This window comes from Candidatus Dependentiae bacterium, from assembly GCA_013821315.1.
Classification (GTDB): Bacteria; Babelota; Babeliae; order Babelales; family Babelaceae; genus JACDHA01.
This window is the reverse complement of sequence record JACDHA010000006.1, coordinates 1-57,671: the sequence shown is the minus strand read 5'-3', so window position 1 is coordinate 57,671 and position 57,671 is coordinate 1. Positions and strand designations below refer to the sequence as shown.

The 57,671-nt window shown below is 35.4% G+C and carries 43 protein-coding genes and 3 tRNA genes (1 of these 46 running past the window's edge); 36 read left to right on the top strand and 10 right to left on the bottom strand.

Going from position 1 to position 57,671, the window contains the following annotated elements; translation table 11 throughout:
* Positions 1-181, bottom strand: the beginning of a protein-coding gene (locus H0X48_02390; protein ID MBA3954144.1) for an ankyrin repeat domain-containing protein. 1,343 nt of this gene lie to the left of the window's left edge; 181 of the gene's 1,524 nt are visible here — the first part of the coding sequence; it begins with the start codon at positions 179-181; its stop codon lies beyond the left edge, outside the window.
* A 251-nt stretch (positions 182-432) separates the two neighbouring features.
* On the opposite strand from H0X48_02390, the gene H0X48_02385 reads away from it, so the two are divergent.
* The 11 genes from H0X48_02385 (at position 433) to H0X48_02335 (ending at position 8,971) form a co-directional block, all read left to right on the top strand.
* Positions 433-1,569, top strand: a complete 1,137-nt coding sequence (locus tag H0X48_02385) for a hypothetical protein (GenBank protein MBA3954143.1) — start codon at positions 433-435, stop codon at positions 1,567-1,569.
* Between the two features lie 2 nt (positions 1,570-1,571).
* Positions 1,572-2,384 carry a deoxyribonuclease IV gene (locus H0X48_02380; protein MBA3954142.1) on the top strand — a complete coding sequence of 271 codons (813 nt, stop codon included), beginning with the start codon at positions 1,572-1,574 and terminating at the stop codon, positions 2,382-2,384.
* Positions 2,385-2,405: 21 nt separating this feature from the next.
* The gene (locus tag H0X48_02375; GenBank protein ID MBA3954141.1) at positions 2,406-3,416 is read left to right on the top strand and encodes a type I glyceraldehyde-3-phosphate dehydrogenase; all 1,011 of its coding nucleotides are present in this window, start codon (positions 2,406-2,408) and stop codon (positions 3,414-3,416) included.
* Between the two features lie 62 nt (positions 3,417-3,478).
* Positions 3,479-3,554 (top strand) — tRNA-Ile (locus H0X48_02370).
* 23 nt (positions 3,555-3,577) lie between these two features.
* Positions 3,578-4,291 (top strand): hypothetical protein, encoded by a 714-nt coding sequence (locus H0X48_02365; GenBank protein ID MBA3954140.1) that lies wholly within the window; start codon positions 3,578-3,580, stop codon positions 4,289-4,291.
* Positions 4,288-4,773 (top strand): ribonuclease HI family protein, encoded by a 486-nt coding sequence (locus H0X48_02360; GenBank protein ID MBA3954139.1) that lies wholly within the window; start codon positions 4,288-4,290, stop codon positions 4,771-4,773. The genes H0X48_02365 and H0X48_02360 overlap by 4 nt, the downstream gene beginning before the upstream one ends.
* Entirely contained in the window at positions 4,770-6,023 is a 1,254-nt protein-coding gene (locus H0X48_02355; GenBank protein ID MBA3954138.1) for a SpoIID/LytB domain-containing protein, read from the top strand. Before H0X48_02360 ends, H0X48_02355 begins: the two co-directional genes overlap by 4 nt.
* A 3-nt stretch (positions 6,024-6,026) precedes the next feature.
* Complete coding sequence (locus H0X48_02350; protein ID MBA3954137.1) at positions 6,027-6,488, top strand: metal-dependent hydrolase; 462 nt, start codon at positions 6,027-6,029, stop codon at positions 6,486-6,488.
* A gap of 90 nt (positions 6,489-6,578) precedes the next feature.
* The gene (locus H0X48_02345; GenBank protein MBA3954136.1) at positions 6,579-7,415 is read left to right on the top strand and encodes an ankyrin repeat domain-containing protein; all 837 of its coding nucleotides are present in this window, start codon (positions 6,579-6,581) and stop codon (positions 7,413-7,415) included.
* A 69-nt stretch (positions 7,416-7,484) separates the two neighbouring features.
* Positions 7,485-8,069: a dual specificity protein phosphatase family protein gene (locus H0X48_02340; protein ID MBA3954135.1), complete on the top strand. Its 585-nt coding sequence runs from the start codon at positions 7,485-7,487 to the stop codon at positions 8,067-8,069.
* 32 nt (positions 8,070-8,101) lie between these two features.
* Positions 8,102-8,971 carry an ankyrin repeat domain-containing protein gene (locus H0X48_02335; protein MBA3954134.1) on the top strand — a complete coding sequence of 290 codons (870 nt, stop codon included), beginning with the start codon at positions 8,102-8,104 and terminating at the stop codon, positions 8,969-8,971.
* Between the two features lie 38 nt (positions 8,972-9,009).
* Here H0X48_02335 and H0X48_02330 read toward each other — a convergent pair whose 3' ends face one another.
* Both H0X48_02330 and H0X48_02325 read right to left on the bottom strand, forming a co-directional pair.
* Positions 9,010-10,128: a DUF1016 domain-containing protein gene (locus H0X48_02330; protein ID MBA3954133.1), complete on the bottom strand. Its 1,119-nt coding sequence runs from the start codon at positions 10,126-10,128 to the stop codon at positions 9,010-9,012.
* Between the two features lie 26 nt (positions 10,129-10,154).
* Positions 10,155-10,973, bottom strand: a complete 819-nt coding sequence (locus H0X48_02325) for a TatD family hydrolase (protein MBA3954132.1) — start codon at positions 10,971-10,973, stop codon at positions 10,155-10,157.
* A gap of 150 nt (positions 10,974-11,123) precedes the next feature.
* Here H0X48_02325 and H0X48_02320 point away from each other — a divergent pair, with 150 nt between their 5' ends.
* From H0X48_02320 to H0X48_02200, 25 genes are all read left to right on the top strand, one after another.
* Positions 11,124-11,405, top strand: a complete 282-nt coding sequence (locus tag H0X48_02320) for an HU family DNA-binding protein (protein MBA3954131.1) — start codon at positions 11,124-11,126, stop codon at positions 11,403-11,405.
* Between the two features lie 115 nt (positions 11,406-11,520).
* A complete protein-coding gene (gene serS, locus H0X48_02315) occupies positions 11,521-12,759 on the top strand; it encodes a serine--tRNA ligase (protein ID MBA3954130.1) in 1,239 nt (412 codons plus the stop codon).
* Between the two features lie 284 nt (positions 12,760-13,043).
* Positions 13,044-14,876, top strand: coding sequence for an ankyrin repeat domain-containing protein (locus tag H0X48_02310; GenBank protein ID MBA3954129.1), 1,833 nt, complete (start codon positions 13,044-13,046; stop codon positions 14,874-14,876).
* 49 nt (positions 14,877-14,925) lie between these two features.
* Positions 14,926-16,629 carry an ankyrin repeat domain-containing protein gene (locus H0X48_02305; GenBank protein ID MBA3954128.1) on the top strand — a complete coding sequence of 568 codons (1,704 nt, stop codon included), beginning with the start codon at positions 14,926-14,928 and terminating at the stop codon, positions 16,627-16,629.
* Positions 16,630-16,678: 49 nt separating this feature from the next.
* Positions 16,679-18,574, top strand: a complete 1,896-nt coding sequence (locus H0X48_02300) for an ankyrin repeat domain-containing protein (GenBank protein ID MBA3954127.1) — start codon at positions 16,679-16,681, stop codon at positions 18,572-18,574.
* 49 nt (positions 18,575-18,623) lie between these two features.
* Positions 18,624-21,197 (top strand): ankyrin repeat domain-containing protein, encoded by a 2,574-nt coding sequence (locus H0X48_02295; GenBank protein MBA3954126.1) that lies wholly within the window; start codon positions 18,624-18,626, stop codon positions 21,195-21,197.
* Between the two features lie 49 nt (positions 21,198-21,246).
* The gene (locus tag H0X48_02290) at positions 21,247-23,457 is read left to right on the top strand and encodes an ankyrin repeat domain-containing protein (protein ID MBA3954125.1); all 2,211 of its coding nucleotides are present in this window, start codon (positions 21,247-21,249) and stop codon (positions 23,455-23,457) included.
* 48 nt (positions 23,458-23,505) lie between these two features.
* Positions 23,506-24,936: an ankyrin repeat domain-containing protein gene (locus tag H0X48_02285; protein MBA3954124.1), complete on the top strand. Its 1,431-nt coding sequence runs from the start codon at positions 23,506-23,508 to the stop codon at positions 24,934-24,936.
* A 384-nt stretch (positions 24,937-25,320) separates the two neighbouring features.
* Complete coding sequence (gene hemW / locus H0X48_02280; GenBank protein ID MBA3954123.1) at positions 25,321-26,484, top strand: radical SAM family heme chaperone HemW; 1,164 nt, start codon at positions 25,321-25,323, stop codon at positions 26,482-26,484.
* A gap of 39 nt (positions 26,485-26,523) precedes the next feature.
* Entirely contained in the window at positions 26,524-26,985 is a 462-nt protein-coding gene (locus H0X48_02275; protein MBA3954122.1) for a pyridoxamine 5'-phosphate oxidase family protein, read from the top strand.
* A gap of 32 nt (positions 26,986-27,017) precedes the next feature.
* Positions 27,018-28,067: a hypothetical protein gene (locus tag H0X48_02270; GenBank protein ID MBA3954121.1), complete on the top strand. Its 1,050-nt coding sequence runs from the start codon at positions 27,018-27,020 to the stop codon at positions 28,065-28,067.
* A gap of 42 nt (positions 28,068-28,109) precedes the next feature.
* Positions 28,110-28,195, top strand: a tRNA-Leu gene (locus H0X48_02265).
* 57 nt (positions 28,196-28,252) lie between these two features.
* The gene (gene secD, locus H0X48_02260) at positions 28,253-29,848 is read left to right on the top strand and encodes a protein translocase subunit SecD (GenBank protein MBA3954120.1); all 1,596 of its coding nucleotides are present in this window, start codon (positions 28,253-28,255) and stop codon (positions 29,846-29,848) included.
* Between the two features lie 19 nt (positions 29,849-29,867).
* Positions 29,868-29,944, top strand: a tRNA-Met gene (locus H0X48_02255).
* A 12-nt stretch (positions 29,945-29,956) separates the two neighbouring features.
* Complete coding sequence (pgsA, locus tag H0X48_02250) at positions 29,957-30,544, top strand: CDP-diacylglycerol--glycerol-3-phosphate 3-phosphatidyltransferase (GenBank protein ID MBA3954119.1); 588 nt, start codon at positions 29,957-29,959, stop codon at positions 30,542-30,544.
* Positions 30,541-32,295, top strand: a complete 1,755-nt coding sequence (locus H0X48_02245; GenBank protein MBA3954118.1) for an ATP-dependent DNA ligase — start codon at positions 30,541-30,543, stop codon at positions 32,293-32,295. Before pgsA ends, H0X48_02245 begins: the two co-directional genes overlap by 4 nt.
* 5 nt (positions 32,296-32,300) lie before the next feature.
* Complete coding sequence (locus H0X48_02240) at positions 32,301-34,994, top strand: sel1 repeat family protein (protein MBA3954117.1); 2,694 nt, start codon at positions 32,301-32,303, stop codon at positions 34,992-34,994.
* A gap of 99 nt (positions 34,995-35,093) precedes the next feature.
* On the top strand, positions 35,094-36,491 hold the full coding sequence (locus tag H0X48_02235) for a PhoH family protein (GenBank protein ID MBA3954116.1): 1,398 nt from the start codon (positions 35,094-35,096) through the stop codon (positions 36,489-36,491).
* 176 nt (positions 36,492-36,667) lie between these two features.
* The gene (locus H0X48_02230) at positions 36,668-37,894 is read left to right on the top strand and encodes a hypothetical protein (protein ID MBA3954115.1); all 1,227 of its coding nucleotides are present in this window, start codon (positions 36,668-36,670) and stop codon (positions 37,892-37,894) included.
* A 580-nt stretch (positions 37,895-38,474) separates the two neighbouring features.
* A complete protein-coding gene (locus H0X48_02225) occupies positions 38,475-39,635 on the top strand; it encodes an ankyrin repeat domain-containing protein (protein ID MBA3954114.1) in 1,161 nt (386 codons plus the stop codon).
* A gap of 80 nt (positions 39,636-39,715) precedes the next feature.
* Positions 39,716-39,904 (top strand): hypothetical protein, encoded by a 189-nt coding sequence (locus tag H0X48_02220; protein ID MBA3954113.1) that lies wholly within the window; start codon positions 39,716-39,718, stop codon positions 39,902-39,904.
* Positions 39,905-40,083: 179 nt separating this feature from the next.
* Positions 40,084-41,451 carry a transposase gene (locus H0X48_02215; GenBank protein ID MBA3954112.1) on the top strand — a complete coding sequence of 456 codons (1,368 nt, stop codon included), beginning with the start codon at positions 40,084-40,086 and terminating at the stop codon, positions 41,449-41,451.
* Positions 41,452-41,624: 173 nt separating this feature from the next.
* Positions 41,625-42,605 carry an ankyrin repeat domain-containing protein gene (locus H0X48_02210; protein ID MBA3954111.1) on the top strand — a complete coding sequence of 327 codons (981 nt, stop codon included), beginning with the start codon at positions 41,625-41,627 and terminating at the stop codon, positions 42,603-42,605.
* 183 nt (positions 42,606-42,788) lie between these two features.
* Complete coding sequence (locus tag H0X48_02205) at positions 42,789-44,000, top strand: ankyrin repeat domain-containing protein (protein ID MBA3954110.1); 1,212 nt, start codon at positions 42,789-42,791, stop codon at positions 43,998-44,000.
* Positions 44,001-44,183: 183 nt separating this feature from the next.
* Positions 44,184-45,386 (top strand): ankyrin repeat domain-containing protein, encoded by a 1,203-nt coding sequence (locus H0X48_02200; protein ID MBA3954109.1) that lies wholly within the window; start codon positions 44,184-44,186, stop codon positions 45,384-45,386.
* Between the two features lie 64 nt (positions 45,387-45,450).
* Here H0X48_02200 and dnaE read toward each other — a convergent pair whose 3' ends face one another.
* From dnaE to ruvB, 7 genes are all read right to left on the bottom strand, one after another.
* On the bottom strand, positions 45,451-48,885 hold the full coding sequence (gene dnaE, locus H0X48_02195; protein ID MBA3954108.1) for a DNA polymerase III subunit alpha: 3,435 nt from the start codon (positions 48,883-48,885) through the stop codon (positions 45,451-45,453).
* 106 nt (positions 48,886-48,991) lie between these two features.
* Complete coding sequence (locus H0X48_02190; protein ID MBA3954107.1) at positions 48,992-52,036, bottom strand: hypothetical protein; 3,045 nt, start codon at positions 52,034-52,036, stop codon at positions 48,992-48,994.
* A gap of 17 nt (positions 52,037-52,053) precedes the next feature.
* The gene (locus tag H0X48_02185; protein MBA3954106.1) at positions 52,054-53,547 is read right to left on the bottom strand and encodes a hypothetical protein; all 1,494 of its coding nucleotides are present in this window, start codon (positions 53,545-53,547) and stop codon (positions 52,054-52,056) included.
* A gap of 84 nt (positions 53,548-53,631) precedes the next feature.
* On the bottom strand, positions 53,632-54,741 hold the full coding sequence (locus H0X48_02180; protein MBA3954105.1) for an SEL1-like repeat protein: 1,110 nt from the start codon (positions 54,739-54,741) through the stop codon (positions 53,632-53,634).
* A gap of 120 nt (positions 54,742-54,861) precedes the next feature.
* Complete coding sequence (locus H0X48_02175) at positions 54,862-55,746, bottom strand: YicC family protein (protein MBA3954104.1); 885 nt, start codon at positions 55,744-55,746, stop codon at positions 54,862-54,864.
* 11 nt (positions 55,747-55,757) lie between these two features.
* Complete coding sequence (locus tag H0X48_02170; GenBank protein ID MBA3954103.1) at positions 55,758-56,474, bottom strand: YebC/PmpR family DNA-binding transcriptional regulator; 717 nt, start codon at positions 56,472-56,474, stop codon at positions 55,758-55,760.
* Positions 56,475-56,486: 12 nt separating this feature from the next.
* On the bottom strand, positions 56,487-57,518 hold the full coding sequence (gene ruvB / locus H0X48_02165) for a Holliday junction branch migration DNA helicase RuvB (protein ID MBA3954102.1): 1,032 nt from the start codon (positions 57,516-57,518) through the stop codon (positions 56,487-56,489).
* Between the last annotated feature and the right edge of the window lie 153 nt (positions 57,519-57,671).

Genomic DNA, 57,671 nt, shown 5'->3' with positions numbered 1-57,671 from the left:
AATTTTGAGTATTTTGAGCATTAACATTCGCGCCGTTATTAAGTAGATCTTGAACTAAGCTATAATTGCCAGCTTGTATAGCAGCAAAAAACTGTTGATTGATGTTGTCTTTTTGAGTCATGCAATAAGTTAATGAACTAGTAAGCATAAGAGCAGCTGCGAATGTTTTAAAGAATTTCATAGAATATCTCCATTTATTTTAAATACTTTATATTATACAATAAGTATTAATAATTTTATCATATATTTATAAATAATCAATTAAATATTTTAATTTTAATGTGAAAAAGTTGTAGAAATAGATAGTAAGTTTAGTTCTCTAGCATAGGAAACATACGCATTTGTGAGCGGTTGATAGCAAATTAGTGATAGATGTGGTATATATTTTTAGAGCTAAGCATAATTACTTGTTTTATCTAAAAAGGTACCAGTATGGATAAATCTATTTTTAAAGAGCATGAAATACGAGGTAACAAAGACGTAGATTTTTCAGCCAAGCAACTTTATACTCTTGCAAATGCCTTAGCCTACTATTTTTTGCATGTCCAATCTCCTCGCGTGAAAACTATTGCTTTAGGTCGAGATGCACATGAAGACTCTGCGCAAGTACAACAGGAATTTACAGCTGCTTTAACAGAAAATGGTATCAATGTTATTTTTATAGGTGCCGCTCCAGCACCGGTACTTACCTTTTCTTTACATGTCCTTCCTGTAGAAGCTGGAATATATATAACAACGTGCCCTGAGGATAGTGATAGCTTGCGCATACGTTGCTTTAATAAAACAGAATTATTTGATAGTGAGGCTTTAAGTGAGCTTAATCAGTTGTATTTGCAACCTAAAAAAGTTATTGCTCCATTAACGGGTACTATCAAATATTTACCTCTGGTTGAACGGTATACTCAGTGGCTTGCACGCCAATTTAAGCATCTTAAAAAAAGTCGTATATTGTGCCGTATAGAGTGTGTCGGTAGTGCTGCTGCTTTGATTATACCTCAACTGGTAGCATCTCTTAAGCTTGCTGAATGTACCTTTAAACTTGATTATGCCACAGGTTTTAACTCAGTAGCTGCAATCGATGTGCATAAAACAAAACCTTTGGTGCTCTCATTTAGTTACAATGCGGATCAATTATTTGTCCGAACAGGTACAGGAACAGAAGTAGCTGGTAACCAGCTAAGTGCTTTGTACGTACAAGATATTAGTCTTTTACATCCTGGCGTAGTAGTAAGTGACGTTTCGTCGCTCTCTTTGCTTCAACAAGTAGTACAACCAGGCGTAAACGTTGTTTGCGAGCAGTCTAGCACGCCAGAAAAAATTAATTATAGAGTAAAAACTCAGCATGCTTTATTTGGCAGCACAAGCAATGGACATTTTTTCTTTAACGATCGTTATTTTGGCTACGATGACGGTATATATGCTGCACTAAGACTATTAGATATTTTACAACGTACGGGTAAAACACTTGAAGAGTTGCTCTATAATTTACCTACAATAAGTGCACCGCGAGAAGTTTCTCAAAACTTTTGGCCATCGGCCACTACTATACCTGAACAATGTCTAGAGTAGGTTTGCATTTAAGACTAGAAAATAGTTTTGAAGAGCTGATTAAGAAAGCTTTACGTTTACAGTTACCTTTTTTTCAGTGTTTTTTATTTTCACAAACTACGGGTGATTATATTACGTGTACGCCTGAGCTGCAACTATTGGGCGAACTTTTAAAAGAGCAGTTTAAGGCGCTTTATGTTCATAGTTCCTATTTTATAAATTTAGCTAAAACTGATGCTTATAGTCATCCAGTATTTAAAAAAGAAATTTTATTGGCTCAGCAGTTAGGATTTTCTCATATTATTGCTCATGCAGGGGCAGCTACAGCTTTGTCTGATAAACAGCGAAGTATTCATGCCGTAGCGCGGTCAGTTAACAAAATACTCAAAAAAGAACCAACTCTTACTCTTGTATTAGAAAACAGTGGTCATGGTGGCAAAGCTGTCGGAAGCTCTTTAGAAGAACTGTATGCTATTAGATGTCTTCTTGATTATCCTGAAAAAGTAAAATTTTGCATAGACACGGCTCACGCTCATGTGTTTGGTTATGATATTATATCGCCTAGCGGCCAACAAGCTTTTACAGAGCAAGTTGAGAATTTTTTTGGTAAAGAATCACTTGCCTTGTTACATTTAAACGATACACAAGAAGAGTGTGGCTCTCAAGTTGATAAACATGAGGTGCCTGGTTTAGGTGTACTAGGGCCAGAAGTGCTCAAAAATATTATTAATCATAGATTATTTTGTGATATTCCGTTAATTATAGAAATGGCACCATTGCCTGAACTAAGTGAAGGTGAAATTGTTGCCATGGTAAGTGGCTGGATAAAATCATGAAACAATAAGAGAGAGACTACTATGATAAATATAGCAATAAATGGCTTTGGACGTATTGGGAAAACTTTTTTACGTACGCTGCTTGCTGAACCCGAATGCTTTAAAAAGATTACGGTTGCTGTTATTAACGTGGGTAAAGGTGATATTCAAGCAGCTGCTTATGCACTTAAATATGACACTATTATGGGCACATTGCCTCAAGCTATAGAATATAAAAATGGTAAATTATATATAGACTCTTATAGTATTGATGTTATAACTGAGCTTGATCCAGAGAAAGCTCCTTGGAAAGCCTATGGCATTGACTGGGTAGTTGAAGCTTCAGGCCATTTTACTAAGCAGAGTGGCGCTCAAAAGCATATATTAGCTGGAGCAAAAAAAGTGCTTATTACCGCACCTGCTGATGGCGAAGATATAACTATAATCCCGGGGACTAATAGCAATCTGTATGATGCAAGTAAGCATACAATAGTATCGTTAGGAAGTTGTACGACCAACGCTTTAGTAACTATGCTTACAGCACTTTCTGAAAATTTTGATCTTGCTCAAGTTTCCATGACTACTATACATGCCTACACCAACACTCAGCCATTGCTTGATGTTGATGCTTCAGTAAAAGATCTAAGGCGTGGTAGAGCGGCAGCGCTTAATATAGTACCTACCACAACGGGTGCTATGAGCCTTATTGAGCGTATTATGCCCCATCTTGCGGGTAAAATAATGGGCGGCTCTTTGCGTGTGCCTGTTGCAACAGTATCTCTTGTAGATCTTACGTTTACAGCAACCAAACCAGTATCAGTTGAAAGTATTAATAAAGCTTTTGAGCAAGCGTCTAATACGACACTCAAACATATTTTAGGTTTTACTCGTGAACCGCTTGTTTCAAGCGATTATACTGGTAATAATAACTCGGTAACTATTGATAGTTTACTTACCGATGCTCAAGATACAACAGGTAAAGTATTTGGTTGGTACGATAATGAATGGGGCTATAGTTGCCGTCTTAAAGATTTTTTACTGTCAATTGCATAAAGAGCTTCACAAGTGATTTGTTTTAGAGTAGAATATTAATAACGTAATCTACGTTATTGTGTGGGCCCATAGCTCAGCGGTGAGAGCAATCGGCTCATAACCGAGAGGTCCCAGGTTCGAATCCCGGTGGGCCCACCACATAACCTTCTTGAAAGGCTTCTATGCACGAAACAGCTTTTGATAGATTTATCGCTTTAGTGGAAATGGATCAAAGAGCACACAATCTTGCTAAAGAACGCACTACGTTATTGATCCAACAACAAACAATTCAAGCACAACTCGATTCTCTTCATGGCGAAGTAGAAGTAGCTCATCAACGGGTACGCATTTTACAAAAGCGTATTGATGCTTTTGATCTTGAGCTTAATATAGTCGATACACAAGAGCGTGACAAAAAAGAACGTATTAATAATGCTTCTACTACACGTGAATATTATTCCCTTGAACAAGAGATCGCAAGTCTCAGTAATCAACGCGCAGTGCTTGAAGAAAAGTTATTTAACCTATGGAATGAGCTTGAGCAAGCACAAAGTGCTTATGCCACTCTTATGGAAACAGCTCCTCAGGAGACAGCTCAATTAGAAAAATTACTAGCTACTCTTAATGAACAAAATAGCTATATACATAAACAGCTCCAAGACTATAACCATAATAGAACAAGTTATACGACTGGTGTTGATCAAGAGCTTTTAAACCAATACGAAAATATGAAGACTACTACGGACAATCCTGTTGTAGCAGTTGCCAATACAAGTTGTACTGGTTGTTTTTATCCCATCAATCAACAAAACTTGTCAGAACTAAAACATAATAAATTAGTCTCTTGTAAACAATGCTTTAGATTACTGTATATACCAGGCATTAAAACAGCATGAATCAGCTCTCTATCTTTTCTTTGCTATTGCCGGAACCAGTTGTATGGCAACTTTTTATTGACGGTGCTGCACGTAATAACCCAGGGCCTGCAGGTGCAGGTATTTACATAATAAAAAATGGTGTAGAATTTAGTAAGCACGGCTTTTTTTTAGGCAGTAAGACTAATAATCAAGCAGAGTACTTGGCATTGCTGCTTGGCCTTTTATGTCTTAAAACGGTTATGCAACCTCAAGATAAACTAATTATAAAATCAGATTCAGAATTGCTTGTGCGTCAGCTTAATGGTGTATATTCTATAAAAAATCCTGAGCTTAAACGTATAGCTACTACTATTAAAGAGCTGCTAAGTGTGTTAAGGTATACTCTTGTGCATGTAAGACGCGAAGAAAACTCGGTTGCCGATTGTTTAGCTAATAAAGGCATAGATAAAAAAGTACCCATTGATACAGATTTCTTAAAAGTTATGGACTGTTTATTATGAATGTTTTATTTTACCTTAGTGCTCTGTGTGTAAGTTTTATAGTTTCAGCTGCTGCTGTTACTACACCACACCTTAAGCCTCTTGCTGTTGCTTTGCCAGAAAATAGCAAGCAATTATGTCAAGCTGCTTTAAAACGGTGTAATTTTACCCTTCCAATACGTGTATTACTTGACGAAAAACCGGTAGCAAGCGATTTTAGCTGGCAACTGACAAGTCCCCATGGTTTTATTATTCTTGATCCTCAAGACGCCAAAAAGAAACTTTTTTATCCACAAAAACAGATAACTATTATAAGTAAATCTGGTAATATATCTATTAATGGTAAAAAATTACTTCATGAACAGTTATATATTGTGCCATGTAAAGAACGTATTTCTTTCGGACCGTATACGTACGACGGAGCACTTACTGTGCATAAATATCAGTCAACTGTTTACTTGGTTAACCATTTAGATTTAGAAGATTATGTGCTTTCGGTAGTGCCTTATGAAAGTTGGCCAGGGTGGCCAGCAGAGGTTAACAAAGCCCTTTGTGTGAGTTTTAGAACCTACGGCATAGCTAAAGTATTGGAGCAACGTGCTGTACGTGCTAAAAAGAAAATTAACTTGCCATATGATATAAAAAATGGCCCTATACATCAAGTATATAAAGGCCATTATACAGGTTCTAAATATGATTTTAAGTCAATTGTTGATGCCACACGTGGCATAGTACTCGCGTATAATAATAAACCTATTACCGCTATGTTCGATATATGCTGTGGTGGCGTTATACCTGCAAACAAAGTGGGTATGAATTTTAAAGAAGCACCTTATTTGGCACGTACGTACCCGTGTACATTCTGTGAAAAATATAAATTTTATGCATGGAAATATGTGTATACTGCAAAAGAATTAGAAAAGCTTTTAAAGCCAGAATTTCCTACATTAGTTATTAGTGATGTTAAAGTTACCCGTAAAGATACCATAGGAACTGCTCAAGAAATGGCTCTGCGAGAAAAAAGTCGTTGGATTGCTATTACTGGTAAAAAACTAAAGTCTCTTGTGAAAAACCTAAAAAGTTTATGCTTTTCAGTAACTCGGTCTCGTTTGGGTTATGTGTTTGAAGGCAAAGGCCATGGGCACCAGTGGGGCTTATGTCAGTGGGGCGCTTGTGGCATGGTAAATAAAGGCCATAACTATAAACAAGTATTACAGTTTTATTATCCACACACTACGTTTATGAAACTTGTAAAAGCTCCACGTTCTTAAAGTATGCCAAATTATAAAGGCCATTTATTGGGTGGTGCAGCTTTTTATATACTCTTGCTTGCTGGGTTTTCTCTCTATTATTACCCCCTATCGACTGTTGTCCCTTGGTTTTTGGCAACTCTTGCAGGAGCGCTGTTTCCTGACATAGATATTAAAAGTAAAGGCCAGCAGTTTTTTTATAAACTATTTTTTGTAGCTATTGCCCTATGTGCACTCTATAAAGCTTTTATGTTAGCAATATTCTTAAGCTTATTTGCTTTTTTACCCTTACTGTGTAAGCATAGGGGCATCTTTCATAATATATGGTTTTTACTATTGCTTGTTGTAGGTTTTTCTGAGTTACTTATTTTTCTAGCTCCTACCTATAGGCTTATAATAATCTATAATTCTTTCTTTTTCATGCTCGGTATTATTTCGCATTTATGGCTTGATTTAGGATTAAAGCGCATGCTTAGAATGAAATAATAGGTTTTATTTTTTAAAAATTATTGACATATATTTATAAATAATTATAATTATAACAAATTAATTAATATTCTAAAAATAGAGAGAATTATGCACTATTTCTTATTTGTGTCTTTACTTGTTAGTGGTTTTAGCTCTTTAGCTATGAATCCCAGCGATCAACTTTTAGCAGCGTGTGAAACCGGAAATATACAGCAGGCTGTTAATGTATTAATAGCAGGTGCTGATGTTAATAGTCAAAATAGGTATGGCGTTAGCCCGCTTATAGCAGCTGCTTATAACAACAATAGTGATCTTGTTAAACTGTTACTAAATAAAGGGGCTAATCTTAATCTTAAAACTCACTTAAATTATATTAAAATGCCAGGTTATTCTGCTCTTCATGCGGCTTTAAGTAGCCTATTGCTTGCTGATGATAATGCCAGTGCGCGGTTGCTCATAGCGGCAGGGATAGATCCTTTTATAGAATCTGGACGAGTAGTGGCTAAGTTAACATCAGGTTCATATCTTAATTCTTTAAAAGGACAAGAAGCTTTAGATTTAGCTCGAGAAAATCAGCCTATTGTAGTTGTAAAGCTTATTGCAGAGTATAGAGATTTAGTTAGCGAAGCTCGCCTCAATCCCTCTTTAAGAGCTTTAGAGAGAGCCGTAGAGCTAGGCATGTATAGCTTGGTAGGTCCATTACTTAAAGTTGTTTCTGTAAGCTACGAGCAAGAAAAGAAGTATGCGCAAATTACAAAGCAAAATTATTTAAAAGCAAAACAATCTAATGATCTAGCAGGTATGTTTATTTACCAAAAAATTGGCATGATCTTAAGGGAATGTTTAGACCCTATGGGTCCTGAGTACAGGATATCTACAACCAGTATAGTGGGAGCTTATGGCTTGCCTGTTGATGTTGTAAATAGTATTCGTCAGAATCTATAAAACCATTTGTAGTTTGTATTAAATAACGTAAAATGAAATAAAAAACAATATTTATTTACGAGATTTAAAATGGCATTTTGCAACTACTTTTTTACTATTATATTATTTTCTTGTTTTTTTAATACGCCTAATTCTGTATCAAGTGATTTGTCAGGTGTTAGGCCAAATGCAAATACTTACTGGGTTATGCCTAATAAATTGTTGGCTGGTGAATATCCTTTAGACTTAAAAAATACACGCGGTACAAAAAAAATAAAAAGCTACCTGGATGCTGGTATTACTTTTTTTCTAGATCTTACTCAATCACATGAAGTTAAAGCGTACGATACTTATATTTCTACCTTGGGTGAAGGCTATGTGTATAAAAGGATGCCTATAAAAGATATGAAAGCACCAAGCAAAGCATATATGGCTGAAATCTTAGACACAATAGATCAAGCAGTTGGTGATGGTCATGTTGTGTATGTTCATTGTCGGGCTGGCATTGGTCGTACTGGTACGGTAGTAGGGGCTTATTTAGTACGTCATGGTATGACTGGAGAGCAGGCTCTACAGCATATAGCACAGTTATGGAAAACTGTAGCAAAATCAAGTTCAAATAAATACTCTCCTAAGGCGTTACAACAAAGAGAATTTATAAGAAAATATAGATAAATAATAACTACAATCAAAAAGAAAGCATACTTATGAAGAACTATTTTTTAGCAAGTTTGCTACTGGTATCGCTTAATGCTCAAGCAATTAATTTTCAGATAACTCGTAAAGGCCTTCCTCTAGAACAACGTAGTTTCAATGATCAATTGTTGATGGCTGCCGCACAGGGCAATTTAATGGTAGTGCAGCGTGCGTTAGCAAATGGAGCTAATATTAATAACAAAGATGCTTCAAATAACACATTCGATACGGCTTTACATAAAGCTATCGATAAAAATCACAATCATGTGGTACGTTATTTGCTTAGCTGTAAACAACTTAATATTAATCAACAGAATCGCTTTGGCTTTACACCTTTACAGGCTGCTGTGGTTGGAAATAACTTATCAATAGCAAAATTATTATTAGCCCTTGGTGCTGATGCTTCAATAAAAGATACTTTTAATAGAGATGTCTTCGATGTAGCTAAAGAAATAGATACTTCCGGTTTAGTTGAGGAAATAGATAGAACAGCAATACTGGAAGTTTTAAACGTCTATAAAGAAGCTAATGAGAACCCAAGTCAAGAGACATTAGACAAAGCTATAAATCTTGGACTAGACTTTGTAGTAAGCAAATTGCTTAACATAGCTCCTAATGACTATAAAAAGTATCAAGAATATGCTCAAGCTACAAAGAAGAACTATGAGCAGGCAAAAGAAAGTAAAGATGAACTTACTATGCGTGCTTGTCAGATTATTGGAACGATGTTAAGAGAACCCATGGGTCTTATTGGTCCTGATTTATATTTCTCAAAAACTGGATTAGTCGCAGAAGACAAATTGCCTCGTGATGTTGTTGATATTATCAAAGTTTACTTGGAAAGACACCTTCCCTGCACTGTGCCCGCTTTGCCTGAGTAATTCACAATTTTAGGCTTATTGGAATTTTCAAATAAGCTCTAAAATAATGCTTTCTTATTTTGTATATTTCGTAAATTTTTCTTTTTAGATAGCATTTCTTGCTTTTGTAGTTCAGCTTCAATTTCTTCAATGGTTGGCAAACTTCCTTTAAGTTGTTTGGGTAAAGATTCAATGAGTTGTGTTTGATAATATGCTACGCCTATAGGCTTGTTTATATCACGTAAAGCATATTCAACGGTAAGGTTGCTTTTTGTTTTGCAAAGTAGTAGACCTATAGTGGGATTATCGGCTGGGTGACGCACTTTGTCATCAACAGCAGATAAGTAAAAATTAAGTTTCCCTGCGTACTCTGGAACAAATTCGGTGTTTTTTAACTCTACAACTATATAGCAGCGCAGTTTTAAATGATAAAATAGTAAATCTAAATAGTAGTCTGCATTATCAACTTCAAGGTGATATTGGCGGCCAACAAAAGCAAAACCTTCTCCGAGTTCAAGTAAAAATTTTTGTATGTGGTCAATTAGGCCTTGTTCTACATCTCTTTCAACATGGTTTTCGCGCAAGGTGAGAAAATCAAATAAATAAGGATCTTTTAGTGTTTGCTGTGACAAGTCTGAGTGTGGAATTGGTAGTGTTTTTTTAAAGTTAGTTATAGCTTTACCTTGACGCGTGTAAAGATTGGATTCTATTCGTATTTGTAGCATGCTTCGGCTCCAGCCATTTTCAAGAACTTTTTCTGCATACCATAAACGTTGATTTATATCTTTAACTCGCTCTAAAAGTAATGCATTATGTCCCCAAGGAATGTGAAATAGAGGCAGTTCGTCTAATTGTCCCACAGCTGTGGGATTTTGTGAATATGCTAAGAAAAATGCTTTCATTCTAAAAATATTTGTTCTTGAAAAGCCGGCGATTCCAGGGAACTCATTTTGTAAGTCTTTGGCAAGAGTTTCAATATTATTAGCTCGCCATTCTTTGTTATCTTTTTTTTGAGATATAATTTTTCCAATAGACCAGTAAAGCATAGTTAGCTCTTTGTTAACAGAAAGCATAGCTTTTCTTTGTGCTATTTCAATGTGAAGTTTGATATCAGCTAGCATTTGGGCATAATCTTTAGCTACAGTGCTTACACTCGTATTTTTTTTTGATTTTGGCATAAAATCCTTAAGAATATCTCTTTTGTTTATTTACTATCTTGATATTTAAATATTTTTTTAACAGTATTAGTTGTTGCATCTGCCACTGTTTGCAAATCTGTTTCTAATAACTCAGCTATGTAGTTAGCTATTACACGTATATTTTTAGGGCTGTTTTTTTTACCACGAAGGCTTTGGGGTGGCAAATAAGGTGCATCAGTTTCCAAAATAATATGATCAAGTCCTACGGTAGTAACTACTTGTCGCAAGTGAGTGTTTTTTGGATAGGTTATAGTGCCCCCTATACCAAGCACAAAGCCAAGATTAATAGCATCTTGAGCAAATACTAACCCTTCAGAAAAGCAGTGTATAACGCCGCGTAAATTGCTGTCTTTAAAAGTTTCGAGTGCTCTGAGCGTTTCGTCACCAGCATCACGTGTATGAATAACAAGTGGTAAATCATGTTCAAGTGCAAGTTCAATCTGGACTTTAAATGCATCTTGTTGTCGCGTTAGATCATAATCTGGGTAATGAAAATCAAGGCCACATTCACCGATAGCAACTATTTTATTTTCGTTCTTAGCAATGATAAACTTTTTTAATTGAGCTATATCTGAGCGCCATTCATGGCTTAAATCGTTAGGGTGAATACCTACAACAGCGTAAATTTCGGGAAACTTTTTAGCAAGTTCTATGCAGTTGATACTTTCAATTAAGCTTGTACCAACGTTAAAAATTATAAAAACTTCTTCCTTTTTGGCGTCAGCAATGATTTGTTGTGCTAATTGATAATCATGAGGCAAAAGCACTGTGTCAAAGCTCTCTTTGGTCATAATATTAATATGACAATGTGTATCTATGAGCATAGAAGTTCTCTTTTTTGTTATAAAATATGTTATAGGTGATTGACAATCCTAGAAATAGAATTACGCTATCATACTAATTATATCAAAGAGATATGCAATAATACACATTAAAGCAGTGTAGCCATTACTAACCCATTAAGGAGTTCTTTCATGAACAAAACTGAGTTAATAAATTCTTTAAGCGAAGAGACTACTTTTAGTAAAAAAGATGTGTCACGTGTGCTTGAAGCTCTTACACGTATTGTTGAACGTACGTTAAGAAAAGGTGATAAATTACAATGGTCTGGCTTTGGTACTTTTGCCGTTTCACGCCGCCCATCTCGTAAAGGTATTAATCCTGCAACTAAAGAGCGTATTGATTTACCAGAATCAAAAACGCCTAAATTTAAGGCAGGTAAAAACTTTAAAGAGTCCATTCAGTCTATAAGATAATTTAGACCCGAGAAAACTTTTGCCCAAAAGCCGCATAACGCGGCTTTTTTTTTGTCTTTTTTTGCAGTATCTTAAATAGCAAAGCTATGACATTTTAACAACGAGCTATGCCATTATGATAGATTTAGAATTACTCAGACAAAAACCAGAAGAAATTAAAGCGCTTATGCGCAAAAAAGATCCCTCATTTGATGGTGAAAAATTATACCAATTAGATGAAAAACTTCGTCATCTTAAGTTAGAAGTTGAAACTCTTAGGCACCAAAAAAATGAATTGGCTAAGCAGGGCCAAAAAACAGTTACACCTGAGCTTCGTGAACAAGCGCGTGCTTTAAGTCAAGATCTAAAACAAAAAGAGCAGGATCTTGAATGCGTGCAAGCAGAATTTAAAGAAATTTATTTGTATTGCCCTAATATACTGCTTTCTGATATTCCTGAAGGTAGCAAAGAAGAAAATAAAGTAGTAAAAGTATGGGGTAAAAAGCCTGATTTTGCTTTTACTCCTAAAAACCATGCAGAGCTTGGTGCTCTTAATAACTGGTTTGATTTCGAAGCGGCTACTCGTATGACTGGCTCAAATTTTGCTCTTTATAAAGGCGACAGCGTTAAGCTGGTCTATTCTCTTATGATGTTTATGCTCAATAATAATATGCGTCATGGCTACTCGCCAGTGCTGCCACCTTATTTGATTAACTATAAAGCTCTTGAAGGGGCGAGTAATTTCCCCCGTTTTAAAGATGAAGTATACTCAGTACCTGCTGATGATTTGTATTTGACCCCCACGTCAGAAGTTAATTTAACGAGTATGTATCGCGATCATATTTTTGCAGCACAAGATCTGCCAGTTCGTATGACTGCATGGACAAGCTGCTTTAGACGAGAAGCGGGCGGATATGGTGCCCATGAGCGTGGCCTTATTCGTATTCATCAGTTTGAAAAAGCAGAGTTGTATACTATAACAGAGCCACAGCATGCTCAGCAGGAGCAAGAACGTATGCTTGCATGTGCTGAATCTATATTGCAAGCTCTTGGACTCCATTATCAAGTCAGCTTACTTGCTGCACAAGATTGTTCTTTTGCTTCTGCAAAAACATATGATATTGAAGTATGGATGCCTGGTCAAGGAGTCTACAAAGAGGTATCGTCAGCAAGTAATTGTACGGATTTTCAAGCTCGTCGTAGCGAAATAAGATATAGAAGTGTGCCTGGAGCAAAAACGCAGCTTGTTTACACGTTAAATGCCTCTTCTTTAGCCTTGCCGCGTCTTATGGTTGCCCTTATGGAAACCTATCAAAAAGAAGATGGCTCTATTGAGCTGCCAGATATACTTAAGTCTGTAACCGTAGGGCTTTAGATTCAATTTCTTTATTTTTTAAGTTTACCCTAACAATAGAGCTTTAGAATGAGAATCTAAAGCTCTATTTATTATTATTGCTATGGCAAAAAGCAGAGCTCTCTTTGTTTTAAAAAAAATTCAGTAATGAATTGATTTTTTTTTAAAATTATATATACTTTAAAATATAATAATAATAGTAGATTATAAGAAAATAAGACTCTTAGCATGTTAGCAGAGGGCAAAAGAATATATTTAGAGAGTTGGTCTGTACATAAAATACTTAAAATAAAGTGATATAAACCATGAAATATATTAATGCAATTGGAATGTTTTTAGTCTTAACTGCTTTTTTAAGCAGAGCAATGGAGCCCAATAATTCAATTACAGAACAGCTTTTTGATGCTGTAAAGAATGGTGATTGTTCTTTGGTTCAAGATCTAATTACTATTCAAGAGTTAAGTGGTGTTGGTGCCCAGTTAGATATATGTGATAAAAAAAATCATACACTATTATATGTAGCTGCAAAACATAATTATCTAGATTTAGTGCAATTATTGCTTTCTAAAGGTGCCAATGGTGATGGCGCAGAGACTAATGGTAAGGGTAAGTTAGATGCTGATGATGAGTGCAAATATTTAACTCCACTGCATGTAGCAGCTAAAAAAGGGCATGTGTCTATAGTAAAATTATTGCTTGACCAAGGTGCTCAGGTTAATGCTGTAACGGATGATTGGGGTCGTCCGATACATTTGGCAGTTGAAAACGAGCATATGGCTGTAGTAGAAGTCTTACTTGAGTATGAAGCTGAAATAGAATGGAAAAACGGGGATGGGTATACTCCATTGGCTTTGGCAGCTGCAACTGGCAATGAGTTGTTAGTTCGATTACTGCTCAGTGAGGATGTGGATGTTAATATGAATGAGGACGATGCCGTGCCTCCGTTGCATGCAGCAGCTGAAAATGGACATTTAGAGATAGTAAAGTTATTGCTCGATGAAGGCGCTGATATGAACGAAGGTATTAGTCCTGATAATGGTGATTTGACTGCATTACATAAGGCTGCTGAAAATGGGCATCTTTCTGTTGTCCAGTTATTGCTCCATAGAGGTGCTAATGTTAATGCTGGTTTTGCTGGAGGTACATGCGGTCCTAAAACTAGTGCATTACATTTAGCTGCGGAAAATGGCCATGTAGAGGTTGTTAAACTTTTACTTAATAACGGTGCTAAGATAACTTCTCGTAATGGTTGGTCTAAATCGCCCTTACAGGTAGCTTTTGAAAATAGGCATGTACCTGTAGTAGATTTACTTATTAATTACCATGCTAGCTACATTAACAGTTGGAAGCATCTTGATGGAGCAGCTAGTAATGGTAATATGAAATTCATCAAATTTTTACTTGCCAAAGGTGTTGATGTTACTATTAAATATAACAAAAATAGAACTGCATTACATTCAGCTATGAAAAATACGGTCGGCAAAGGGTATTGGTATCCTTGGGAGGAACCTAATGCTGATAAAAAAGAGCGTGTAGAAGTAATTAAGCTATTAATTGATAAAGGTCTTGAAATTAACGCTCAAGATGGTGAGGGTAATACCCCTTTATGCCTAGCTGTAGAATATAGGAATCGATTAGCTATAGAAATACTACTAAGCTATGGAGCTTCTATAAGGCAAGACTTACTAGCTGACCGCACTTTGCAACAAGCTCAAGATAATAGGCTTAAACTCTCGCAAACAACAGAATTTAAAGCGATTGCTCAACTGTTGAGTAAAGATGCCTATGCTTATCCTGTAATTCAAATGCAGGTAGATAAAAGAAGGCGAAAGCTTTTTAAGGCTATTCAAAGCAATAATGTCCAATCTATTGCCAAATTACTAAAAGAAGGTTTCACGCTTAATACCTGTGATAAAGAAGGTAATACTCTTCTGCATAAAGCTATACAATCAAATAGTTTACAAGTTACTGATTTGTTGCTTTCTTTAGGTGCTCATAAATATATAAATAAGCCTAATAAACAAGGCTTTACACCTCTACAACTCTTAGTCTCTAAGGGATTGCTTGCTATGATATTAAGTGCACGAGCAAATGCTGATCAAGATGAGCATAGAGTAGGTGTAAAAAGAAAGCATTAAGTGAGTGTCACAATATAAATAAAATACTTTAAATAAAAAGATATAAACTATGAAATTAATTAATGTAATTGGGATATTTTTAGCTTTAACTGCTTTTGTAGGCAAAGCAATGAAGCCAAATAATTCAATTCATGAGCAGCTTTTTGATGCAGTGAAAAATGGTAATTGTGCTTTAGTGGAGCATCTACTCAATCTTGAAGAACTAAGTAGTGGTGATCCACAACTAGATATGTGTGATCAACTGTTATATGTAGCTGCAAAACACGGGCACATAGATTTAGTACAATTATTGCTTTCTAAAGGTGCCAAGAGTGATGGCGAACAGGGGACTGTATATCATTATAAACTTAATGATTTAACTCCCTTGCATGCAGCAGCTAAAAAAGGACATCTGGCTATAGTTGAGTTGTTGCTGTGTAAAAAAGCCGACGTTAATCTTCTGGGGGATTATAATTGTTATTCTCCGATACATTTAGCGGTTAAAAATGAGCATATTGCTGTAGTAAAAGTTTTACTTAAATATGGGGCTGATCCTAATATTAGAAATGAGGATGATTATACTTCATTAGCTTTAGCAGCTGAAACAGGTAATGAATTGTTAGTAAAATTACTTCTTAATAAAGGTGCGCTTCTTAACCTTCATGGGAACGATAGCTGCGCTTGGGTAACTCCACTGCATGTGGCAGCTAAAAAGGGAGATCTAGCTCTAGCGCAATTGTTGCTTGATGTAGGTGCTGATATCAATGCTGATCTCGGAATTGATGAGCCTGGAGTGACTGCATTGCATTGGGCTGCTGAAAACGGCCATGTAGAAGTTGTTAAACTTTTACTTGATAACGGTGCTGCTATGACTTCTCTTAATAGTTGTGCTAAATCGCCCTTGCAGGTAGCTTTTGAAAATAGGCATGTACCTGTAGTAGATTTACTTATTAATTACCATGCTAGCTACATTAACAGTTGGGAACATCTTCATGGAGCAGTTAGGAATGGCAATATGAAATTCATCAAATTTTTACTTGCCAAAGGTGTTGATGTTACTATTAAAGATAACAAAAATAGAACTGCATTACATTCAGCTATGAAAAATACGGTCGGCAAAGGGTATTGGTATACTTGGGAGGAACCTAATGCTGATAAAAAAGAGGGTGTAGAAGTAATTAAGCTATTAATTGATAAAGGTCTTGAAATTAACGCTCAAGATGGTACAGGTAATACCCCTTTATGCCTAGCTGTAGAATATAGGAATCGATTAGCTATAGAAATACTACTAAGCTATGGAGCTTCTATAAGGCAAGACTTACTAGCTGATAGTATTTTACAACAAGCTCAAGATAATAGGCTTAAACTCTCGCAAACAACAGAATTTAAAGCGATTGCTCAACTGTTGAGTAAAGATGCCTATGCTTATCCTGTAATCCAAATGCAGGTAGATGAAAAAAGGCGAAAGCTTTTTAAGGCTATTCAAAGCAACAATGTCCAATCTATTACTAAGTTATTAAAAGAAGGCTTCTCTCTTAATACCTGTGATAAAGAAGGTAATACTCTACTACATAAGGCTATAGAATCAAATAGTTTACAAGTTGTTGATTTGCTGCTTTCTTTAGGCGCTCATAAGTATATAGATAAAGCTAATAAACAAGGGTTTACGCCTATGCAATTCTTAGTCTCTAAGGGATTGCTTGCTAGGGCATTAAGTCCACGAGCAAATGCTGACCAGCTTGAGCAGAAAATAGGGGTAAAAAGAAAGCATTAAGTAAGTGTCACAATATAAATAAAATACTTTAAATAAAGAGATATAAACTATGAAATTGATTAATGTAATCGGAGCTTCTTTGGTACTAACTGCTTTTGTAGGTAGAGCAATGGAGCCCAATAATGCAGTTAATGAACAACTTTTTGATGCAGTGAAAAATGGTAATTATGCTTTAGTGGAGCATCTACTTAATCCTGAGGAATTAAGTAGTGGTGATCTACAGTTAGATATGTGTAATGAAAAAAATCACACATTATTATATGTAGCTGCTAAAAATGGACATGCAGATCTAGTGAAATTATTGCTTTCTAAAGGTGCCAATAGTAATGGTGGTGAACTTGATGATGACATAGATCAAAAAGATGATGAACATGTGTACAAGTATAAAACTCCATTGCATGCAGCAGCTAGAAAAGGACATCTAGCTATAGTGAGATTATTGCTTGATGCAGGAGCTCACGCTAATGCCTTTATTACCATCGATAGTGTCGATCCGACCAAGGACGCAGCTGCCTGGTCTGTATTACATGAGGCCGCTCAAAATGGGCATCTTGATATAGTAAAATTATTGCTTGTTAAAGGTGCTGATGTTGAGATCCTTTATGACTATTCATCTGCTGATACTCCCCTGCATTTGGCTGCGCAGAATGGCTATGCAGAAGTTGTTCAATGTTTACTTAATATGGGCTTTAACGCGACTGCCCGAAATGGCATGAAAAAAACACCCTTACACCTAGCTTTTGAAAATAATCATGCAACTGTAGTAGATTTGCTTATCAATCATGGTGCTAGGGATGTCAATAACCCAGGAATACATCATTGGGCGCATTTGCATGGAGCAGCTATTAATGGTAATGAAAGATTAATTACTTTTTTACTTGCTCAAGGTGCTGATGTTAATGTTAAAGAAATATATACTAAAAATGAAACTGCGCTGTATAGGGCTGTAGAAGCCGGTAATATAGGTGTAGCGCAATTATTACTAGCTAAAGGTGCTCTTCTTGATGCTAAAACAACAAGTCACTCTACATTATTACATGCAGCTATGGAAGATGAATATCGTTTTGTTGAAAAAATTATAAAAACACCTGCAGCTGCTGAAAAAGAACGCCTAGAGGTAATTAAGCTCTTATTAGTTCTAGGTTTTGATGCTAATGCTCAAACTAATAAAAGAGAAACACCTCTTTATTTACTTGTTAATAGTTATACCTCACATTCGCAGGTGTATTATGCTCAAGTAATTGAATTGTTGTTATCTAAGGGCGCTGATATCACTGCGCGGTACGGTAATAATAAGACATTATTGCATTTAGCTGCTGAAAAGGGTAAATCAGCTTTAATTAAGTTATTAATTGATAAAGGTCTTGATGTTAATGCTCAAGATAGTGAAGGTGATACTCCTTTAAGTCTTGCTGTAGACAGCTATTCTCGGTTAGCTGTAGAGATACTATTAAGTTATGGAGCTTCTATTCCGCCGCATTTGGGGCATGGTAGACCTCATCATACTCTAAAAGACGCTCAAGATAATAGACTTAAACTTTCTCAAGCAACAGAATTTAAAATGATTGCACAACTGTTAAGCAAGGGTGCTTATTCTTTTCCTGTAATTCAAATGCATGTAGATAACAAAAGAAAAGAGTTGTTTGAAGCTATCCAAAACAACAATATCCAAACTGTTACTAAATTACTAAAAGAAGGCTTCACACTTAATACCTGTGATAAAGAAGGTAATACTCTTCTGCATAAAGCTATACAATCAAATAGTTTACAAGTTGTTGATTTGTTGCTTTCTTTAGGTGCTCATAAGTATATAGGTAAAGCTAATAAACACGGATTTACGCCTCTGCAACTCTTAATCTCTAAAGGCTTGCTTGTTAGGACATTAAGCCCACGAGGAAGTAATGATCAAGATGAGCATAAAGTAGGTGTAAAAAGAAAGCACTAAGTTAGTGTCATAATATAAATAAAATACTTTAAATAAAGAGATATAAACTATGAAATTGATTAATGTAATTGGAGCCTCTTTGGTATTAACTGCTTTTGTAGGTAGAGCAATGGAGCCCAATAATTCAGTTAATGAACAACTTTTTGATGCAGTAAAAAATGGTAACTGTGCTTTAGTAAAGCATCTACTTAATCTTGAAGAACAAAGTAGTGGTGATCTACGGCTCAATAGATGCAATGAAAAACATCGTACATTGTTATATGTAGCTGCTAAAAGTGGGCATCTAGATTTAGTGCAACTATTGCTTGATAAAGGTGCAAACAGTAATGGTGCAGAAACTGGTGAAAAGGATGGCGAGGATGATGATTCTCAGATGTATAAATATAAGCATTTAACTCCCTTGCATGCAGCAGCTAAAAAAGGCCATGTGGCTATAGTAAAATTATTAATAGATAGAGGAGCTCATGTTAACGCTTTGGCCAAAAATAATTGGTGTTCTCCGATCAATTTAGCAGTTGAGAACGAGCATATTCCAGTAGTAAGAATATTGCTTAAGCATGGTGCTCAAATGGAAATATGCGACTACGAGAGTTACTCTCCATTAGCTAGAGCAGTTCAAATTGGCAATAAAGCTTTAATCCAAATGTTACTTAAAAATGGTGCTGAAATTAATAACAAATACGAGGACGATAGTTGTATACCTCCATTAAATGCAGCTGTTACAGAAGGAAACCTTGATATAATAAGATTGCTGCTTGATGAAGGTGCTAATGTTGATGGTTGGTCTTTCGAGGGTTGCGATGAATTTCGTTGGACTGCACTACATGAAGCTGTAAAAAATGAGCATGTTAATGTAGTACAGCTATTGCTTAAGGAAGGGGCGAATGTTAACTCTGGCAACGAAGATGATGGCTATGAGGCTACGTGTACTCCATTGCATGTAGCTGCAGGGCTTGGCGCTACAAAGGTAGTTAAGTTACTGCTCCGTTACGGTGCTAATCGGGTAGCTCAAAATAGTGATAAAAAAACGCCCTTGTATGTAGCATTTGAAAATAATCACTTAGATGTAGTAGATCTGCTGATTAATTACCGCTCTGACTTTATCGATTGTGAGCAGTTGTATGGGGCAGCTTTGCATGGAAATGTAAAATTAATCCAATTTTTATTAGATAAAGGTGTAGACGTTAATAGTAAAGATAGCTCTAATAAGACTGCATTACATGCCGCTGCTCAATCAGGACACTTAGCTGCAGCTCAGTTATTAGTTAAAAATGGTGCTCTTGTTGACGCTAAAACGACAGAAAACTACACACCGCTACATTCAGCTATGGAAGATAGTGACGTAGATAGTTGTTTGGGTGGTAAAGAACGTCAAATTATTGAAGGCAAAACACAGGTAATTAAGTTTTTATTAGCTCAAGAGGCTGATGTTAATGCTCAAACTAATAACAATAAAACGCCTCTCTATTTATTTGTTAAAAACAGCTCTTACTATCCAGATGGGCACTGTGCACAAGTAGTTAAGCTCTTGCTAGACAGTGGTGCTTACAGTAATACTCAAAGTGGTAACAAGACGTTACTTCATTATGCTGCTGCAAATAATCAGCCAGGTGTAATAAAGTTATTAATTGCCCATGGACTTGATGTTAATGCTCAAGATAGTGAAGGCAAGACACCTGTAATCTGCGCAGGTCTGCGCTCAAGTAAATTAGCTATAAAAGCGCTATTAGACAATGGCGCTACTATTAATTGTAAGGCCAACAATGGTAGTACATTATTACATTTGCTTGCCGACACTCATCATGCAAATTTAATTGAATTATTAATTGCCCAGGGTCTTGATGCAAATGCTTTAGATAGTGAAGGTAATACTCCTTTACATTGTGCTGTAACAAGTAATAGGGGCTCCTATGATAAATGTCACTTGGTAGTAAAAGCCCTGTTAAGCAAAGGTGCTCATATCACTCCTATCCCTCGTAATCAGAGAACATTGTTGCACATGGCTGCTATGAATCGCAATGTAGCTTTAATTAAGTTGTTAATTGCCCAAGGCCTTGAGGTTAATGCTCAAGATAGTGAAGGTAATACACCTTTATGTCTAGCTGTCCGACATCAGAACCAAGTAAACGTAGAGGCATTATTAAGCTATGAAGCTTCTATACGACCAGATTTGCTCTCTAACCGTACTTTGCAAAAAGCTCAGACTAATAGACTTAATCTTTCGCAGGCGAAAGAATTTAAAACCATTGCTCAATTATTAAACAAACGTGCCTATGCTTATCCTTTGATTGAAAAGCAAGTCAATGATAAAAGACAAGAGTTATTTCAAGCTATTAAAAGTAATAACGTTGGGTTGGTTGCTCACTTATTAAAGCAAGGATTTACTCTTAGTACCTGCGATAAAGAAGGTAATACGCTGCTTCATAAGGCTATAGAATCAAAAAGCTTACAAGTTGTTACTTTGCTGCTATCTTTAGGAGCTCATAAGTATATAGGTAAAGCTAATAAACACGGTTTTACTCCTATGGACCTCTTAGTCTCCAAGCAATTAGTCGGTATATTACATCCACTAATTAGTAATAGTCAGGCTCATCATGAAGTAGGTCTAAAAAGAAAGCGTTAAGTTAGTCGCAAAATATAAACAAAATACTCCAAATAAAGAGATATAAACTATGAAATTAATTAGTGTAATTGGAATATTTTTAGCTTTAACTACTTTTTTAGGCAAAGCAATGGAGCCAAATAATTCAATTCATGAGCAGCTTTTTGATGCTGTAAAAAGTGGTAATTGCGCTTTAGTGGAACATCTACTTAATCTTAAAGAACTAAGTAACGGTGATCTACGCGTAGATGTGTCTGATAAAAAGAATCATACATTGTTATATGTAGCTGCCAAAAATGGGCATCTAGATTTAGTACAATTATTGCTTGATAAAGGTGCCAATCGTGATGGTAGTGAGGGAGATGAGTTCTATGATGGTTGTAATATATATGCGTATGATTATAGAACTCCATTGCATGCAGCAGCTAAAAAAGGCCATCTGGCTATAGTGGAATTATTGCTTGCTAAAGGTGCTCAAGTTAATAGTTGCTTATATGATGATTTGATTCTACCAGTACATTTAGCAGCTAAAAATGAACATAGCGCTGTAGTCAAACTTTTAATTGAGCACGGTACAGACATAGATTCTAGAACTGTCAGTGGATACTCTTGTCTAGCTCTAGCAGCTGAAACTGGTAATAATCTTTTAGTTCGATTACTTCTTAGTAAAGGCGCGTCTGTTAATGATGCTGATGGCAATACTTATGTAGCTCCATTGTATGTAGCTGCTCAAAAAGGGCATCTGGCTCTAGTAGAGTTGCTGCTCGCTGAAGGTGCTGATGTTACTGAATGTGTCTACCCTCATAAGAGCAATTTGACTGCGTTATATGGGGCTGCTGAAAATGGACATCTTCCTGTAATAAAATTATTGCTTGCTCAAGGTGCCGATATTAATGCTGGCCTTAATGAAGACACCTGTCCTGCCAAGGTTAGTGCATTGCATTTAGCTGCTCAAAATGGTCATACAGAAGTTGCTCAGTATTTACTTGCTAACGGTTCTAGCGTAACTGCTCAAAATAGTAAGGAAAAAACACCCTTACATATAGCTTTTGAAAATAACCATATACCTATAATAGATTTGCTCATCAACCATGCCTCTGGTCATGATTGGACGCACATACATGGAGCGGCTGTTAATGGAGATGCGAGATTAATTAATTTTTTACTTGCTAACGGTGCTGATATTAATGCTAAAGATGCCGACAATAAAACTCCACTTCATAAAGTTGCTCATTTAGGCAAATGTGCAGTAATTCAATTATTACTAGATAAAGGCGCACTTGTTGATGCTAAAACGGTAGACAACTATACACCATTACATTTAGCTATGTGCACTAAATATAGTGTTGTTAGAAATAACTGTAGGTTTGTTAAAAAAACTGTAAAAATGCCCGTAGCTGCTCAACAAGAACGTCTAGAAGTAATTAAGTTATTATTAGCTCAAGGCGCTGATGTTAATGCTCAAAGTAATAAGAATGAAACTCCTCTTTACTTACTTGCTAAGAAAGGGACGTTGTATTTGTATGAGTATTATGCTCAAGTAATTGAGTTATTGCTTTCTAAAGGTGCTCATAGTAATGTTCCGGCTGACAATGGTATGACCTTGTTGCATTGGGCTGCTAAAAATATTCAGCCAAGTTTAATTAAGGTGTTAATTGATAAAGGTTTTGACGTTAATGCTCAGACTGATCAAGGATATACACCTTGTTATTTTGCTGCACAATATAACTGTACCCTAGGTCAAGATTCTAGTGTTCAAACCTTAGCTTTGGAAATATTATTACATCATGGAAATCCTGCCCACCAAGACTTCTCTGATAGTTTTTTCAAATCTTGTGATTATTTTAAAAGAGCTCAAGATAATAAACTTAAGCTTTCACAAGCAACAGAATTTAAAGAGATTGCTCAATTATTAAGTACAGGTGCTTATGCTTATCCTATAATTAAAGCGCAGGTAGATAAAAAGAGACAAGAACTATGGAATGCTATTAAAAAGAACGATGTTAAATCAGTTGTTGAGCTTCTAAAAGAAGGTTTTACCCTTAGCACGTGTGATAAAGAAAGCAATACCCTCCTACATAAAGCTATAGAATCAAAAAGCTTGCAAGTTATTAATTTGCTGCTGTCTTTAGGAGCCCATAAGTATATAGATAGAGTCAATAAAAAAGGGTTTACGCCTATGCAACTCTTAGTCTCTAAGGGATTGCTTGCTAGGGCATTAAGTCCACGAGCAAATGCTGACCAACCTGATTATGAAGCAGGTCTTAAAAGAAAGCGTTAAGTAGTATCAAAATATAAACGAAATACTTCAAATAAAGAGATATAACCTATGAAATTAATTAATATAATCGGAGCTTCTTTGGTCTTAAGTGTTCCTGTAGGCAGAGCAATGGAGTCCAATGTCTCAGTTAATGAACAACTTTTCGATGCGGTAAAAAGTGGCAATTGTCCTTTAGTTCAAGAATTGCTTACTACTCAAGAATTAAGTGACAATGGTATGCAGGTAGATATTCGCAATAAAAAAAATCATACATTGTTATATGTAGCTGCAAAAAATGGGCATGTAGATTTAGTACAATTATTGCTTGCAAAAAGTGCACATATTGATGGTGGTGAGGGAACTAAAGTGTATGATGAGTGTGATATCTATGAGTATGATTATTTAACTCCACTGCATGCAGCAGCTAGAAAAGGGCATCTGGCTATAGTGACATTATTACTTAATGCAGGAGCTAACGTCAATGCTTTAATTGGCATTCAAAATAATGACCCAAGCCAGGATGATACCGGCTGGACTGCACTACACGAAGCTGCTCAAAATGGGCATCTTGATGTAATAAGGTTATTGCTTGTTAAAGGTGCTGTGCATATTGATAGGGTGACTGAGTATTCAGAGTATTCAGCTGATGATACCCCACTACATTTGGCAGCGCATAAGGGCCATGGAGAAGTCGTTCAATTTTTACTTGATAACGGTGCTGACTTGACTGCCCAAAATGGTATGAAAAAAACACCCTTACAGCTAGCTTTTGAAAATAATCAGGCAGCTATAGTAGATTTGCTTATTAATCACCATGCTAGTGATGTTAATAATAAGGGCATACATCATTGGGCGCATATACATGGAGCAGCTGTTAATGGCAATGTAAAATTAATTGAGTTTTTACTTGCTAAAGGTCTGGAAATTAATGCTCAAGATGGCGAAGGTCATACTCCTTTATCTTACGCTATGCATAGTGGCTCTCAATTAGGTATAAATATACTATTAAGCTATGGAGCTTCTATACCACAAGGCTTGTTATCTAATAGTACTTTAAAAAAAGCTCAAGATAATAAAATTAAGCTTTTACAGGCAACAAGATTTAAAACAATTGCTCAACTATTAAGTACAGGTGCGTATGCTTTTCCTGTAATCCAAATGCAGGTTGATAAAAAAAGAAGAAAGTTATTTAAGGCTATAGAAAACAATAATGTCCAAGCTGTTACTAAGTTATTAAAAGAAGGCTTCACTCTTAATGCTTGTGACAAGGAAGGTAACAGTCTGCTACATAAAGCTATAGAATCAAAAAGCTTGCAAGTTATTAATTTGCTGCTGTCTTTAGGAGCTCATATATATATAGATAAGCCTAATAAACAAGGTTTTACACCTTTACAGCTACTAGTTTCTAAGGGACTGCTTGCCTTTGCGTTAAGTCCACGAGAAAAGAATGATCAAGCTGAACATACTATGGGCGCAAAAAGAAAGCACAATGATAATTAATACACAAAATTATTTTTAGATTATTTTTTTGATAGGTAGTTGTCTCAATCCTGTGACAAGGTTTGAAAGTGTCTTTTTGCTTGAAATAGTTATAGACATGAGAGGTAATTATGCTTTAAAACCTATACTTTTTTGGCAAAACTCGTTTAGTTATGCTATACTAGTCATGCTAGTAGCAGTACGATGCTTAAAAGGTTTTATTTAAATAAAAAACTTTTTTATGTAATGTGACAGGTGCAAAAAGCTGTCCATACTCTTTCTTAGAAATAAATCAAGAAATTTGTAAGCCGTTATAGTATGCTAGAGTCAAGCTAAGGATAAAGAGGGATTGTTGTACTCAAGAAAATAAATAAAATTAAAAGATGAGACTAACGGAGTTATAGATTGAATTTTGATGTAACAGTACCTGTACAATCACTGTATATACATTGGCCTTTTTGTCCTTATAAATGTTATTATTGCCCTTTTGTAGCATTAGCAGGGCATGATCATTTTATGGAGCGGTATCATGAAGTGTTAGGTAAAGAGATAACTGATTTTGCTCAACAGCAAACACAAAAAGCTGTCATAAATACTCTTTTCTTTGGTGGTGGTACCCCAAGCACTTATCCATTAGATTTGCTACTTGACATGCGTGCTATACTTAATAAGAACTTTACCATTGCTCCTGATGCTGAAATTACTTTCGAAGTTAATCCAGGCACTGTAACGTTAGAAAAGCTAGCTGTATGGAAAGAAGTGGGTATAAATCGGCTCTCTATAGGGGTACAAAGTCTAAACAACGAAGTACTTAAAAAACTCAATCGGCATCAAAATGCTGATGATGTACGTTTTTTGCTTGATAATGCTCCCCAGATAATCGAAAACTTATCAGTAGATGTTATCTTAGGCCTTCCTGGAGTTGATGAAGCTGAATGGAAAGAGCTTATAAATGCTTTAGTTACGTGGCCTATTAAGCATGTATCTATGTATTTTTTAACTGTACATGAAGACACGCCTTTATACTTTGGTATAAAGCAAAATAAATTTATATTGCCCTGCGAAGATAGCGTTATAGATTTATATTATTGGACCGTTGAGCGCCTTGCGCAAGCCGGTATTTACCAGTATGAAGTATCCAATTTTGCTCGGCCAGGTTATCAGTCGCGTCATAATACGGTTTACTGGCAAAGAAAAATATACAAAGGTTTTGGTATGGGTGCTTGCTCTTTTGATGGCAATGCGCGGCTACAAAATGAAAAAAATCTTTTGAAATATCTTGAAGGTGTTGAAAAGCAACAGCCTATTACGTGTTTTTATGAGCAGTTGACAGAAAAACAAGCTTGGCTTGAAACACTTATGCTCGGATTGCGCCAAGCAAGCGGTATAAGCGTTAAGCATGTTATGGAGCATTTATCACCTGAGCAGCAACAAGAAATGAGAACTACTTTTACTCTCTTATCTGAGCAACAACTGCTTGCACCAAGTGATGATGAGCATATTCGTTTAACAACGCGAGGATTAGCAGTAGTAAACGAAATTACGTTAAAACTTTCAGAAATATACTAATTACAATAATTTATTTTTTATCTAACAAAGGACCACATTATGGCAAAGCACATTGGTGTTAAATTACCTGAAGATCTTATTAATGCATTAAAATCAGAAAATAGCGTTGCTATACTTGCAACATTTTCTGATAAGGGATTACCTCATACAACACCAATACAGTGCTTATATCCAAAAGGACTTGAAAGTATCTTGATGTCCATACATAAAGATCATACAGGTTATCACAATATGGTATGGCAAAAAAAAGTAATGCTCTGTTTTCTTGATGATAACAATATTGCTTACAGCATACTAGGACGTGCTGGAGTGGTAAGGGCACCTTCGCTTGTTCATCCATTAATGAATATTGTCCGTATTGATATTATTGATATTAAAAGTGACCGCTCAGTGCTTACACGAGTTGATTCTGGTATACGTTGGAGCTATACTTCACCTGAAGCGCAAGAATTGTCACAAGCTCTTATGGATGAATTAAAAGAGCTTGCTAGAACACTTTAATTACCTAGACAAAGATATAAAGGGTCCCCTATATGAATTATAAGTTACTCCCTACAAAAAAAGTATTGCTCATGGGTATCTTATGCATCTCTCGTTGCTTGGGGCAACAATTATTTGAGCAGCAAGAGCCCTTATTGTTTGGTGACCAGGCAGGTTATAGTGCCTACCAAGAAGAAGATGATTACAGTGGTTATGCAGATTCAGATGAATTTTTAGATGAAGCAGATGACCTTGCTGATGACTCGGGTAATTGGTACGAAAAGCTTCGTTGGTGGAAAAGTGCTAAGCCTAAATACGAAGAACTTAAAGAAAGAGTGCAAGGTATAAAAGTTTTAGAACAAGAGTATGCTCAAAAGTTACAAGAAATAGAAAAAACAAGTGCTGATTTTTATACGCAACTTAAGATAGATCCAGCTGCTGTACTTAAAACGCTCGATGCTCTTATTGAAGAAGTTAAGCCTAAACAAGATCCAGCACAACTGTCTCAGGAGGAGCGTGCTGCATTAGTTGAAGCTGCTGACAAACAAAAAGAGATTGAAAAAGTTAAGCGTGACTTTGAGTTAGTGGCACAATTGCGTGAAAAAGTACGTGAAGCATTTTCTAAAACACTGGTAAGCCAGGTAAAAAGGGCTGAAAATGATGAAAACGAAGCACTAGATAGCTTTGAAGAAATAGAAAAAACACGTAATCATGAAAAAGCTAAAGATTTATATGACAGCATAGAAAATAAAAATGAAAATATACAAGCTATAGAATCGTATTTAAAAAACGATTTTAGAATGTACACAGATCAAGCTGCTGCTAAAATAGTTCAGATTACTACGCGCCTGCGTACTTCTGTTGATGCACTAGAAAAACAAGGCTTTGCGCTTAAGTCTCTTTCTCAAGAAGAAAAAGATGAGCAAGAGCGTGCACGCCAAAAACGGGAAGAAGCTGAGCGCGTCCGAGCATTAGAAGCAGCGCGTAAAAAGGCTGAGCAACAGCGTTGGCAATCATTAAGTTGGTGGCAAAAACTTATTGAATCAGTAAAAAACTTTTTTGCTCGTTTACTTGGTGGTCAAAAAGCCAACGCAAAAATTTGATAAATTGTAAAGATATGCTAGTATAAAACTATAACTACTTGAGCGGAAGTGGTGAAATGGCAGACACGCAGCCTTGAGGTGGCTGTGGGAGAAATCCTGTGGGGGTTCGAGTCCCTTCTTCCGCACCAAAATCCTAAAAAATAGATGTATGTACTGAAGACTTATCCACAACAAAGGAATACAGCATGACGCTTTCATCTCGCCCTCTGTTACTTTTAAATATAGCCTTTTGGCTTGCCATATCTGCTTACGGAGCTTATTTTCTAGTCCATATGAAAAGTAAGCGACTTATCAATTTGGGCATAGACCTTGTAGGCGGCCTTTATTTAACGCTTGACGTTAAAGTTGAAGAAGCTATTAAAAACGACCTTATGTCTTCAATGCAGCTTGTTGTTGATAAACTTAAAAAAGATAAAAAAGAATTGCCTGGTGTTCCTACGGTTGACGCACAAAAACTTATAGGTACTCTTACCTTTTCTACGTCGCAAGCAGCATTTCAAGCTCGTGAACTTGCTCGGGCACATAAAATTAACGCAGATATAACTCAAGAAGATAAGGTACTGTTCTTTAGTTTTTCTCAAGCTCAAATAGAAAAAGTTAAAAACGAAGCAATTGAATCTAACATTAGTGTACTACGCACGCGGTTAGATGCTTTAGGCAGTGGTGAAGTTACTATTATCAAGCAGGGCGACCGCCATATTGTTATTGAACTTCCTAATGAGCGTGATCCAGAAGCTGCTAAAGCTCGTATTGGTACAGCAGCAGTTCTTGAAATGAAAGAAGTGTACGACATAGCCCAAACACGAGAGGATTTGCTTGCAAAGCATAATGGTAAATTACCTGAAGGTACTACTATAGCAATGGGTAAACCAAATATTGAAGGCGAAGATCAAACATACTTTGCTTATTTAGTACCAGCGTATGCTAAAATTACAGGTAAACAATTGAGAGATTCTCGTTATTTAGTTGATAGTCAAAACTTTTTAACGAAAAGCACCCCTCATCAAGTTGGTTTAGAATTTAATGCAGCAGGCGCTGAAAAGTTCTATGAACTTACTAAAGCTAATGTTGGTGGCCATGTAGCTATTCTGCTCGATAATGTTGTTGTATCAGCTCCTGGAGTTAATGGACCTATTGAAGGTGGCTCTGGTCAAATTTCGGGTAATTTTACCGAAAAAGGGGCTAAAGAATTGGTAGCATTACTTAAATCAGGTGCCTTTTCAGCTCCTGTTGAAGTAGTGGAAGAGCGTCAAATTGGGCCATCACTTGGTGAAGAATCTATCCATAAAGGGTTAGTATCTTGTGGTATAGCTCTAGTGCTATTATTTTTATTTAGCGTTGTAGTATATAAAGTTGCTGGTTTATATGCCTTTATAGTACTATTATTTAACTTACTATTAATATTGCTTGGTTTAAGCTTGGTACCTGATGCTACGTTAACGCTCCCTGGTATAGCAGGTATGGTATTAACCGTGGGCATGGCGATCGATTCATCGATTCTAATTTACGAACGTATAAAAGAAGAGCTTGCAGCGGGTATGAGTATGCGTAAAGCAGTTAACTCAGGCTTTGCAGGAGCAACAAGTGTGATACTTGATGCTAATATAACGACCTTTATTGTGGGCGTTGTGCTTTACTACTTTGGATCACCTTCTATTCAAGGTTTTGCGTTAACTATGATGCTTGGTATACTTTCAACCTTAATAACAGGGTTAGTATTACTTAAAACATTATTTAACATATCTTTTGATATATTTGGTATTCAAAAAATAAAAATTTAGTATATACTATATAACACGTGGCGATGTAGCTCAGCTGGTTAGAGCGGCGGAATCATAATCCGTAGGTCCGGGGTTCGAGTCCCTGCATCGCCACCACTTCCCTCACTTATGAACATATATACACCTCTTCATATTCCCCTTATTCTTACGCTTATAAGACTTATAAGTTCTCCATTGGTATTACCGTTTCTTTTTTTCTATTTATTACCGCTTGGTATCTTTTGGATTAACAGTTGCCTAGCGGGCTTTTTTTTGTGCCTTAGTTTAACCGATTTTTTTGATGGGTACTTAGCGCGGCGTTACAATCAAGAGACAAAGTTTGGTAGATTGCTCGATCCTATAGCTGACAAATTTCTAATCTACTCAACGCTTATTAGTTTAGTGGCAGCCGGTAAGCTTTACTTTTATTGGGCTATACTCTTTATTGGACGTGAATTTTTTGTTATGGCATTACGAGAAATAAGCTTAGCACACCATTTTACGCTCACTGTTAGTAGTAATGCTAAAATTAAAACGGGTTTTCAGGTAGCTGCACTTACATGGGTTATTTTAAATCCATTAGAGCAAGCAGGACTGCAGGCTTTTTGGTGGCATACTATAGAATATGTACTGTTGAGCATCGCGTTATTTTTTTCTTTGTTTTCTGCTGTCCAGTATTATAGAATTTTTATCAAAAACATAAGGACCTTTCTATGACATTTCATGAACTTGCTGAACAGTTTTCGCGTATTAGTTTAGAAAGCTCCCGTTTAAAAATTATGCATCTTTTGGCTGATGTATTTGCCAAGGTGGGTCCCCAAGAAGCACAACATATTACCTACTTATCTTTGGGCACAGTAAGGCCTGCTTATCAAGGTAACCAATTTAATTTTGCTGAAAAAAATCTTATTAAGACCCTGGCTTCTTTGGTAGGTTCTACACCAGAACTGTATACGCGTAAAGTGAAAGAAAGTGGCGATATAGGGCTTGCTATTTTAGCTGCCGATTGGCCTTATACTGATCATTCTTTATCTGTTGAGCAGGTGTATCATCAGCTTGTGCATATTGAGTCGCTTTCAGGCACTGGTGTACAAGAAGAAAAGATACATTTGCTGGGCCAACTTCTTAAAAAAATGGATGCTCTTTCAGCTTCTTATGTTGTACGTATTATTATGGGTACTATGCGTCTTGGGTTTTCTGACATGACAGTTATTGATGCTCTTTCTTGGATGATGGTAAGTAGTAAAGCGTTACGACCTGCATTAGAGGAAGCATTTAATATACGGGCCGATTTAGGATTTATAGCACACCAAATTAAACATGGTGGTGCTCATGCTCTTGAAGCTATTAAGCCTACACTTGGTGTTCCTATACGACCTGCTGCAGCTGAACGAGCAGAAAGTCCAACAGCTCTTATAGAGAAAATTGGACCTTGTGTAGCACAGCCTAAATTAGATGGTTTTAGGTTGCAAATACATCTTAATAATCGTGATCTTGAAAACAAGCAACAGCATATCTGGTTTTTTTCAAGAAACTTACTTGATATGTCACCTATGTTTCCTGATTTAACAAAAGCTTTAGAAACATGTGCAGTACAATCGCTTATAGTTGAAGGTGAAGCTATAGTATATGATGAAGAAAATCAGACCTATGTTGCCTTTCAAGAAACAGTAAAGCGTAAACGTAAGCATGCTATTGAAGAGGCAGTACAAAATTTACCCCTACACCTCTTTTTATTTGATATTTTGTATTATAATGGTGAAATACTCCTTTCTAAGCCGCACAGTGAAAGACGAGCATTGCTTGGACAACTATTTAGTACCTGCTCAAGCCCGGTTATTCATGTTATAGAAGAAAAGCATGTTACTACTGCTGCGGAGCTCGATTCTTACTTTAAACAAACAGTAAGTGCAGGGCTTGAAGGCTTAGTAGCAAAGCGGCCGAATGCTCCTTATCAAGCAGGTAAGCGTAATTTTAACTGGATAAAACTTAAGCGTCATGAACAAGGATATATTAGTGATACTATCGATGCAGTGATACTAGGCTATTACACTGGTCGTGGTAAGCGTGCCCATTTTGGTGTAGGAGCTTTTTTAGTTGGAGTATATAATGCTGAACATGACCGCTTTGAAACTATAGCTAAAATTGGCACTGGCCTTACCGATCAAGAATGGCGTGATCTTAAAAAGCTGTGCGATGCTCAAGCAGTAGTTGAGCAACCTCACAATGTAGTATGTGCTTCTGAGCTCGTGCCGGATGTATGGGTGCAGCCAACTACGGTGGTAGTAATAAGAGCTGATGAAATAACTCAATCGCCACTACATACAGCGGGAGCTACTAAAACTGAGCTTGGTTTTGCATTGCGCTTTCCTCGTTTTATGGGCTATAGTGTTGATAAAACTGTAACACAAGCAACCGCTGTTTCTGAAATTAAAGAACTCTATAAACAACAATTTTCAGCAAAATAATTACTATGCTTTTAAAAAAAAGATACCTCTTTTTTGTTTTTTACCTAACGTCAGCTTGTATATATGCAGTTGATCAATCAGAGCTCGTAGCTAAGAGTGCTTATATTCAATGGCCTGACTTACTTAAATCTCCTGGTGATCAACAAGATGATCAGTGGCTTGCTACTCATTACCTAGCTAGTTTAGTTTGCGCCGATAAAACAAGTTGTTATTACGACCCAGAAGAAGCTCTTACCTATTTAAAAATTGCCGTTGACGGCCGTTATGCGCCGGCTTTAGCGTTTCTGGGTAATTTATATTTTAATGGCCTCTTAGTGCCTCAAGACAGTGCAGCAGGGTTAAGTTATACTACTCAAGCTGCTCAATTAGGTAATATGTATGCTTGTTATTTGCTAGGGTATAATTATCTTACCGGTACTCATGTGCAAGTTGATAGTAATGCTGCTGTTTACTGGCTTACTCAGGCGGCTGTTAAAGGGCATTGTAAATCTCAGTATCTTTTAGGCTATTATTTTCAATCGCTTAATAATCTTGCAGATGCTCGTAGATGGTATAAACAAGCAGCTGATCAGGCACATCCAGAATCATGTTTTGCTTATGCTTGTCTTGAAAGGGCTCAAGGTAACTATGGTATTGCTCAAGAGTATTTAAAAAAAGCTATTCAGCTTAATTATAAAGCAGCTTGCTGCGAACTAGGAAGCTTATATGTACTGGGTAAAGGTGTAAAGAAAGATTATGATAAAGCATATAAATTTTTTTGTTATGGTGCCCAGCTTGGTGATGAACGTGCAGCTGCTAATAAAGCTAATCTAGAAAAAGAAGATCAGCAGGTAACAAGTTTTCGTGAATTGTTAAAAAAGACTCAAGATCTTGAAGTTAAAGAATATTGTGCTAGTAGCTTAAAATTATTAGGTAAAAATCCTGAAAGTTCAACTGAGCTTTTTATGCTAGCAGAATCGCTTTTAAAAAATACTAAAGATAAAGTAAATTTAACAAAGGCTGTAGAATGCTATGAAAAAATTCTTACAGAAATTACTGCTCATAACGATCCTCTAGCTTTAAAAGAATTTTACACTCATATAGAACAGATCTCTCAACATTCATTTGCAGCCCGCTGTTATATAGTGTCTTTGGCTGTACGTGGCTATTATCCAAGAATACCTACTTTTGAGAGCCTTATAGATTACTTTGAGGATCTTTATAAGCAAAGCATTAAACAAAATAGGTGCTTATCAAAAATAGGATTATTTAAGCATTTAGAATTGTTAGTAGATAAAGGTAGCGCTCAAGCTGCTCATTTGCTTGCCTATGTCTACATGATGGCTAATAACTACTATACTGAAGACAAGGTAACTTTGTATGTAAATAAAGCACTTGAACTTGGTAGTACCGATATATTGTCATTTATTATCAGCTTGCTTGATCAAGGAATACATTTAAGTTTCTATACAAAAGAATCTATAGATAGGATAGAAAAGCTTTGTTTGGACGGTAATAATCAAGCTACATTTATTAGAGCAATATGGCATGTTTATGGTGACCCACTAGAGCAGGATTTAGCAAGTGGTCTAGAGAGCTTAAACCAGGTAGTACATGAGGAACCAAACAACGCAAGTGCTCATTATTACTTAGCTTATGCACTACGAAAGTCTTTTGAAAACACTCAAGATGAGATAGCAAGAGACCTGTTAAGTAAAAAAATCATTAATCATCTAACAGTAGCAGCTCAGCTAGGGTTTACCGCTGCTTTATTTGAATTAGGCAGTTTACTAAGAGATGGCCTTTCTTTAAAAGGGAAAGTAATTGTAACAAGTAATCCTAAAGCTGCATACGTTTATTTAAAACAAGCTGCCGATAAAGGACATAGAGAATCACTGCATCTTTTAGGACTTATGTATTATTTTGGGACAGGTATTTCTAAAGATTATAGTCAAGCAGTAGAGCTTTTTAAAAAGTCTTATAAAGCTGGGTTTAATGAAGCTATAAATTCTTTGGGACTAATTCTTTTAAACAAACAGCATAGTGCTCTACTTGCTCATAAAGATATGGGTAAGCTCTTTGAATATGTTAAATCTATAGCTGATGACCCTACTAATGAAGACTGTTTTACTGCAGCTTCATTTGTTATTGAAGCTTATAGCGAGGGCTGTGGTGTTAAAAAAGATACTCTTCAAGCTTTACAGTATGCCTTTACAACTTTAACGCCGCTGGCTTTTACGAGTGTAGGCACCCTTAAAAATGGAAAATTAGCGTTTATAATTAGTCGATTAATTTCTGATACACATTGTAATGCTCTTTCACTTGAAGCCAAGAAGTTGGCATACAAGCTTAAAGATGCTTATTTTAGTCGCTATATAGCTTATTTGCTCAACATAGTAGAGGATAAAAATAGTCCCCACTATGAAGAAGCTGTTGTTGGACTAACTAGAGTGTTTTTTTATGGCCAAGGTGTTGCAAAAGACATAAAGCAATCAATTCGTTATGCTTTTTTGATTTTACGTGATGAAGATAAAAAACAGAGACTGCAACAACCACTTCAAGATCTTTTTAAAGGTGTACTACAAGGCCTTGTGCAAGAACTAAACTTTTTAAGTAAGTATAGGTATGATATACAAGCTAATCAACTATTAAGTTTGCTCTCTCATGTTATATCTGAAAGTTGTTGGTCTGATATTTTACCTAGCTGTCTAGTAAGTTAGCGGTATTTCTAGTACTCTAGAAATACTATTGAAGTTATCTGTATGGCTATGGTACAGTGACGTTTGATAAGGCTAAAATTTTTGACTAAGGAAACTAGTATGGCAGCGCGCGAATTACTGTATATTTTAGATACTAACGTACTCATTCATGATCCTGAATCTATTTTTAATTTTGAAAATAGCATCGTTGGGATTCCTATAGCAGTTCTTGAAGAACTTGATAAATTTAAAAATGATCCAGGGCAACGTGGCTTTACTACACGTAAAGTCATAAGATATTTTGATGCACTACGAAATCGTGGTAATTTAAAAGAAGGTGTTACCCTTGATAATGGGAGCAAGCTTCAGGTCTTTTTTACACCTCATGAGGATGTTGCGTGCAGTAGCTTTGAATTGGATCAAGGTATAAAAGACAATGAAATCTTGTATACAGCTTGGTGCATGCAAAAAAAAGGCTACGACGTTAAATTTGTCTCTAAAGATATTAATGCTCGTGTAAAATCAGATGTTATTGGTGTAGAAGCTCTTGATTATACGCAAGGTGGCGTTGAGAAAGACCAAATCTATAAAGGTTGGATTAAGCTACAAGTACCCTCAATACAACTTAAAAAAGATTCTCCTGAGGAACTTGATCAACTTTCTCGTGAGCAGGAGCTGACAATTAACCAATATGTCTTGCTTGAAAGTAGACATAATCCTTATAATTATGTGGTATTTAGGTATTTGGGTAACCATAAATTTAAACCAGTACAAGCGCCACAATTAAGGTGGCCTTTAGAGGCACGTAATCCTCAGCAGCTTATGGCGCTCGATGCCCTTTTTGATAGTTCTATACCACTTGTTACTTTAATTGGTCCTGCAGGTACTGGTAAGACTTTCTTAGCGCTCCTTGCAGCTTTACACAAAGTACTTATTGAACATGAGTTTGAGAAGATTTTAGTTAGCAGGCCTGTTATACCTTTGGGTAATGATATTGGCTATTTACCAGGCGATATTCAAGAAAAATTGCATAGCTGGATGCAGCCTATCTATGATAATATGGATTTTATAACTCATTCTGCTAATGTTGCTAATCAAATGGCAGTCTATAAAGATGAAAATTTTAATCCTAAAAGCTCCAATAAATATAAGCATAAAAAACCTCATAAAGATACAAGCATAGCTTCTTTAGATGAGCTTATAAAAGAAGGCAAGTTAAGCCTTGAAGCTATTACTTATATGCGTGGTCGTTCTATACCGTATCAATTTATTCTTATAGATGAAGTACAAAACTTAACACCTCATGAAGTTAAAACACTTATTAGCCGTGTGGGTGAAGGTAGTAAAATAATTTTAGCCGGTGATCCATTTCAAATTGATTCACCATACTTAGATATTACAAGTAACGGTCTTGTAGTAGCAGCTTCTCGCTTTAAGGGTCAGCCCTTATTTGCTAGTGTTTACTTAGAGTCAAGTGAGCGTAGTGAATTAAGCAGATTGGCTAACGAATTATTATAATTAAGTATACTTATATTTCAAAAGGTGCAGGCTACAACAAAGATTTAAATTCTTGCTGTAGCCTGCACCTTTTGATTAATTCTTTGAATGTAAAGCTTGCTTGTATAAAGTTTGCAATATGTTATAGTAATAAATATAATAATTTAAATTAACATATTATCTAATAAGGAAATACAATGCAGGCTAAAAATATTAAAAGAGTAATAAGTGGATTTGTACTTTGTACACCATTACTTATAAAAGGTATGGATGATAATGAAATTCAAATGAAACTTATAACCTCAGATAATGCAGAGATAACTGTAACCAGGCAGGAAATAGCATTAAGTGCAGTACTCCAAACACAACTTAATTTTAATTCTAGTCATGTTGATAGTAAGCAATTTCAGTTAGCTGATATAGATAAAGAATCGGCTGAGCGGTTTGTTAAACTACTCAAGCTTATAGTGTTACAAGGAAATAATCCTATTATTATTGATATGCAGCTTGCGTATTATACCACTACACCCAATGACCAAAGTGTAATAATTAATCGTATCTTAGAAAAACTAACCTTACAAGAGCTTTTACAATTATTACGTATTAGCTCTTTACTACAATTAACTACCCAATTTAACCAAGTTATATGTCACTATGTAGTAGAGCAATTAGGATCTCCTAAAGTAATGCAACTTTGTTTGTCCTCACGAGGTTTTCTTGAAGATATCTTAACAGCCTTACCTGAAGAGATGGTAAGCATTTTAAGAGAAAAGTTATGTAGTAAAAGAGGTTACTTATTGTGGGGGTGCTTATCTAAGTTAGGTAGGTTTTCAAACAACAGACTACAAAATTATGATGATCAATCTTTAGGTAAGGGTGAGCTAGAGCGCGATTATGACACAGCTGGTGTGTATAGCATTAAAAGTACAAAAAATGGTAAAATTCTTGGCACTTTTAGTCCTAGAGGCTATATGCATAGACATGCGGTATTTGGTAATGAATGTGCTCTTATTGAAACATATAGTCAGGGAGACCAATGTTATTTTAGTATTTACGATATTGCTACCAATAAATGTATTACTACTGTAAAAGCACCAATAGACAAAGCATCTTTTTGTGATAATTTAAAGGAAAACGTAGTATCAGATAATAAGCTAAATATAGTATATACTTTAACAAATCCAGATTTGATAAAAGTGTGTGAAATAGAATCTGTGGTACGACATTTGTCATTTGAACAAGTTTATTTTCTCATTCTTGCTGAACATGCTTATTTAAATGATTTGTCTCTCCCTTTAAAATCAGTTGCAAAATTGCAGTCTCTTTATAACGATCTAGATAGAGAAATACAAGAAAACCATTTTGATATACGTTACCAGAACATAATGCAAAAAGGTAATAGAGGTTATTGCATTATATCTTAAGATTATTTAGAAAATCTTTAAAATACTTTCTGACTACAAGAGGAGCTTAAGCTCCTCTTTTTCTGATCTAAAACAGCATCGTTCTATGTACGTTATATTTTTTTGCACCTAGGAGAGCTTGAGCATCAAGGTGCCCTTTGTCTTTTGTCGCAAATATTAACGTCTTTTCTTATTCTTTAAAATGTAAATTAAGGCTGTTAAACTAGATGCTAGATTATTTTTAAAGTTAAAAATAAGTTGAGCCTTCAAAGCTTTCAGATAACCTTTCAATAAGTTTCGCTTACTTCACTCTCATCAAGAAGTAAATCTATAAGTATTTTATAGTTATAATTGGATTTTAAAAAGTAAAAATTGACATTTATTATATTTAATATATAATAAATAATACAAAATAAAAATAATAAAAACGCGTACTTACTATAAATAAGCCCCTATGGCAAAACTATAAGCTAGTAAACGTAGTGTCCAATTAAATAAATATATAAAGACTAAATGCGTCAGGTTTACTGTGTCAAAAAATACTTTTTTTAAGTTTCTAGTTTTTTCTTCAGTTCTTAGTTTTTTAATTAACATTAATTGTATGGATAAACAAAGTGATGGAGTAAATTATCTTACAAAGCTTCCAGATGAGCTTAAAAGTAAAATAATGTTACATATGGTTGAGAGTTATATACCTTCTGCAACAGATGAAGTGGGTAAGCAGATGAGTACTACAAGATATTTGGCTTATAGTTGTAAAGAGTTATACAACATTTTTATGCGTAATGAAGATTTTAATAAAAGAGCTCATATTACTCTCTATAATAAGATGCTAAGGATAGTAAATACTATGTTAGCTGTTCTTGATAAATCTCCGCTAGATGATAATGAATATAATAGTGAAGTGCTTGATACAAATACTGAATTTGAACTTGAACCCTACACTTCTATCGAAGAAGAGACGGCAGAAATTGAGCTTGGAGTAAAAGCGTGTACTGCTATTGCAATAGGTACACCTGCTGCTAAAGCTATTTTTAACAGTTTATTTGCCGATAGAAAAGCAGCTTATTTATTTATTCTTAATGAAGTAGTAAGAGCTCATGCTGACAAGGAAGAAGTACAAAAGCAAGCAGCTATCTACGGTATATATGATAAAAATGGAATTCTAGGTAAAAATGACTATTATATTAAGAATTGCCAGTATATAACAGCAAAATTTTTACAGTGGACTGAAGGTATTTATGCAAAAAGATGTTATGCAAACTCTCCCTTGCTTATTTGTGCTGTAGGTAATAAAAATAAACCGTTAACTACGTTTTTAATACTTATGAACACTGATATTACTGTCCAAGATCAAGAGGGTAACACAGCTTTAACCATAATTGCTCGTGATAGTGAAGATAAAGATATAGCATCTTTACTCATTGAGAAAAACATAGACATCAATAAAGCTAATTACCAAGGATTTACCGCACTTAATTACGCAGTAGCCACTAGCAAATTTGCTCTAGCAAAACTTCTTATTGAAAATGGTGCTAACTATAATAATTTACCAAGTGAATCTTTAGAAATTGGATACCCGATAGAAACAGCGTTTGATTTTGTTGCCCGTAAAAGTAACCAATATCCTCAAGAAAATCGGTGGAATGAATTAAAAGATCTTATGCAAAGTAAAAATAAAGATAATAATCAGTGGAATGAATTAAAAGATTCTAGGCAAAGTAAAAATAAAGATAATAAGTGGTCATGTATAGTTCAATAATTAATTAAGAGTCCTATTAAAGAGGCTCTTAATAAGATAAATAAATTATTAATTAAATTAAACAGATAACAAGGATTTGAATGTTAAAAAATAGCATAGTGCGCTTCTTAATTCTTTCTTTATCACTTGGACTTTTAAACAGTACTAAGTCTATGCAGCGTCTTAACGATTCAAATAACTTTATTACACTACCTCAAGAGCTTAAAAATATCATACTATTACAGTTAGTTACTCTTCCAAAGAGTTATAATCGTTTAGATGTGGGCTAGTTAACTGTGTGGCTAAACTTGCTCAAAGTTAACTATTGTTTATCAATATAAGTAAGATTATTAAATGTTGCAGCATAGTGTGATTAGATCTTGCTAATATAGCCTGTTGTCACATTTTAAGGTATAATTAAGATAAGAAAAAAGTAATTAATGCTCTTATCAATGGCTATTAAAACCATATGAAACAAACTCTTGCAGTAATTAGATTGCAATTAACACCTGATAAAGTAACAGCTGCATGTTTAGATGATCAATCACGTAAATGCAATGTGTTATATAACAAAGTATTGGAAAATGCTTATAGCCTTAAGGAGTCATTTAAGGCTACAGGGGATTTGCAAGTTGCTCAATTATTGTATAGTGCTTGGGGATTAAGAAATTTAGTGCCTGGTATTAAAAGTCAGTATCCTTACCTTAAAAGCGTTTATTCAGCGCCTCTTAAAAACGCTGCTCTTAGAGTCACTGAGAGTATTAAAGCGTATCAGCAATCTCGTAAAGGAAAGCGTAAAGGAGCTAAAACAGGATGGCCGCGCTTTCGCTCATGGTCTTCAAGTTGGTTTTCTTTACTCTATGATGAGCCACTGAGAGGTTACAAATTTAAAGGTAATACTCTTATACTTTCACTTGGTACAGGAAGCGACAATAAGCGCCATTCTCTTACGGTACCTATGAGTGACGGGCATGTTCTAGAGGGTAAAGAAGTTCGCAATCTACGTATTGTAAAAGAGTCAGGTATCTTTAGCGCAGTGATAACCATAGTACGCTCAGTACCAGAAACAAAGCCTATCAAAAGAGTGCTTGCGTTAGATCCTAACCATAAAAACTTTGCGTATGGCGTTGATAATGAAGGCAAAGCTCTTGAGATTGCAGCACCCTTTTGGTTGAAGGTATTTGATCTAAGATTAGATGGGTTAAAATCAAAATTAGATCGTTGTAAAAAGAGATCATATCTTATACCTGTAGTTGATGCTCAAGGAAATCTTCTTAAACAACGATGGCAATCATCGCGACGTTATAACAAAATAGCAACTGTCTATGCTAAAGCGCGTACAAAACGACGAGAACTCACTAAATTGTTTTGTTATAGGCTTTCTAACTATCTTTATAAACAGTACGATTTAGTAGCTGTTGGTGATTATACACCACGCGGTAACGGCATAACAACCCCTATGAGAAGAGCTATGAACAATCGTTCACTTATTGGACGGTTTAAAGAAATACTCTCGTGGGTAGCGCTTAAATCAGGCAAATCATATCATGAGTTTGCTGAAAAAGGCACTACCCGTACTTGTCATGCTTGTGAGTTTATTGTACCAAATGGCCTTGCGCCACATGTACGTCAATGGACGTGTCCATCATGCTCAGCACAGCACATTCGTGATGAAAATGCTGCATGCAATGGACTAAGAAAGACCCTGCGGGATCTTTCACTAAAAAGCAAAGAGTTATCTTTGCCAGTGCCCAGCTCGGGCCATGTTCTTATAAAAGAACGTTGGGCTTGGAGAGTTGCATCTAGTAGTGCTTTATGCACCGCGGGGATACAATAGCGCTCTACGCGCATCTTCAAGAAATTAAAACTGAATGCGTGGTAGCATCAGATCAAAAGTTACCTATAACTAAGTTTAAGTAACTTTTGAAGAGCGGTAAGAGAGACATCAAAAGTAATATTTCTAATTTAAGAGAATTAGCATTTTCATGTAAAAGTTTTTATAACTATTTTATGGACAGTCCTACTTTAAATACGCAGGTTTTTGAAAAATTATATACTCATCAAAGGTTAACATTCACAAAATCAGAAGCTCATGCTCTTTCAATAGCTAGACAAGCTAATTTCTCTGAGAAAGATAAAGAAGAGTTTGAGTTGGTTTTAAAAAATAAGATCTTAATTGCTTTAGGTACCTCTCAAGCTAAATTCCTTTTTGACCAGCATTGTATGCAAGGCAAAACAGCTAAAGAAAAGCATGATTATGTACTACAATTGTTACTAGCAGCTTGCACAGATTTAAACAATTGCCGTAAGATTAAACTTGATCAGGGCTATGCAGGAGACTATGGGTGTACCGATAAAGCGTCTGAAATAAAATATGAAATAAATAAATTGCTGCATTGGTTATGTGCTGATATAAATATGATTGAGACTTTAGACAACTCTTCTTTATTTATTTATGTAGCAAAAAGCTTAAATAAAAAGTGTGTTAAATTACTACTTGCTCAAGGAGCGAATGTTAATTTAAAAGATAGAGACGGTGATACTGCTCTTTTAGCCATTTGCAGAAATAGTGGGGGAAAGCGCATTTTCCAAGAAGAGATACGTTTGAAAATAGTTTCTTTACTTATTGATGCAGGCGCACAAATAAACGAGCTTAGTGCTGAAGGATTGGCACCAATTCAGTATGTTCTAAGGGCAGCTTCTCCTTCTCTCATTTATATAGAAAACAATAACCCACGTTTCTCATTTCATCATAGCCTAACGACCGAGTCTATAAATTATATAAAACTTGCAGCATTACTTACTGAAAAAGGTGCTAATTGTGATTTTAGACCAAGCAAATCTTTAGAAGTTGGTAAACCTCTAGAAACGGCTTACCAATTTGTTTGTCGTAAATGTGAGAAAGACACCTATCTTAGACTAGAGTGGCTAGACTTAAAAAGTCTTATGGAAAAACAACAAGCTAATAAAAAGTGGTGTATAATCCAATAAATAATTAAAATAGTTAAAAGCTCAACTTAGGTTGGGCTTTTTGATTTTAAAAAAACTAAAATCTTGTGTGTAGTCCGTTCTTTATAACTTTTAAAATAGTGGTTTAAATTGACATTTATATAATTTAATATAAAATAAAATAAGTATATAGTGTAAATATTATAAATTTAGAAAAGGGTTAGTATGTCAAACAACAACAGATTTCATTTTTTAATGTTCTTTTTATCACTTGGGTTTTTAAATGCTACTAAATGTATGCAAGCACCTGCTGATTTCAATTATTTTGCTGCATTACCTCAAGAGCTCAAAAAAAAAATATTGCTACAATTAGTTACTCTCCCAGAAATTAATATTCCTAATAAGTATAAGATAGATATTAAGTACTACATTTCTGATCTAAGAAATGTAGCGTTTTCATGTAACAATCTTTATAAGTATTTTATGAACGATGCTAATTTTAATAGAGAAGCTTTTGAAAAAATGTACACACAACTACCAAATTTAGTATCTGAAAAAGCACAAGCTCAGGATCTTTTAAACAACGGGCGAATAATTCCTCTACGTGAGAATGAGAGAAAACTGTTTGATTTATCTTTAAAAATTCAAACTTTGATTGCTTTAGGTACTTCTCAAGCTAAATTGTTCTTTGATGAACAATGCATGCAAGGTAAAACAGCTACAGAAATAGGACTTAATCTGCTGCAGCTATTAATAAACGCTTGTAGCAGATTAAGTTCTATTTCTTATCCTGGCTTTAATAAACACCAGTGTACACCTATTGAAATAACAGAGTATAAAACTGATCTTGCCAAAGAGAGATACACAATAAATAAGCTGATACAGTGGTTAGGTGCAGATGTAAATATGATTGTTGATTCAAATAACTCTTCTTTACTTATGCATGCAACAAAAACACTCAATAAAAGATGTGTTAAGTTATTGCTTTCTAAAGGAGCAAGTATTAACTTAAAAGATAAAGAGGGTAATACAGCTCTTCTTGTAGCTATTTTAGCACTTAAGGATGAGCAATATATTAACTACCAGTCATTCTTAAAATTAGTCTCTTTGTTTATAGATGCAGGAGCAAACGTAAATGATAGTAATACTAAAGGGTTTACCCCACTTCATTATACTCTCATGTCATCTTTCTCTTCCTCTCTAAGTGTAGCTGAAACTTCTAGAGGAATAGCAAAAGTACTTATCGAAAAAGGTGCTAATTGCGACTTTAGGCCTCGTGGATCTTTAGAATCTGGTCAGCCTTTAGAAACTCCTTACCAGTTTGTTTGTCGTAAACATACTTATGAGGAAGATAATCACACTAAGCGCGATTGGGCTCATTTAAAGGATCTTATGGAAAAGCAGCAGGCTGATAAGAAATGGTGTGTAATCCAATAAAAAATTAAAACAGTTAAAAGCTCAACTTCGGTTGAGCTTTTTTGATTTTAAAATCACAAGTTTTAGTTTTAGCTCTTTCTTTATAGCTGTTAAAATGGTATTTTAAATTGACATTTGTATAATTTAATATAAAATAGAATAACTATATAATATAAATATTATAAAATTTATTAAAGGCTTATTGTGTCAAAAAACAACCGATTCATTTTTGTAATTCTCTTTTTATTACTTGGATTTTTCAATAGTACTACCTCTATGCAGACACCGAGTGATTTAAATTATTTTGCCGTATTGCCTCAAGACCTTAAAAAAGCAATACTACTACAGTTAGTTACTGTTCAAGAAGTTAGTATTTCGGATGGTTATGTTAGGGACATTAAGTACCATATCTTTGATCTAAGAAATACAGCACTCTCATGTAAAAGCCTGTATAACTATTTTATGGACAATGCTGCTTTTAATAGAGAAGCTTTTGATAAAATGTATACAGAGTTACAAAGTGTAGTATCGCAAGAATTACAAGTTGATAGTCTTTTAAAAGGCAAAAGAGCAGCTTCATTACGTGAAGATAATAGGTCTCAGTTAGAGTTTATTTTAAAAAATTGGACTTTGATTGCTTTAGGTACTTCTCAAGCTAAATTGTTCTTTGATGAACAGTGCATGCAAGGCAAAACAGATACAGAAAAGCATGCTTATCTGCTCCTATTATTACTAAAGACTTGCGAACAATTAAGCTATCTCTCTAATCCCAAACATAATCAAAATTGTACAGACACCCAAATAGCACAATATAAATCTAATGTTTCCAAAGTGAAATACGAGATAAATAAGCTGATGCAGTGGTTAGGTGCGGATGTAAATATGATTGTTGACTCAAATAACTCTTCCTTGCTTATGTACGCAGCAAAAAAAATTAATAAAAAGTGGGCTAAGTTATTACTTGCTAAAGGAGCCAACATTAATTTAAAAGATAAAGAGGGCAATACAGCTCTTTTTATAGCTCTTTTAGCAAACAATAATAAGAAATCTATTAGTTATCCAGCGTTCTTAGACTTAGTCTCTTTGCTTATAAATGCAGGAGCACAAGTAAACGATCTTAATGTTAAAGGACTTACCCCACTTCATTATGCTCTAATGGCCTCTACCTCTTCTAAAATATCTAAATCTATAACTGCTAAAGAAGTTGTAAAAGTGCTTACTCAAAAAGGCGCTAATTGCGATTTTAGGTCTAGTGAATCGTTAGAGGTTGGTCAGCCTTTAGAAACTTCTTATGAATTTGTTTGTCGTCAATATAATAAAAGTAGTTATTATAGACACGATTGGGCTGATTTAAAGGCTCTTATGGAAAAGCAGCAGGCTGATAAAAAGTGGTGTGTAATCCAATAAATAATACTCTATTGAAAAGCCCGAATTAATTCGGGCTTTTTTACTTCTTACTGCGCGTTACTATTTAAAAGAGTATTGTGAGAGTTATATTATATTTTTCTAACTCTAAAAGAGCTTGGGCATCTAAGCGTATTTTATCTTTAGCCACTAAGCGTAGTGGTTTTTCTTTTTCTACAAAATGGAACTCAAGCCCCGTAGAACCAGTTACAAGTTTGCTTTTAAGAGTAGAAAGTAATGCAGGCTCAAAATTCTCTGGTAATCCTACAACAAGCTTTTCACAAGCCCAAGGCTCAAACAATAAATCAAGTGGAATACACGTTTGTGCTTTAATTTTAGGTGTTTGTGTTGAAGTAGTATCAAGAGTCCCTTTAACTAAAAAGACTTGGTAGCTATCAAGCCAGGGCCCTACTTGAGTGTACAATTTAGGAAACACCACTATTTCAGCGCGGCTTGTCGTATCTTCTAGAGTTAAAAAGGCCATTTTGTCACCTTTTTTAGTGGTAACTACTTTGCTTGCAGCAAGTGAACCACCACAAATAATTGCACTTTCTATAGGTAATTTACTCGCTTGAGCAAAGTGCGTAGTTTGTGCCCACGCTAGTTGCCGTGCATAGCTATCAAGCGGTTGCGCTGTTACATAGAGGCCTACAACTTCTTTTTCTTTTTCAAGCTTAATAGCATCAGACCATTCTGCACGTGCTTGGTACATGAAAATTTCTGTGTCTTCTTGTCCTTGGGTTGCTGCTTTACGTTGATCAAAAAGACCGAGTTGGCCTGTGCGTGCGGCTTTCTTTTTTTCAAGTGCTCTATCGATAACTTTTGCTAGCTCTTCAAACTTTTGAGACCTGTTGCCTGGCAGTTGATCAAGTGCTCCTGAGTAAATTAAACTTTCAAGCACACGCTTATTGCAACTACGTAAATCAACACGATTACATAAATCAAGTAGATCCCTAAAAGAGCCTTTAGCTTCACGCTCTTTAATAATATTTTCAAGTGCTGTTTTACCAACGTTTTTAATACCATGTAGTCCAAAGCGTATGTTGCCATCAACTACACTAAAGTTAACCTGCGATTGGTTAACGTCAGGCGGCAGTATAGTAAGGCCTATCTCTTTGGCAGCTTGTACGTAAAACGCCATTTGATCGCCGTCGCTTGCTTCTAAAGAAATTAAGCAGGCCATAAATTCAGCACAAAAATTGGCTTTTAAATAAGCAGTTTGATAAGCAATAAGCGCATAAGCAGCTGAGTGAGATTTGTTAAATCCGTAGCCTGCAAAGTAGGCCATAAGATCAAATAATTCACCCGATTTTTTTCCATCAAAATTACGTTTTATGGCACGTTCGACAAAAATAGCTTTTTGTCTGTCCATCTCGTCAGCTTTTTTCTTACCCATAGCACGACGTAATATATCAGCTTCACCTAAACTATAATTGGCTATAGAAGAAGCTATTTTTATTACTTGCTCTTGATAAACAATTACGCCATACGTCTCTTTTAAAAGTGGCTCTAACTCAGGAAAGATATACTTAATAGGCTGTCTGCCATGCTTACATTCAATAAAGTCGTCAACCATTCCTGAGCCTAATGGCCCGGGTCTATACAGCGCGTTAACGGCGATTATGTCTTCAAAGCAAGCGGGTTGCAAGCGCCTTAATACATCTTTAAGACCATCAGATTCTAACTGGAATACCCCAGAAGTTTCACCACGGCATAACAAAGCAAATGTTTTAGCATCATCAAGTGGTAGTTTAGTTATATCTATTGTAAGAGCATGGTTTTGCTGTATAAGTTTTATTGCTCTATCGATAAGTGTTAAATTTTTAAGCCCCAGAAAGTCCATCTTTAAGTACCCAAGACTTTCAAGTTCAGTCATTGCATACTGGGTAACCAAATCAGTTGATTTTGAAGGTATATAGACAGGAAGCACATCGCTTATAGGTTCAGGTGATATTACTATACCTGCAGCATGTTTAGATGCATGGCGTGTTATTCCTTCTAAGCGCAATGCAAGATCAAACAGCTTTGCAACATTGGGACTGCCTGCGATAAGTTCTTTGAGCTTAGGTTCTTGTTCAAGAGCTTCAGTAAGGGTAATTTTAAGCTGATCTGGTATAAGATCAGTTAAGGCATTTGAATCTTCAAAGGGAAATCCTAAAGCGCGTGCTACGTCTTTGATTACACCTTTAGCCATCATAGTACCAAAGGTAATAATTTGGCACACTTTGTCATGGCCATATTTGGTGCGAACATATTCTATGACAGCATCACGACCCTCAATACAAAAATCTATATCTATATCAGGCATAGAGATTCGTTCAGGGTTTAAAAAACGCTCAAAAAGCAGGTTGTACTTAAGCGGATCTATATCAGTAATCTGTAGTGCCCAGGCAACAAGCGATCCAGCTGCTGATCCACGACCAGGACCCACAGGAATGCCGTTTGTGCGAGCCCAGCCTATAAAGTCACTTACTACTAAAAAGTAACCAATAAAGCCCATACTTACGATAAGCTTTATTTCTACGCTTAAGCGATCCCAATAGAGTTCTGGTTGATTTATATCGATACGCCCTGTATCAAACAGCTTTTGTAGGCCTGTTTTACAGAGCTCTTCAAAATAACTTTCTTGAGTATAGGTGTCTGGTATTTCAAATTGAGGAAAAAAAAGCTTGCCCGTTTCAAAGGTAAAGTTACACATATCAGCAATTTTTCCGGTATTCCAGATAGCTTCAGGATTATCTTTAAATATCTCGAGCATCTCGTTTTGTGTGCGCATGTGTACACGACAATCACCAAAAGTAAATCTGCCTGGGTCGGTAACTTTATGATGTGTTTGAATAGCAAGCATGACTTCATGAGCTTCACGATCTTCTGGAGTTACATAATGGCAATCACCAGTTGCTACTACGTGAACGTCTTTACGCTTGGCTATTTCAAAAATCTTTTTATTTAATATTTTTTGGTCTTCTTGATCTTCAGGCTGTACTTCAAGATAAAAGCGCTCTTTGCCAAATACACGTAAAAACCAGTCTATTCTTTTGTCAGCTTCTTCGTAGTTGTTTTGCATAAGCAAGCTTGGTATATGGCCACCTAAGCATGCAGAGGTAACAATAAGGCCTTCAGAGTATTGTTCTAAAATAGCGTAATCTATACGAGGTTTAAAATAAAATCCCTGTTGATAAGCAAATGAGATAAGCTTACATAAATTTTTATACCCTACAGCATTTTGTACCAGTAAAATTAAATGATAATACTTATTATCAGCGTCACGTAAGGCTGCATTTTCAGTGAAATAAGCTTCCATACCTAGTATGGGCTTAATGCCAGCTTTTTGGGCTTGTTGGAAAAACTTTACAGCACCAAAAATATTACCATGATCGGTAATGGCCAAAGCTTTAAAATTATTTTTTTTACCGAAGTTGACAAGCTTATCAAGAGTAATAGCGCCATCAAGTAGTGAATGATCAGTATGTAAGTGTAAATGCGTGAAATGTTTATCCATAAAATAGTGGTACTAAGCAAAAAGGGTGTAAACTGAAAATTAGCTATAAAAAAAGGCGTATACTCTAAGTATACACCTCTCTTATGTTTGTTGCCAGTTAACAAGTCTAATGTATAGTGCTCGTAGTTTTTGTAAGTTGTTGTTGTATACAAAAATCTATTTCATGTTTTTTTATAGGTATATAAAAGAAGGATGAGCCAATTTTACCTAAAGAATATTTGTCACCGTTAGGTAATTGCTTTAATTTGTCAGAAATTCTTAAAGCATTACCTGCGCCTGTTTGAAAGCTACAGACAACGACAAGTACATTTGTTTTATCTTTAAAATTTTGTTTAGTGGTTAACAAGTAGTTAAGATTACTGGCATTGCTCAATGCTGTATAACAATAAAGCACACTATTTTTTAGCTGAACACTAGACCATTTTTTGCCATTTCCTAATGCCAGTGCATCGTTAACCCACTGATAAGAACTTGCTCCTGAGTTGTCTATTATTTGAGTGAGCTGCTTTTTAAACTGGGGTTTATCTTCTTTATGGTCAGGTTGTGCTCTAGCATGCTCATACGCACTATGCATTGCTTCTATATGGCTACTTTCTGCACCAAAAATTAATACAAGTATATCTTTGTTTGCCAGCGGGCTCAGTGTTTTTAAACTTTCGGGTGTTACACAAGCATTGTGTAGCTGACTAGAGACTATAAGTTGACGAGCAACATCGTTACAAATTAAAGCTTTTAATTTATTTTGATAGCTTATTTCTTCTGGTCCCATTAAGTCAAGCATTATGCGGCGGTAAGTTAGAGGAGCATTTTTTTGTAATAAGTTAATGCCCTTTATTCCTAGTTGGTGAGTATAGGTTTTAAATGCATTAATATCTTTTACTAAAATTGGATTTGCTTGTTTAAAGTTTGCTAGTGGGTATAAAGTAACAATAGAAGGCACAACTCTAGAGTCTCCTTTGTCGATAATAAATTCTATAAAAATTTTATCTTTACCATTTTTGCATACCCCAACAGATTTTGTTATTTGTTCGTTTGGCGTATTGTTCAAGGCTAGTTGTTGCACTTTAATGGAATGTAAAGCCTCAGCTATGCAGGTAAGCAAAACAGTTTCCTGAGCAAAGGCGGGCGGAAATAGCGTTGAGCATTTAGCATCAAGTAACGTGCTCGGTGTTGTGTTTGTAGAAGTAGTGCTAGAGTTACTTGTGCTTACGTGCTTTAGCGTGCCTAGTGAAATAGCTGTATTTCTTGGACAATAGAGCAAAGTGTCTTTGTCTATCATAAGAGTAACGGTAGTAATACTATCATCTATATTTTTAAAGTTCCAAGATTTTTCAACTTTATTTGTAGGTGCATTTTCAGAGCTAAACTCATGAATGCCACTAATTTTAGTGGGTTGTTCTAATTGAGTTATATGTTCTAAATTAAGTTCCCACTTATCTGCAAGTGCTTGTCTATTTATAACGGCTTTATAGTTATCTAATAAAGTTTGTATGTAAAGTAATAAACGTTTATTTTTAGGGCAAACTTTAGCTGATTTTATAAAATAATAGACTGGTTGCCCTGTAGCAGGATCCTTAGAAACGCTTGGGTAATAGTCTAAAAGCGCTATAAGGAAGTTAAAAATATCTTGAGGTCCCTCTTTTAACTCAGTTGTTTGTATAAAGTAACAGATAAAATGAGGCATAAAATCAGTAGGAGTTCTTTCTTGGGCTAATATAAGCTCTCTCAATGTTCTGGTACTTATCGTCTTTGTAGTATCTTCATGAAAAAGAAGAGGTTGATCGCTTATACTAGAGCGTGCAATTGCTGTTAGAGCTTCTTGATTTTTATCATAAGTACAGCAGGTAGTGAGCGCTTGAGCTATTTTTTGTAATGCGTTATGAGCCTCTCTGTTATGAATACTACCAGGTAAATGGTGCTCTAATTGTTTGCTTATTTCATAAGCTAGTCGGTTATTTAATTGTGTTTTTTCAAGAGTGTTGTTTGAAATATAATTTTCTATAATACTTTTCAGTTCTCTTTGCGTTAGAGAGGTATAGAGTGCAGAAAGTTCTTCAAGGGTTTCTTTAAGTAACGCAAACTGAGCAGAAGTACTATCAAGCCTGTAGATCCAATCTTGGCCATTAGGAAGTTTTTTACGTATCTCTTCTGGTAAAGATTTGAGTGCGATTTCAACTTCTTTATAGAGTTGGTTGTCATCATCTAATGCAGGTGATTTTAAACTATTTACTGCTGCAAATGCTTCCTGGAACTTTTTCTCTTTTATAAAGGTTTTAATTTCTGTTAAATCACTTACGGCTTTAGTGTTTAATAGAGTAACTAATTGCTCTATCTTTTTTTTATGTGCTTCTATAGGGCCTGGCAAGCAGGCTTTAAGCTCTTCTATTTGAAATGCTGATAAATTATTTTTGCCCGCAGAAATATCAATTTTAGGTATACTACTTAAAATGCCGGTGCTGTTCGTAATATCGTTTGCATATATTTTATACATATCGGTTAATAAGCTTTTCTGTATATGAGCTAGTATGTTTTCTGTATCAGAAAAGGTATTATAAGCATCTTCAATACATTTTACGAGTTTTAAAAAATATTCTGAAGTAGAAAAATGAGCTGCTAATTCTTTTGGCCACTCTTTTTGTATATGCATACTAATTTCTTGTGCTAGTGCTCTGTTTCTAGCATGTATTTTTGCATTGATTTGTTCTAAAATAGTGTTATTTTTAGCCACGTTCGTAGCTAGCGGATGGTTTTTATCTGCAACTAATTCTTCAAGGTTAACTTTTGCTAAAGAAAGCAAAAATGCATCTCGATTTACTGTGTTATCTGCACCAAAGAGCACAAGCAATTCATCAAAGCCTTCTAAAAGGGTAGTAACAGTTTTTTTGACTGTATCTAATTCTTCGTTTTTTGCCGCATGTCTTTTAAGCTCTTGTGGCTCTGTTATTTTGTTGCTTGAAAAGTCATATTTTTGTGATTCTTTAAATAAGCTATAGGCTTTAAGATAAGCTGTGCGTTTACGGAAAGTATCATAAGCAGGGGTTTTAGCTGTTTGTGGCAGCACATTTTTCATCATTGAGTATAAATAAGGATCGTGTATACCTATAAGCGTTAGGCTTAATAGAAGAGCACGGATCAGAGTAGTAGAATTCATAATGTTCTCTTCTGGAGTTATTCTGCGTTTTGTAAGATGTTTTGAAGTATAAACTGCATCTCAGTACCGTCATGGTTATGAATTACAAGGCTTTGTAAGAGTTTACTACTGTCTTTATAAGCTTGTTCTCCTAAAACAATAGCTCTACCAGATTGAGCTAACAGGCGTAGGGCAAATTTATATAATGTAGTGCGTGTCTTTTGAGTTTTAAATGCCTTGCTATAGTATTCATTGGCAAGTGCTATGTTAGAAGTGCCACCTAAGTTATGCATATAAAAATGGTAAAGTTTATATAAAGCAATAGCAGAGTTATGATGAGATGCCCCAAGTTCATAGTAGCGTCGGGCAAGCTTTGTATTAATAGTAGTTCCTATACCATATTCATATAATAATCCTATGTTAATACAAGTATCTTTAGATCTATCATAGGCAGTCTGAAGCAATAAAGCAGAACATTCTTGTTGTGGGGAAACAGGAAAAGAAAACCCATGTGAAAAGTTTCCTACATAATTAAATTCTGCATCTGACAATGAATGAATGGTAAATAAAGTAACAAATATATTAAAATTTTTAAAAAGTTCTACAAAGTTTCTGTAAGGGGAATCTTGTATATAGTCAGAAGAATTTCTGCGTGTATGAGTAGTTTTTATCTTTTTAAGTGTATGACCTAATTGGTTTATTGCATTGGCTGGTTCTAATAAGTCAAGAAGCAGATTCTTGGTTTTTTTTGGTAAAGAGCACCACTGTACTATAGCGTAAGCTGTATGATAGTTTTGATCTAGCATATCTTTGAGTTCAGGCTCTTCATTAACTATACAACGTACAGTTTCTATATGTTCTTCTAAATCTTGATTTTTAAGGTTAAAAGAGGATATCAGCTCTTTTACTGCTTCATGGAGTACTGTGTGCTTTAGTTCTTTTGGGTCTTCGTTTTTGTTTATCGTTTTTCTATAAAGTACTTCTAACAAAGAAACTTTTCCCAAAGTAATATCTAGAGGTGTTTGGCCAGCCTTGTTTTTTTGACCAATAAGTGTTGGTTTAAGGGCCAAGATGCGCGCAACCATGTCAGAGTTACCTTCTAGTATTGCCCTGTGAAGTAGGTTGTTGCCATGTATATCCAGTAAGTTGCCACAGCCAAGTTTGCATGCTAATTTTAATTTCTTAATATTATCTTCTTTGAAAACTTGAGAGATTAATTCGCTACAGAGTCTTTTGCAAAGTATACGAGCATCACAATAGAATACTTTTTTTGTAGTTAGGTTTACTACTTCAGCAAGTAAAAAAGGCATAGTGCTAGAATCTGATGACAGAGCTAAAAGATCGCTCAGTTTTTTACCACTTAGGCCATCTAAAGTATCAGCACCTAGTACATTACTAAGCTCTAGGGGAGCTTTATAATCAAGTGGTCTTTGGAGTATTTTTGGCAGATTATTTGACATACTTAAGCTATTGCTAGCCATGAGGACTAAGCCACTTAAAATAAACGTAATAACAGAATTTTTTTTATGCATACTAATTTTACACAATAATGGGTGAATACTATTTTTACTCTTTTTATTATTGTACTATTAGTAATTTTTAATGTCAAATGCTTTTTAAACAGCAGGTGCTTGTCTGGTGTGCAGTAATGTGTTTATAAAATTTATTTTATTTTTTTGTTCTAAGCTAAGTATTTTTATACAAGAGTTATCAATTGCATCTACTATTTCCTGTACTTTACAGAGGCTATCTCTACCTAAATAAAGTCCACCCTTATTACTGGTAAGAAGGTCGAGAGAGAAATCTAAGAGTTTGTCTATAGATGTTTCAAACAAGGCTTGAGTCATGTGGTAGTCAGCTATTATTTTGTAGAGTTTATTTTGTTTTGCCTTGAGATGGTATTGCTCTAATGGATTAGTGCTATTTGAGTTGCTTTTTGCATTTTGTAGATCTTTGTACAGCTCTTTAACCTTTTCAATATAAGACTGAGTAGTTGCTGATGATCGCAAAGACAAAGGATGTAATGTTATATATGTTTCAAGAAGGTTTTTATCAAGTGACTGTTTATGTTCACAAATAGTTTTTGGATTCAAGAGATAGCTTATAGATATATGTGCCTCATGTAAGCCCTTTTTAGCTGCTAGGCAATAATAATAAAGTGCCAAGCGATAATCTTTTTCGATTCCAGAACCATGTTCACAGCACAATCCAAGCATTAAAAAATAAGAGGCAAATTCCAAGTTTGAGTTTTCATCTACAGCTTGTTTAGCTCTACTGGCAAAATCAATCAAAGTAAGTTTTTTATGATTGCCGTTTGTAGCATCAAGTGAATTTGCTAGATAATGCCATGTTCCATCAAGTGGATGCAGTAAAAAATACTCTAAAAAAACAGTTGAGGATAAAGTTAGTTGATTTTCTTTTAGTTCATTGTAATCATAATACTCATAAAAACGAGTATCATCAGCCAGCAGATGTACTTTGCGTGCTAAAATAAAGGGTACTTGTTGCTGTTTATATTTTTCAAAAAGCTTTTTAAACGGTATTCCAGAAGCCTGTTCCTTGGAGTTTTTTTCTAGATCGCTTTTAATATGTTGATCAATTATGGCAGGTAAGCTGTTTGATAAAAAGGAATCTGTTATCATTGCTAGAGAAAGAAAGCTAAAAGACAGCACTAGAATAGTAATCCCTACTGATCCCTTAAAAAATTTTTCAGTAATTTTGTGCATAATTCTTCCTGTAGCTCTCATTATATACTAATACATGTACTCTAGTAGCTCTTTTTAGCCTACTATATATTTGACAAAATGTCAAATGATGCATTTATATTTATTTTATTTAATTTCAATTTAAACTATATTTTGTGATTGTTCACGTGCTTTTTCAAGTTCAAACTTTATATTAATAGCAAGGCTACTAATTGTAGCATCTAAGCATTTAGAGGCTATTGTATTAATCTCTCTAAAAAGCTCTTGGAGAGTGAAATCAAGTTTTTTGCCTTTTTCTTTGTTACTAGATTCAAGGCATTGAGTTAAACTGTCTAGATGCGTTTTAAAACGTACAATTTCTTCGTGTATATCCATCTTTTCAAGTTGGCTGTATATCATCATGTTTTGAGATTCATGGCTAACTTCTTGATTATTTTCTGCAAGTACTGCTTTGAAATTGTTAAGTAATGTTTCTTTGCGTTGTTTGAGTACTTCTTGTGCGCGTGGCTCTAACTTTTCAAGATACTGTTTTATAAAAACAATGCGTTGATTAATATCATGGGCTAGTTGTGACCCTTCTTGGATACGAGTCTGATTGAGTGATTCAATAAGTTCACTTATAGCTTGCATAATAGTAGCAGTTGTAGCCTCGTCTATAAGGCCTTCCTTGACTTCAAATATATTAGGTAATGTTAAAATATCGCTTACCGATACAGAGCCACTTAAAGAAAATTGCTGTTTTATAGTTTCAAGAGCTTTTAGGTAGCCACCGACAGTAGTTAAAGAGGGCTCAATACCTGAGGTTAAAGCATGCGGATTAGTCATATACACAGTAGCGTACACATTGCCTCTATACAGTTTAGCCTTGCACAGCTTGATAATATCTGTTTCTAAATGGGTGAGTAAGTAAGGCAATTTACAATTTACTTCAAAAAAACGAGAGTTTAGTGACTTTAATGTCATAGTTAAATGTATTTTGCCAACTTCAAGTATAGTTGAGCTAAAACCTGTCATGCTTAATACCATGGTATAGTTCTTTATGCTAAATTAGTGTAAACGTTTTGTACATCATCTAAATCTTCTATGGCTCCTAAAAATTCGAAAGCTTTTTCTTCTAAATCAGGGCCGAGCTCTATTGTTTCTCGAGGCAACCACTCTATTTCTGAATTTTCTACTTTTATGCCCATACTAGTAAGCCCTTGTTTGACTTCTTCTAGTGCTTTGGCATCAGTTATAATACTAAAAGTATCATCTTCCTCTTTAATATCTTTTACTGGGTACGCAAGAAGGTTTTCAAGTAACGTATCTTCAGTAAGCCCAGTTGTAGGTACTTCAAGAACACCTAATTTGTCAAACATCCAACTTACAGCACCACTTTCAGCAAGAATGCCGCCTTTTTTACTAAATAATGTACGAAGTTCAGCTATAGCTCTATTTTTGTTATCGGTAAGTACTTCAATAAGTATGGCGCTATTGCCTGGGCCATATCCTTCATACATGTACCGTTCATAGCTTACGCCTGGAAGCTCTCCGGTGCCACGCTTGATAGCCCTAATAGTATTTTCTTGAGGCATATTGATCTCTTTAGCTTTTTCCATTAAAAAGCGTAAGCGAGCGTTCCCTGCAGGGTCTCCTCCGCCTGAACGGGCAGCTATAGAGATCTCTTTTATGAGTTTAGTAAAAAGTTTGCCTCTTTTTGAATCTTCTTTTGCTTTTTTATGTTTAATTTGTTTCCATTTTGAATGGCCAGCCATGCTGAGAGACTCCTACGATAGTAGCTGTTGTCCAAAAAACTTGCTTTTTAAATAAGGTAACGTTTTATAGGGAATCTGTCGACCTCGTGATGTTTTTTCTAGGTAGCCACGACGTAGCAAAAAAGGCTCATAGACGTCTTCTAATGTGTGTGCATCTTCGCCAAGCACCGAGGCTAGTGTTTCAAGACCGACAGGTCCACCGTTAAAGCATTCAATAATAGTTTTAAGTAAAGTATAGTCAAGTCTATTTAATCCTTCTGAATCTATGCCTAAAAAACTGAGCGCTTCTCTCACAATATCATCTGATGCTTGACCATTATAATTAACTTGTGCAAAATCCCGTACACGACGTAATAACTTTTTTGCTATACGAGGCGTGCCACGCGCTGCTTGGCCTATAAGTAGTGCGGCATCATTTGAAAGAGAGACTTTTAAATAGCGCGCATTTTGTAGTACTATATCTTTTAAATCGGTATCTTCGTAAAATTCTAGCCGCTCACTAATGCCAAAACGGCTACGTAGTGGTGCTGAGAGCATACCTGTTTTTGTTGTAGCGCCTACAAGAGTAAAAGGACTTAATGGCAAATTAATAGATTGTGCACCTGCTCCTTGGCCAATAATTACGTCTACTTTAAAATGTTCCATTGCACTATATAACACTTCTTCTACAGGTGTTGGCATACGGTGTATCTCATCTATAAATAAAATATCGCGTGGCTCAAGGCCTGAAAGTAATGCTACTAAGTCACCCGTGCGCTCAAGCATAGGGCCACTACAAATTTTAATGCCCACTCCCATAATATGGGCCATAATTTGTGCTAGAGTAGTTTTTCCTAGCCCCGGTGGACCAAAAAGCAACAGATGGTCAAGAGGCTCTTTGCGCATTAAAGCAGCGGTAGTGTATACATGTAATTTTTGTTTGAGTTCTTTTTGCCCTAAATAGTCGTCAAAGCTTTTAGGATGAAAATCAAGACTTTGATCTTCTTGTACTTCTTGTAGATGCAAAAAGCTTATGCTTTCAGGTGATTTCATAGTCACATCCATTTAATTTTAAAAATTTATCTATACACTAAGTATACACTATATTAATCTTTTTGAGGAGTGTGCATAGTGCCTACAACAAAAAAAACCTTTTTAGCCTACCTGATTATAAGTTATGTTATGTGCATGAGCTTTTTCTGCTCCCTAGCTATGCAC

Excerpts from the sequence above, each read along its gene's own strand:
- H0X48_02385 (MBA3954143.1), top strand. The coding sequence starts at position 433 with ATGGATAAATCTATTTTTAAAGAGCATGAAATACGAGGTAACAAAGAC.
- H0X48_02375 (MBA3954141.1), top strand. The coding sequence starts at position 2,406 with ATGATAAATATAGCAATAAATGGCTTTGGACGTATTGGGAAAACTTTT.
- H0X48_02365 (MBA3954140.1), top strand. The coding sequence starts at position 3,578 with ATGCACGAAACAGCTTTTGATAGATTTATCGCTTTAGTGGAAATGGAT.
- H0X48_02360 (MBA3954139.1), top strand. The coding sequence starts at position 4,288 with ATGAATCAGCTCTCTATCTTTTCTTTGCTATTGCCGGAACCAGTTGTA.
- H0X48_02355 (MBA3954138.1), top strand. The coding sequence starts at position 4,770 with ATGAATGTTTTATTTTACCTTAGTGCTCTGTGTGTAAGTTTTATAGTT.
- H0X48_02350 (MBA3954137.1), top strand. The coding sequence starts at position 6,027 with ATGCCAAATTATAAAGGCCATTTATTGGGTGGTGCAGCTTTTTATATA.
- H0X48_02345 (MBA3954136.1), top strand. The coding sequence starts at position 6,579 with ATGCACTATTTCTTATTTGTGTCTTTACTTGTTAGTGGTTTTAGCTCT.
- H0X48_02340 (MBA3954135.1), top strand. The coding sequence starts at position 7,485 with ATGGCATTTTGCAACTACTTTTTTACTATTATATTATTTTCTTGTTTT.
- H0X48_02335 (MBA3954134.1), top strand. The coding sequence starts at position 8,102 with ATGAAGAACTATTTTTTAGCAAGTTTGCTACTGGTATCGCTTAATGCT.
- H0X48_02330 (MBA3954133.1), bottom strand. The coding sequence starts at position 10,128 with ATGCCAAAATCAAAAAAAAATACGAGTGTAAGCACTGTAGCTAAAGAT.
- H0X48_02325 (MBA3954132.1), bottom strand. The coding sequence starts at position 10,973 with ATGCTCATAGATACACATTGTCATATTAATATTATGACCAAAGAGAGC.
- H0X48_02320 (MBA3954131.1), top strand. The coding sequence starts at position 11,124 with ATGAACAAAACTGAGTTAATAAATTCTTTAAGCGAAGAGACTACTTTT.
- serS (MBA3954130.1), top strand. The coding sequence starts at position 11,521 with ATGATAGATTTAGAATTACTCAGACAAAAACCAGAAGAAATTAAAGCG.
- H0X48_02310 (MBA3954129.1), top strand. The coding sequence starts at position 13,044 with ATGAAATATATTAATGCAATTGGAATGTTTTTAGTCTTAACTGCTTTT.
- H0X48_02305 (MBA3954128.1), top strand. The coding sequence starts at position 14,926 with ATGAAATTAATTAATGTAATTGGGATATTTTTAGCTTTAACTGCTTTT.
- H0X48_02300 (MBA3954127.1), top strand. The coding sequence starts at position 16,679 with ATGAAATTGATTAATGTAATCGGAGCTTCTTTGGTACTAACTGCTTTT.
- H0X48_02295 (MBA3954126.1), top strand. The coding sequence starts at position 18,624 with ATGAAATTGATTAATGTAATTGGAGCCTCTTTGGTATTAACTGCTTTT.
- H0X48_02290 (MBA3954125.1), top strand. The coding sequence starts at position 21,247 with ATGAAATTAATTAGTGTAATTGGAATATTTTTAGCTTTAACTACTTTT.
- H0X48_02285 (MBA3954124.1), top strand. The coding sequence starts at position 23,506 with ATGAAATTAATTAATATAATCGGAGCTTCTTTGGTCTTAAGTGTTCCT.
- H0X48_02275 (MBA3954122.1), top strand. The coding sequence starts at position 26,524 with ATGGCAAAGCACATTGGTGTTAAATTACCTGAAGATCTTATTAATGCA.
- H0X48_02270 (MBA3954121.1), top strand. The coding sequence starts at position 27,018 with ATGAATTATAAGTTACTCCCTACAAAAAAAGTATTGCTCATGGGTATC.
- secD (MBA3954120.1), top strand. The coding sequence starts at position 28,253 with ATGACGCTTTCATCTCGCCCTCTGTTACTTTTAAATATAGCCTTTTGG.
- pgsA (MBA3954119.1), top strand. The coding sequence starts at position 29,957 with ATGAACATATATACACCTCTTCATATTCCCCTTATTCTTACGCTTATA.
- H0X48_02245 (MBA3954118.1), top strand. The coding sequence starts at position 30,541 with ATGACATTTCATGAACTTGCTGAACAGTTTTCGCGTATTAGTTTAGAA.
- H0X48_02240 (MBA3954117.1), top strand. The coding sequence starts at position 32,301 with ATGCTTTTAAAAAAAAGATACCTCTTTTTTGTTTTTTACCTAACGTCA.
- H0X48_02235 (MBA3954116.1), top strand. The coding sequence starts at position 35,094 with ATGGCAGCGCGCGAATTACTGTATATTTTAGATACTAACGTACTCATT.
- H0X48_02230 (MBA3954115.1), top strand. The coding sequence starts at position 36,668 with ATGCAGGCTAAAAATATTAAAAGAGTAATAAGTGGATTTGTACTTTGT.
- H0X48_02225 (MBA3954114.1), top strand. The coding sequence starts at position 38,475 with ATGGATAAACAAAGTGATGGAGTAAATTATCTTACAAAGCTTCCAGAT.
- H0X48_02220 (MBA3954113.1), top strand. The coding sequence starts at position 39,716 with ATGTTAAAAAATAGCATAGTGCGCTTCTTAATTCTTTCTTTATCACTT.
- H0X48_02215 (MBA3954112.1), top strand. The coding sequence starts at position 40,084 with ATGAAACAAACTCTTGCAGTAATTAGATTGCAATTAACACCTGATAAA.
- H0X48_02210 (MBA3954111.1), top strand. The coding sequence starts at position 41,625 with ATGGACAGTCCTACTTTAAATACGCAGGTTTTTGAAAAATTATATACT.
- H0X48_02205 (MBA3954110.1), top strand. The coding sequence starts at position 42,789 with ATGTCAAACAACAACAGATTTCATTTTTTAATGTTCTTTTTATCACTT.
- dnaE (MBA3954108.1), bottom strand. The coding sequence starts at position 48,885 with ATGGATAAACATTTCACGCATTTACACTTACATACTGATCATTCACTA.
- H0X48_02190 (MBA3954107.1), bottom strand. The coding sequence starts at position 52,036 with ATGAATTCTACTACTCTGATCCGTGCTCTTCTATTAAGCCTAACGCTT.
- H0X48_02185 (MBA3954106.1), bottom strand. The coding sequence starts at position 53,547 with ATGCATAAAAAAAATTCTGTTATTACGTTTATTTTAAGTGGCTTAGTC.
- H0X48_02180 (MBA3954105.1), bottom strand. The coding sequence starts at position 54,741 with ATGCACAAAATTACTGAAAAATTTTTTAAGGGATCAGTAGGGATTACT.
- H0X48_02175 (MBA3954104.1), bottom strand. The coding sequence starts at position 55,746 with ATGGTATTAAGCATGACAGGTTTTAGCTCAACTATACTTGAAGTTGGC.
- H0X48_02170 (MBA3954103.1), bottom strand. The coding sequence starts at position 56,474 with ATGGCTGGCCATTCAAAATGGAAACAAATTAAACATAAAAAAGCAAAA.
- ruvB (MBA3954102.1), bottom strand. The coding sequence starts at position 57,518 with ATGGATGTGACTATGAAATCACCTGAAAGCATAAGCTTTTTGCATCTA.